The following is a 49893-nucleotide window of genomic DNA, read 5'->3' on the forward strand; positions in this document are numbered from 1 at the left end:
GGGGTTTGGTGTGGGTTGGGTGCACGGTTCTTGTCCTGGTCAGTCGGCCAAGGCTTCTAGGAGGCGTTCGGCGTCCTCGGGTTTGAGCATTCCGGCGGCTAGGGCGCGGTCGGCGGTGAGGCGGGCCAGGGCTATGTAGGCGCGGCGGCTTTCGGGGGAGACCTTGGCCAGTTCGCCGACGTGGTCGGAGACGGTTCCGGCGTCGCCGCGGGCGACCGGGCCGGTGAGGCCGTCGATGCCTAGGCGGAGGCCGTTGTCGAGGGCGGCGCCGAGGAGGGGGCCGAGCATCCGGCCGGGTTCGGCGACGCCCGCGGTGCGGAGGAGGTTCATCGACTCGACGACCAGGGTGACCAGGTGGTTCGCGCCGCCGGCGAGGGCCGCGTGGTACAGCGGGCGCATCTCCTCGGTGATCCAGACCGGTTCGCCGCCCATCTCCACGACGAGCGCCTCCGCGACGGGGCGCAGCGGCTCGGGGGAGGTGACGCCGAACGAGATGCCGGCGAGCCGGTTCACGTCGTCCGGGCGTCCGGTGAAGGTCATGACCGGGTGCAGGGCGAGGGGGAGGGCGCCGGCGCGGGTGAGAGGGTCGAGGACGGCGGTGCCGTAGCGGCCGCTGGTGTGCAGGACGAGCTTGCCCGTGACCGGGACGCCCGCGGACACCAGGCCGGAAGCCAGTTCGGGCAACTCGTCGTCCGGGACGGTCAGCAGCACCAGGTCGGCGGCCGCCACCACCTCGGGCGGGGTCGCGACGTCCGCGCCGGGGAGGCGTTCCGCCACGTGTGACCGCGACCGCTCGGACACGGCGGTCACCGCGATCACGCGGTGGCCCGCGCGGGACAGCGCGGCACCGAGCGCCGTGCCGACGCGGCCGGCGCCGACGACGCCGACCGCGAGCCGCGCCGGCCTGTCCTCCGGGGTCGGCTCCGGCCCGTTTCCGGGCGCGGCGGAGGGAGGCGTGACGTGTGGGTCCATCGGTTCGTTCCAGTCCTCACAGGTAGGTACCGGACGTGCGCGAACCAGGGTACCCGCGGGTCCGGGGCACGCCGCCCGGCGGGTGGCGGTGCGGGGCGACGGTCGCCGCCCCGCACCCCATTCAGTCATGCGACAGGGACTCCACGATGGACGTTCTCGCGGCGCGCCGCGCGGGCATCACGGCGGCGGCCGTCCCGGCGAGGCCCGCGAGGACGACGAACGCGACCACCTGGAGGTAGGGCAGTGAGAAGACGGAGTCGGACGCCATCGCGTTCGTCGCGGCCCAGCCGAAAGCCACCCCGAGTACGACTCCGGTGAGCGCACCGATCACGGCCATGACCAGCGCCTCGACGGACAGCATCCGGCGAAGCTGGCGTTTGGTGAGGCCGAGGGCGCGCAGCAGCGCCGATTCCCGGGTTCGTTCCACGACGGAGAGGGTCAGCGTGTTGGCGATGCCGAACAGCGCGATGACGATCGCGAGGCCGAGCAGCCCTCCGAAGATCATCAGCATCATGTCGACGGCCTTCGTCATCGACTCCTTGAACTCGGCGCTGGAGACGACCTTCGCGGCCGGGTAGGGCTGTGCGGCGCCCTCCACGGCTCTGCGGGCGTCGGACGCGGGCACGCCGTCATGGGTCTTTACGTAGATCGCCGCCGGGTCGCGGGCGGTGAAGTATCGGGCGAAATCGGTTTCGGGGACGACGATTCCGTCCAGGCCGGTGCCCGGCGCGTAGACCGCGGTGATCTTCACCTGGGTGGTGCCTTGCGCGGTCTTCATCTGGACGGTCTTTCCTATGGTCAGGTTGCGGGTCTTGGCCGTGTTGGCGTCCACCATGGCGGTGCCCGGTTTTTGTGCCGCGTCCAGGGAGCCTTCCGTTATCTCGGGTTTCACGATCGTGCCTAGGGCGGACGCGGTGATGGTGGCGACGTCCTCGTTCTCTCCTGCCACCTTGGTCTCTTGCCGGTGCATCTCGATGACCTCGGCGACCTCGGGACGGTTGCGCAGGGTTCCGGCAAGCGCGCGCGGGACGGTCCCCTCGAAGTCCTGCGTCCGGATCTGGAACTCGACGGGAAACTGCTCCTCCAGCTTGTGCGTCGCGGTCGCCTTCCCGCTGGCCGCGATCACCGCGAACAGGCTCATCAGCCCGACGCCGACCGTCAGCGCGATCGTGGTGGTCGCGGTGCGGCGGGGGGCGCGTTGGGCGTTCGCCACCGCCAGCCGTCCCGGCACGCCGCCGAGCCGCGCGGGGGCGGCCCCCGCGAACCGTCCGAGCGGCCGGACGAGCGCCGGCATCACCGCGATCACCGCGAGGAAGAACACGCCGCCGGCGAGCGCGACCACGAACATCGCGGCCTGTCCCTTCGGCATCGCGAGCGAGCCGAGCGCCCCGATGGCCAGGCCCGCGATTCCGAGAAGGACGGCGATCGCCGTGCGCAGCCTGCCGAGACGGAGCCGTCCGCCGCCCGGCTCCAGTTCCGAGCGCAGCGCCGCGACGGGCGCGACGCGCGTCGCCGCACGGGCCGGCAGAAGGGCCGACACGACGGTCACGATGACGCCGACCGCGAGGCCGATCACGATCGTCCGCGGGGCGAGGGACGTTCCCGACGGTCCCGTCGTGGCGAGGTTGGCGTCCAGCTGCCTGATCCCGACGAGCGCGCCCGCGCCGAGGCCGACCCCGGCGGCGATTCCCAGCAGCGAACCGACCAGCCCGACCACCGCGGACTCGGCCAGGACGCCCCCGAAGATCTGCCGGCGGGTCGCGCCGACGCAACGCAGCAGCGCCATCTCCCGCATCCGCTGCGCGATCAGGATGGCGAACGTGTTGTAGATCACCAGGGCGGACACCAGCATCGCGACCAGTCCGAAGATCAGCAGCCCGGTGCGGATGATCTTCGTATCTGCGCCCGCCGCCTTCGCGAGCTTCGTCCCCAACTCCGCGCCGCTGTAGACGCGAGCGGACGCGTCGTCGGCGCTTCCCGCCTTCACGGCCGACTCGATCGCCGCGCGGTTCCCGCCCGCGACGTCGATCTCCGCGTACGTCGTCTTGCCGGTCATCGCCGTCGCGGTCACGGGGTCGAAACCCACGCCTCCGCGGAAGCTCGCCTCCTGGTCGATGCCGAAGTCGACCAGTCCGACGACGTTGAACCGGTGCGGGCGGTTCTGCTTGTCCAGGATCGTCACCGCGTCGCCGACGGCGTAGCCCTCCCGCTTGGCCAAGTCGGTGTCGAGGACGGTCTCGCCGCTGCCTGACGGAGGACGTCCCCTATCGAACTCGTAGCGCAGCAGCCGCCCGGACGGCACAGACATACCGACAGTGGGGAAATCGCCGACCGCCTTACCGTCCTTGCCGACGAGGGCTGCGTCACCGTTGACCATGCCGTGCACGTCCGTCACGCCGGGTACTGCGCGAACCCGGCCGAGTGCGCCGGTGCTGAGTCCCTTCTCTGCATCGTCGTCGGGGACCACTGCGAAATCGACCTTGTCGGCCGAGCGTGCGAACGTCTTGGCGACGCCCTTGTCCATCGTGTCGGTGAGGACGAACGTCCCTGAGATGAAACCGACGCCGAGCGTGATGGCGATCGCCGTCAGCAGCAGCCGCAACTTGTGGGCGCGCAGGCCCGCCAGAGTCGTCCTCAGCATCACGCCCCCAGGCTCTTGAGCCGGTCGAGGACGGCCTCGGGCGTCGGCTGGACGATCTCCGACACGATCTCGCCGTCCCGCAGGAACACCACCCGGTCGGCGTACGAGGCGGCCACCGGGTCATGGGTGACCAGCACGATCGTCTGCCCCATCTCGCGGACGGACGCGCGCAGGAACCCCAGGACCTCCGCGCCCGCCTGGGAGTCGAGGTTGCCGGTCGGCTCGTCCGCGAAGATCACCTCGGGACGGGCGACGATCGCACGGGCGCACGCCACCCGCTGCTGCTGCCCGCCTGACAACTCGCTCGGCCGGTGCCGCAGCCGGTCGCCCAGCCCGAGGACGTCCACGACGTGTCCGAACCACGCCCGGTCGGGCTTGCGTCCCGCGAGCTCGAGCGGGAGCAGGATGTTCTGCTCGGCCGTCAGCGTCGGCAGCAGGTTGAACGCCTGGAACACGAATCCGACGCGGTCGCGGCGCAGCATCGTCAGCTGCCGGTCGCCCATGCCGGTGATCTCGGCGTCACCGAGGACGACCCGTCCGGACGTGACGGTGTCGAGCCCGGCGAGGCAGTGCATCAGCGTCGACTTCCCCGACCCGGACGGCCCCATGATCGCCGTGAACGCGCCCCTGGCGAACCCGACGCTGACCCCACGCAACGCGTGGACTGCCGCGTCACCGGACCCGTACACCTTCGACACTCCCTCGGCCATGACGGCCGGCGGTGCTGCGGCCCCCGGGACTCCCCCGGGCGGATCGGTGAACGTGCTGGTCACGGCGACTCCTCGATGGCTCGGACTGGACGGTGACCACGCTAGAAATCCCCGCCGTGCCTGCCATCCGTCCGATGGCCACGCTTCCCGTCAACCTCGCGCCTACGAACCGCCCCCTCGTACGACCTGAGTCGTACGAGCCCATCCGACCTCCCGCCGACCCACCCCGGTCGTCCCACCCGAACCTTTTGTCGGACGCCTGCTGGACACGCCAATGCACGCCCACCGAATTCACACGCAGGCACCCGTCGAACCCACTCGTGACCGTCCGCCGAATTCACTTGCAGACACCCAGATGTGCTGCGCGCCGCCCGCGCCGGCTGGCGGATCGGGAGAACGACGTCGCCTACCGTCCCCGCACCGGCTCCTCGAAGGTCACCAGGACGCTCCCGCAGCCGCTCGCAGACACCGCTGGTCAGCGCGCCAGTCCGCCCGTGAGCGTCTGCAGATTCCGCTCGTGGACGATCACCAAACCCTCGTGGGCATCCGCTGACCCGCTCACGGATACCCGCCGAGCCCTCTCGCGAGCGCCGCCAAAAGCGCTGATGAATGCCCCGCCGGGCCCTCTCGTGAACGTCCTGCCAGACCTCTCATGAACGTCCTGCCGCACACTCTCGCGGACGTCCTGCCGAACACTCTCGTGGGCGCTCGACAAACGTGCTTTGGTGCCCGGCGGACGTCCTCGAGGGCACCCACAGGCGCGTTTCGGGGCACCTGCCTGAGGCGGTTGTGAGCGTTTACCGGACGTTGCTCACCGGAAAGGACGGCCCAGCGGAAGCGTCGGCGTAATGCGGAAGCGCCGGAGACCCCACGGGGTTCCGACGCTTCAGCGATGGGCGCGAACGCCCGTTCACCGGGACATATGGGCTCATCCCGATGCAGTGCAGGAGCCGTATCTTCCGGCTCCCGCCAGGATGAAGAGCTCAGTTCTTGACGGACGCACCGCCCTTGCAACCAGCCTGCGCCTGGCCGATGACCGCGATCGCATTGCCGCAGACGTTCACCGGGATCGAGATCGGCGCGATCACCTGGGTGCCGCCCAGGATCGAGAAATCACCGCTGGTCTTGTTGTGGTTGAAGGAGCCGTGACCTTTACCGTGGCCGTGACCTTTGCCGTGACCACCGCCGTAGACACCGGCGTACGCGGGCGTCGAGGCCAGGGCGGCGCCGGCGACCGCGAAGCCGAGGATGCCGGTGGCGGCAAGCTTCTTGAACACGAGAGTCCTCCCGTACGTGGGCTTAAGCAGGCCCGATCTGACAATTGCCGACGTCGCGCGATAAGGCGGCGTCGCGTACGGTAGTTACCCAGCTACTCTTGGCTAGACCGGAGTCAATCCCCATGATGATGGCAAATGGTCATCATGGAGTGACAATCTCGCTACACCGGGTCGTCTCTTTGGCCGCTTTTGACCAGACCTGTCTCATAGGCGAAGACGACCGCCTGGACCCGGTCGCGCAGGCCGAGCTTCATCAGAATCCGTCCCATATGCGTCTTGACGGTGGCGTCGGAGACGTACAGCCGCTCCGCGATCTCCGCGTTCGACATCCCGCGGGCGACGAGCCTGAGCACCTCGCCCTCCCGCTCGGTGAGGCTCTCCAGCGCCCCGTCCGCCTTCTCCTCCGCGTCCGGCAGATGCACCGCGAACCGGTCCAGCAGCCGCTTCGTCGTGCTCGGCGCCACCACCGCGTCCCCCGAATGCACCGCCTTGATCGCCTCGATCAGCTGCGACGGTCCTGCGTCCTTCAGCAGAAACCCGCCCGCGCCCGCCTTGATCGCCGCGAACGCGTACTCGTCGAGGTCGAACGTGGTCAGGATGACGACCTTCGGCCCCGACTGCGCCACCACCCTCCGGGTCGCCTCGATCCCGTCCATGCGCGGCATCCGGACGTCCATGAGCACCACGTCCGCCTGCGTCCTGCGCAGCAGTTCGAGTGCCTGCACGCCATCGCCGGCCTCGCCGACGACCTCGATGTCCGGCTGCGCGTCCAGCACCATCGTGAATCCGGCCCGCACCAGTTCCTGGTCGTCGACCAGCACCACGCGGATGGGAGCCACCACGCCGTCAACCTCCGTCATGCACACTCCCTATGGGACGACTTCGTCGGTCGGCCGAAATTCGCGCCGTCAATCAGGGCGACACTCACGCTTTACTCAAGGCGACACTCGCACCGCCGATCGCGGCAAGACTCGTGCCGTCAATCAAGGGCCACGCTCGCTCGGTCACTCAAGGGCCACGCCCGTACGGTGCCTCAAGGCGGCACTCGCGCCGGTCGCGCCGGTCGGTCAGGGGAGGCCCGCGCCCTCGACGGTGGCTGCCTGGCCGCCGGCTGAGTCGGCCTCGCCACTTCGCCGTGGCCGGTCCAGTGCGGAACGGCTCGGAATGGCTTGGGCGGGGAACTGGCCGCGCTCTACACCACCGCACGTCCAACCGCCTTACTCCGTCATGCCGCGCCGACCTCCTCGTGTACCGGGATCCGTGCGACCACCTCGAAGCCCCCACCTGGGCGAGGCGCCGCCCGGACGCTGCCGCCGTACACGGCGACGCGCTCCCGCATCCCGGCGAGACCGTGACCCCGCCCGTCGTCGGGGGCCGCGGCGCCGCGTCCGTCATCGTCCACCCGGATCTCCAGCGCGTCGCCCGCGTACCGCAACCGGATCGACACGGCCGCGCGCGGGCCGCCGTGCTTGAGCGTATTGGTCAGCGCCTCCTGGACGATCCGGAAGACCGTCAGCTGGCGTCCCTCCGACATGACCGCCGGTGTCCCGTCCACCTCGAGCGTCACCGGAAGTCCGGACGCACGGACCTGCTCCACCAATTCGTCGATCTGCGCCACCCCCGGCTGCGGTGCGAACACGCCCACATCGTCGTTCTCGCGCAGGACGCCCAGGAGCCGCCGCATCTCCGCCAGCGCCAGCCGCCCCGTCGAGGAGATCGTCTCCAGCGCCTGCCTGGCCCGTCCCACATCGGTGTCGATGGCGTAGGACGCGCCGTCGGCCTGCACCACGATCACGCTGACGTTGTGCGCCACGACATCGTGGAGCTCGCGGGCGATACGCGCGCGCTCCGCAGCCATTGCCATCCTGACCTCGTTGTCGCGTTCATGCTCCAGCCGCTCGGCCCGCTCCTCCACTGAGCGCAGATACGCACGGCGCGTACGCATGTGCAGGCCGAGGAGCCACACACCGGCTACGACCACCGTCAGCATGACGAATGTGTACTTCCTGTCCTCAGCGCCATCCGGATAGCGCCACGTCGCCATTGCCGCGCCCACCTCCGTGCTCAATACCGCCGCCAGCCCCCACCGGAACGAGCAGCCAGCCGCGACCGTGTAGAGACCCATCAGCACGGCGACGTTCGCCGGCACGGGGATCACGTTCAGCACGCACTGGACGAACGAGATCAGCGCGACCACGGCGAAGACCGCGCGCGGGAAGGTACGGCGCAGGACGAGCGGGGCCGTCAGCACGACCGCCATCAACGCGTACGTGCCCTTGCTGATCCCGTACGAGTCCCCGACCAGTCCGGGAAGGGAGAAGAACAGCAAAGGCGCCGCGAAGAACGCATCGACCAGGGGCCTCCTGCCCCGCAGCCAGTCCCACGCCCGCACGACCATGCGGACAGCGTACGTACCCGCAGTTCAGCCTCGGATCAGCCACAGGTCGGACCCACGTCCACCTCAAGGATGGCCGACCGCCTCCAAGCACGGCGACAAGCCCACAGACTCACCTCCCAGCCTCTCAAGATGGCCGTCCAGCCCCAGCCTCGCCCCACCAGACCTTCCAGGATGGGCGTCCAACTCCAGGCACACCTACCGATGCCCAGGCTCACACCCAGCCCGAACAGAGACCGCTCAGCCCCAGACTCACCACCCCCAGCGGGGACCGCTAGCCCTAGGCAGCCCAGCAGGGACTGCTAGCCAGGCTCACACCCAACCCCCGGAGGGGCCGCTCAGCCCCAGACCCGCCACCAGCCCCCGCAGGGCCTCGCCGAGCACCACGTAGTCGGGGTCGACGTCGGTCAGCCCGAAGTCCGACTCGTGCAGCGCCGTCGTCAGCCCGCCCCCACCAGCCAAACCACCGCGTCGACGTGCACCACGATCCCGCGCGCCTACCGCCATCAGCGGGTTCACAACCAACCTCAGGATCGGGCCGCTCAGCCCCAGACCCGCCACCAGCCTCCGCAGGGCCTCGTCGAGCACCACGTAGTCGGGGTCGACGTCGGTCAGCCCGAAGTCCGACTCGTGCAGCGCCGTCGTCAGGCCGCCCCCACCAGCCAAACCACCGCGTCGACGTGCACCACGATCCCGCGCGCGCCGACCACGATCAGCGGGCTCACACCCCGCCCCAGGATGACCGCCCAGCCCAGAACTCACACCAGCCTCAAGAGCTCACATCCAACCCAGATGGGCCGTCCTGTCCCAGACTCACCACCGGCCCGCAGCAGGACCTGCTAGCCCGGACTCACCACCAACCCTCAGGTTGGGGCGTCTAGTCCCAGACTCGCTGTCCATCCCTCCGGATGGGGCGGCCTGTTGGACAGTGTCACCAGCGCGCGGTGTCGGTGCCGAGATAGCAGACGAACTCCCAGCTCGCCCGGGCGTGCGTGGCGGCGCGCGGAATCCCAATCACGATGCCGGTGATGAAGCCGCCGCCGTACGTCGACTGCTTGTTGCCGTCCGGCATCCGGGATGGGCGGTCGCGACTCGTTGCCCACGGTAACGTCACCCTCGTGGAGGCGTTGGTTACCGAGTGGCTGCCCTGGCGCACCGCGATGGAGCGCGCACTGTACGGAGAAGGCGGCTTTTACCGGCGCGGCGAGCGTCCCGCCGAGCATTTCCGCACGTCGGTGCACGCCTCCCCGCGGTTCGCGCTCGCCATTGCCCGCCTCCTTGTCGAGGTCGACGCCCTGCTCGGCCGACCCGACCGGGTGGACGTCGTCGACGTCGGCGCGGGCTCGGGACGCCTGCTGAGCAACATCCTTGCCTGCGTCCCTCCCGACTTGGCGTCTCGGTTAGCTCCGACCGCGGTGGAGATCGCGCCGCGTCCATCTGACACCCCCTCACAAATCGTCTGGCGAAGCGAGTTGCCGGATCGCATCACCGGTCTCGCCGTGGCGAACGAGTGGCTCGACAATGTGCCTTTGGACGTCGTAGAACGCACCCCTGACGGCGTCCGTACGGTGCTGGTTCAACCGTCCACGGGCACCGAACGTCCTGGGCCCGCACCGTCCGACGAGGATCGTGACTGGCTTGAGGACTGGTGGCCCCTTCACGAACCCGGCGACCGCGCTGAAATCGGCCATCCACGCTGTGCCGCCTGGGCCTCCGTGGTCGGACGAATCTCGCGGGGGCTCGCGCTAGCCGTGGACTACTCGCACTCTCGCGAGTCGCGTCCCGTGTACGGCACGTTGACCGGCTACCGCGACGGCCTGACCGTCCCCGCCGTCCCGGACGGCTCCTGCGACGTCACCGCCCATGTCGCCCTCGATGCCTGCACGGCCGCCGGAGAACGCGCCGGCGCTACGTCCACCCTCCTGACGACCCAGCGCAACGCCCTGCGAGCCCTCGGCCTCTCCGGCGCACGCCCGCCATTGGACCTGGCCCACCGCGACCCCCGCTCCTACGTGGCCGCCCTCTGCCACGCCGGCGAAGACGCCGAGCTGACCGACCCGTCCGGCCTAGGCGGCTTCGGCTGGCTCGCTCAGACCATAGACATCCCCCTCCCTACCGTCCTGGCCTAATAACCACCGCTGCCCTGCACCACCATCAACCTCTCGAAAAGACCCCCACCTCGAAAGTCGGGCCGCCCCCGGGCGGTCAGCGATCCACCTGCCGGCCCCCTCAAGCCCTACGACTCGAACCAACGCTTCCATCGCCGCTCAACGGCCGACCCCAACCTTCCCGACACCCCGAGGGATGGACCAGCCAGCCCTGAGACCCGGTCGACGCCCAGCACTCAACGCTCCAGGTACAGACCCAAGCCCCGCAAATCGAACCCACGCTTTCATCGCAGCTCAACGGCCAACCTCAACCTCCCCGACACCTCGACGGATATACCAGCTCTGAGACCCCGCCGAGGCCCGGCACTCGACGCTCCACGTGCAAGATGGGATCTCCCGGTCTTGTCGTCCTTCTGTTCTCCACTACCACCAACGACGCAGCGGGCGGCAACGGGCGCGGAATCGGGACCACGCCTGCAAGTCCCTTCAACCAGCGCGATACGAACCCGAACTTCCGTTGCTGTTCGACGGACTGCCCGAACCTCCCCAACGCACGGCCGTTAGACCAGCATTGAGACCCGGTAAACGTCCAGCGGTCAGCGCTCCACGTGCACGGCCTCAAGGCGCGCAACACGAACCCAGGCTTCCACTGCGGTCCGGTAGACAACCTGAACCTCCCTGACACCCGGCAGCTAGACCAGTTCCTCAGACCCGCATAAAGCTGACGGTCAGCGCTCCACTCCCGCGTCTCCCACACCAGCGCGAACCGCGTCGGCCGGACGGCCCGCCTGGCTCGCGTTCCAGCGCCCATGTCACCCCGTAGACGACCGGGAGCACCACGACGATCAGCAGGGTGATAACGAAAGGGAGCGTGAACACCATGGAGAGCCTTCAAGGGACGCCGCACGAGGGCCGCTGTGGGACGGGGGCGGCGATCTGCACCGGCGCGTTCGTGCTCGCGGCGGCCGGGCTGTTGGAGGCGCGCATGACGGACCCGAGAGTCCAGTGCAGTTCGACGGAGAGCGTGAACCTCTCCAACGTCCCGGCCGTTGGATCAGCTCCGAGGTCGGGCGGCGGCAGGGTCAGCGTTCTACGTGGAGGGCCTTTAGGCCGCGTAGGACGAAGCCGGGCTTCCATTGCGGTTCGGCGGACAGGCGGAGGTCGGGGGCAAGGCGGAGAAGCGCTCCGTAGGACTCGGCGAGTTCGATCCGGGCGAGCGGGGCGCCGAGGCAGTAGTGGATGCCGAGGCCGAACGTGATGTGCGGGTTCGGGTCGCGTGACAGGTCGAGCCGGTCGGGGTCGGAGAACACCTCGGGATCGCGGTTGGCGGACGCGAACTGCAGCGCGACCTCGGACCCGCGCGGAAGGGGGACGCCGGCAACCGTGATGTCCTCCAGGACCCAGCGCTCGAACATCGGCGCCGGCGTGTCATAGCGCATCAGTTCCTCGACGGCCGTGGGGATGAGCGACGGATCGGCGCGCAGCCGTTCCAGCTCGCCGGGGTTGCGGAACAGCGCCCACCAGCCGTTGCCCGTCGCGTTGACGGTTGCCTCATGACCGGCATTGAGCAGCAGGACGCAGGTGCCGATCAGCTCGTCCTCGGTGAGCCGGTCGCCTTCGTCCGCGACGTGGGCGAGGGCGGTGATGAGGTCGTCGCGCGGCTCGTCGCGGCGGGTGCGGGCCAGGCCGCGCAGGTAGTCGGAGAATTCTGCGGCGGCGCGGACGGCCGTCCGCTGAACCTCGGGCGGCGGGTTCAGTTCGTACATGCCGCAGATGTCGGCGGACCAAGGGCGCAGGAGGTACCGGTCCTCCACCGGAATGCCGAGCATCTCGGCGATCACGTTGACGGGCAACGGCTCAGCGACTTCGGCTAGGAGGTCGCCGCCGCCCTTGGCGACCAGCGCACCGGCCAGGTCGCCGGCGAGCCGTCTGATGGTCGGACGCAGCCCCTCCACCATGCGCGCTGTGAAGGCTTTGGCCACGAGGCGCCGCAGCCGGGTGTGGGTGGGCGGTTCCATGTCCAGCATCCCGGCCCTGACGAGGTCCCAGAACGGCTTGAGGAAGTCGGCCTCCGGTTCCTGGCCGAACTCCTCATGACTCCCGATGTGGAGATAGGTCCGTCCGAGCCGACGGTCCCGCAGCAGGGCGTTTACGTCCTCGTATCGGCTGATCACCCACTGGCCGGTGGGTTCGTCGAAGAACACGGGACGGTCGGCACGGAGCCGCTCGAACGCCGGATAGGGGTTCGCCACGAACTCCAGGGACCAGGGGTCATAGGCCAAAACACTCATGTCTGACGATATTCGCATCTCACGCACTTCCCGGCCACACCTTTCGGCCGCAGGCCACCGTGAAATGGCGGCGCCGACGTTCCAAGTGCGCCGATAACGTCGGCATACGCTCGGCGTCTCGGTTGAAATGGGGTCGATGCACGCCCACCCGCGGACGCACGCGGATCTGGTCGGTCATCTCCGAACGCGCCGCAGCCCACTCGTCCTCCAGCGGGAGGGTCGGCCTTGTGCGGCTACGCACGGTCTCGGATTTGATGTCGCCCTGCCGATGCCCGAGCGACATGGGCGCCCGCTGACGCCCAGCGGGCGAGCCGTCTGCAAGCTGCGCGATCATTCGCTACTCCCGGTGGTTCCGATGGTGGGCGGTCGGCCCGCCCTCCCCCCAGCGGACGGGCCGACCGGGATCCATGTTCGACGAGCGCGGACCGGCCCGGAAGTAGAACGAGATTCTGTGGATAAAGGGGGTCAGCGGGCCCAGCGGGCCGGGTCTCCACCGGCTCGGCGGGCGGCCAGGGCGCGGCGGGCGGTCGATTCCACGATGGCGCGGGCCTCGCCCAGTTCGCGGTCGGTCGCGGCGACCTGCACCGGGCCGGGAGGCGCGTCGACGTGGACGGTGGCCAGTCCGAAGAGGCGCTGGAACGGGTTCATGGTGAGCCGGACGCTCTGCGCGCGCGCATGTGCGATCACGTCCGTGCGACGGCAGGGCCAGCCGTGCCGGGTCACGAAGACGACGTCGTCTGTGCCGGCGCCCTCCGCACGGTCGATCGCCACTGCCTTGGACGACGCGGGAACGAGAGGCACCGCGTCAACTTGGGTTCCGGGGAACACCTGCGAGACGAGATGCATGGCAACGTGCCGGGGCGCCACGGGCAGGAGGGTCGACGACAACGCCTGACGCTCACCCGCGTACCCGGCGACGGTGACCTCGACGCGGGCCCAGCCCATGGAGCGCCAGATCGCCGGTTCGACGATGCTGATGGCCTGGACGCGTCCCGGAGGGAGCGTCTGCATCCGGGTCTCCAGGAGGCCGTAGCGGAGCCGGATCCCGTCCGGTGACATGGCGACCGTGAAATTGGCGTACATCACGAGGGGCGCGATCACGGCGCGGATGAGCGCGAGCAGGACGGGGATGGTGACCGCCAGGATGCCGCCCTCCGTGTACATCACCAGGAACAGCAGGGACGCGAAGAAGAGCAGGACCGTCCCAAGGACGGGCAACCGCACGACCAGCGACCCCAGCAGTGCGCCGAACGGAACGCGCCACAGGTGACGTTCGGGCGCCTCGGGCGTGTGGCCGGGCAGCCCGGCCGCGCGTGCTAGGAGTTCAGCGCGCAATTGCAGGGCGGAATGCCGTCCCAGATAGCGGAGCGCGATCTCGCTGTGCGCACCGCCTGCTAGTTCCACGCGCACTTCGGCAAGGGCGAACACGCGCGTTACCAGGGGGCGGACGAGATCTATGGCCTGGATGCGCGAAAGCGGGATTCGACGCCTGTTCTTGCGGAGCAGACCGGTCTCAACGACCAGGTCGTCACCGTCAACGCGGAAACGTACGGCAAGCCACGTCCAGAGGCCCGTTCCTACTGCGATCAGCCCCATAGGGATGCTCACGATGAGGAACCTGGTAACCACTACCGGAGTGAGCTCCAGCGTTATGCCGTCATCCGTCTGGCTCAGCAGCAGAGGAAAACCGAGTAGGACGAAGTAGATGATGAGGAAAATGAAGGCGCGCAGTGGTGCCGTCGCCCAGTGAAGCCTGTGCGTTCCCTCGGAGAACCGGATCGGTGGACGAGAGCCCGGCGGTGGGCTGTAGCCGTAAGGCGGACGAGGCGGTCCGTAAGGCTGGCCGGGCGGAGGACCGTGAGGTGGACGTCCCCCATAGGGCGGGCCGCCATTCGGCGGCCCATACGGGCCGGGCTGCCCTGGCGGCCCATACGGGCCGGGCTGCCCTGGCGGCCCATACGGGCCGGGCTGCCCTGGCGGCCCATACGGGCCGGGCCGCCCTGGCGGACCGTAGGGACCGGGCTGACCCGATGGACCATAGGGGCCAGGCTGACCTGCCGGACCGTACGGTCCGGGTTGTCCAGGCCGTCCGTAAGGGCCTGGTGGGCCGTAGGGGCCGCTCATAGACCCATGCTCCGTTCCTCGCCCTTCTGGGCGAGGCGGTCGCGCAGTTGGGCGGCCTCAGAGGCGGGCAGGCCCGGGATGGTGGCGTCCGTGGCAGCGGCTGCGGTGTGCATCCGGACGGTGGCGATGCCCATCCACCGCTCCAGGAGTCCTGCAGTGACGTCCACGAACTGCATCCGCCCGTACGGGACGACGATGAGCCGCTTGACCAAAACCCCGTGGGTGACGATGAGGTCGTCCGCACGCTCGGCGTAGCCGTAGGCCCGGCGGTCGAGTTCGGCCATCAGCCAGGTGAGGACGGCCCCGAACCCGACGGCGGCGACCCACATGGCGGCCGGGACCACGCCACCGTTCCTCCAGACGATGAACGCACCAACACCGCCCACCGGAATCGCCCAGAGGACGGCGGTGAGAAGCCTGTGCAGGGCATGGCGTTTCGAGATGGGCGACCAATGCAGGCCGCCGCCGGCCGCGAACGCCTGGTCCGCTCTGTAGACGGGCTGCCCGGACGGCCGATTCTGGTCCGGCGAGTAGTGTGCCGGTACCTGGCCTTGACCGGGAGGATTCGGCGGTTGTCCGCCGTGCCCTGGGCCCGAAGGCAGGGGCGGATGTGCCGCGCCCTGGGCTCCAGAGTTCGCGGCGGGCTCGAATGGCGGTTCGCCGTGGCTCGCGTTCATTGCCTCCTAGTCAATCGGATAACGAGTACCGCTCGCCATGCGACCATGAAGCGGTGACCGGAGCGGCGGAGACGCGACCATGACCACCGAACGGATCGTCGGAATCGGTGCGGGCGCCAAGGAGCTCGCCACCGAGGACATGACTTTGAACATCGGCCCCCAGCATCCGTCCACGCACGGCGTGCTCCGGCTGAGGCTCACCTTGGACGGCGAACGTATCTCGGCGGCCGAACCCATCATCGGCTACATGCACCGGGGAGCGGAGAAGCTCTTCGAGGTCCGGGACTTCCGGCAGATCGTCGTGCTCGCCAACCGGCACGACTGGTTGTCGGCGTTCTCCAGCGAACTGGGCGTCGTCCTCGCCGCCGAGAGGATGCTGGGCATGGAGGTCCCGGCCCGTGCCGTATGGGCGAGAACGCTCCTCGCCGAGCTCAACCGGATCCTCAACCATCTGATGTTCCTGGGCTCGTACCCGCTCGAGGTAGGCGCCATCACCCCGATCTTCTACGCGTTCCGTGAGCGTGAGGCGTTGCAGCGGGTGATGGAGGAAATCTCCGGTGGACGCATGCACTACATGTTCAACCGGGTCGGCGGGCTGAAGGAGGAGCTTCCCGCCGGTTGGACGGCGCGCGCGCGGAAAGTGGTGTCCGAGGTCCGTGGCCGCATGGGCGACATCGACGACCTCATCATGGGCAACGAGATCTTCCGAGCGCGGACGAGAGGCGTCGGGGTGCTCACGCAGGAGCAGATCCTGCAATACGGGGTGTCCGGCCCTATTGCACGCGCCTCCGGGCTGGACTTCGACCTACGCCGCGATGAACCGTACCTCGCCTACGGTGACCTGGACGTCCGCGTCGTCACCCGTACTGAGGGCGACTGCCTGGCCCGGTTCGAGTGTCTGCTGGACCAGGTGCATGCGTCCCTCGATCTCGCCGACGCATGCCTCGACCGCCTGGCAGAACTCCCGCCCGGCCCCATCAACCAGCGGCTCCCGAAGGTCTTGAAGGTCCCGGAGGGCCACACCTATGCCTGGACGGAGAATCCGCTGGGCATCAACGGCTACTACCTGGTGTCGCGCGGCGAGAAGACTCCATGGCGCATGAAACTGCGGTCCGCGTCGTTCAACAACATCCAGGTCCTCAAGGAACTGCTGCCCGGCAACCTGGTCGCGGACATGATCGCCATCCTCGGCTCGATGTTCTTCGTCGTCGGCGACATCGACAAATAGGCACCGGCCTTAAGCACGGGCCTTCTGCGAGCGCACAGAGTCAGGCGCGGGACGCCCCACGGTTGCGTTCCTCTTCCTCCGGGTCCTTGGGCACGCGGCACGCGTACTCCAGGAAGAACGCTGCGGCGACTAGCACGACCGCGGCGAGGAACGTCCCGCCGCTGACGAAGAAGTCCTGCCGGGGCGTCGGCTTGTCGAGCGACGACGCGAGGCTGGCGGCGAACCCGGCGAAGACGCCCGCGATGACCGCTGCGGAGTGCGCGCTGGCCTTGCCCAGGGCAGCGAGCCGCGCAACCGCCATCGGGTCCAGCGGCTTAGGCGGCGGCTTGCGACGCTCTTCTGGACGACGAGTGGCGTCGGGTCTGCGGCGAAGGCGGCGAAGCACGTTCAGGCCGGTGAAGGCTTCACCGAGCGCCAGCAGCAGCAAGGTGGGGACGGCCGTCCACGGCAACGGGGGCAACGACAGGTAGGCGGAACGCAGCACCGCCCAGGTGATCATCGCTACGACGACCACGAGGGCGACAAGGAACAAGGGGCGGGAGGGTTTCATGCAGGCTGCTGCAGGGCCAGGTCCTCCCGGCGGCGAACGGCCGACGGACCACCCTCCGACTGTTTGGCCTGGGCGAGGTCACCGACGCGGCCATGCCCGGGGAGCAGGACGTCCGGTTCGATATCCGCCCACGGGACGAGCACGAACGCCCGCTCGTGCGCACGCGGGTGCGGAAGCGTCAGATCGGGGTCGTCGGACGCGACGTCCCCGAAAACGACGATGTCGATGTCGAGCGTGCGCGGCCCCCAGCGGACCTCACGTTCCCGCCGCATCGACGTCTCGATGTTCAGCACGCGTTCGAGCAGGTTCTCCGGCGGCAACCGCGTGTCGGCGATGAGCACGATGTTCAGGAAATCGCCCTGGTCCGGAAGGGTCTCGCCAGGGGGCGCGTACGGGGCGGTCTCGTACACGGGGGAAAAGGCCACGAAGTTCAGCCCGGGTGCGTCGAACAGCGCGTCCACGGCCCCCTGGATGTTGTCCAGGCGGTCTCCGAGGTTGCTGCCGATCGAGAAGACGACGCGGTGCTCGACCAGCATGTGGCCGCCGGTGGCGGTGCGGTCGGGCATGCGGTCGGACGCTGTCATGGGCGACTCCTCCTGATCTTCACGGCCACGTCCGTGAAGGGGTGCGGCACCGGGGCGCTCGGCTTGTGGACGGTGATCTCCACCTCGGAGACCGTCCCATCTTCCAGACATATTGTCGCCAACCGGTCTGCCAGTGTTTCGAGAAGGTTGACGGGTTCTCCCTCGACGGCGGCGACGAGGCGGCCGGCGAGCGTTCCGTAGTCGACGGTACGTGAAAGGTCGTCCCCGGCGGCGGCCGGGCGGGTGTCGAGACCGAGGACCGCGTCCACCACGAACTCCTGTCCGAGTTCGCGCTCCGCGGGCAGGCATCCATGCCGCCCTCGCGCCCTTAGGCCGCGCAGCTCGATGCGATCGAGACTCATTCTTCCTCTGCATCCGCGACGTTGAGGACAGGGGAACCGTGGTGGAGCAGAAGCCTCCACTCTCCGTCCGCCCGTACGAACACGTTGGTGGCCACGATGCTTCCTCCTGCGAGGAACCCGGCCTCGGTGTCCTCGTCGGCGGTGAGGACGTTCTCCTTGCACGTCACTACCGCGTGGTCGCCGTAGACGTCGGTTTCCACGTCGGTCAGCACGAACTGTATGTACGTCGTGTTGGCCATGATGAGCGCCCAGGAACGCAGCACCTCTTCGCGTCCGCGCAGCATCGTCCAGCCGGGATGGACACAGGAGACGCCGTCGGCGTACGGGCCGTCCGCCCAGACGTCGGACATGCGGTCGAAGTCACCGGCCTCGAACGCCGCGTAGAACTCCGCGTGGACCTCGTCCACGTCGGCGCGGTTCACGGCATGGCTCATGGGCGCTGGCTCCCGTGGTCGGCACGATCGTCGGCCGAGGCTAGCCCGGGACTGCCTTCGTCGGCGGGACGGGCCGTGCGGATAGCGGCGGCCACACGCACGGCGTCCGCGTTGGGACGGACACGGTGGACCCGCACACACCACGCACCGGCGTAGGCGACCAGCGACGTCACGGCCACGGTGGCGTCGTCGCATTCGAGAAATGGACGGCGCGTCCCATCAGGCTCTGCGAGAAGCCTGGTGAGGAAGTTCTTTCGGGACGCCCCGACCAGGACGGGATAGCCGAGCGCAGTGAAAGCGTCCAGATGGGCCAGCAACGACCAGTTGTGCCCGGCAACCGGGTTCTTACCGAAACCGAGCCCCGGGTCGAGCACGATCATCGACGGGTCGACGCCCTCGGCCAGGACGGCGTCGACTCTGCTCAGCAATTCGTCGCGCACCTCTCGCACGACGTCCTCGTAGACGGCGCGCGACTGCATGTCATGGCTGTAACCGCGCCAGTGCATCACGACGTAAGGGACGCCTGCCGCGGCAACGACCTGCGGCATCTGCGGATCGGCCAGCCCACCGCTGACGTCGTTCACCAACTTGGCGCCCACATCGAGCGCCGCCTCCGCAACTTCGGCGCGCATGGTGTCGACACTGACCGGCACGTTCTCGCTGGTGAGCGCTTCTATGACGGGGACCACGCGACGCAGTTCCTCGTCCCTCGATACGCGCTGCGCTCCGGGCCGCGTGGACTCGCCGCCGACGTCGACGATGTCGGCGCCCTCCGCGACGAGGTCCAGCCCATGCGCGACGGCCTTTTCCGGGTCGAACCAGGCCCCGCCGTCCGAGAACGAATCGGGGGTGACGTTGACCACGCCCATGACGAGGCAGCGCCCTGGCGCGGGCAACCCCGGAACGACGGCGATGGTCATGCACCCAACCCTATGCCTTGAACCCGCCCGGCCGGGGCGGCGCCTCCGCCCCCGAGGTCCTGGCAGCCGGGTCCCGCCACGCCCCGGCATCCGCCGCCGGTCACGCCCGGCTTCCGCCGCCCGACACAGCGGAACGGGCCTCAGCGCGACGCTGAGGCCCGTTCACACCTTCGGTGCCCCTGGGGCAGGGTGGACGATCAGTAACGCCCGAGAATCAAGCTCATCGCCTCGGACCGCGTCTCGGCATGATCACGGAAGTCGCCGCGGACCGCCGACGTCACCGTCTTCGCGCCCGGTTTCCGCACCCCGCGCATCGTCATGCACAGGTGCTCGGCCTCGATCACCACGATCGCGCCACGCGGCTCCAGCACGCTCATCAGCGCGTCGGCGACCTGGCTCGTCAGCCGTTCCTGAACCTGCGGGCGACGCGCGTACACGTCCACCAGCCGGGCCAGCTTCGACAGACCGGTGATCTGGCCCTTTTTGTTGGGGGTGTAACCCACGTGGGCCACCCCGTGGAAAGGCACCAGGTGATGCTCGCAAACGGAGTACACCTCGATGTCCTTCACCAGGACCATCTCTTCGTGGTCGGCGTCGAACACCGTCGTCAGCGCGTCCTCCGGCTGCTGCCGCAGGCCCGCGAACTGCTCGGCGTACGCGCGCGCCACCCTGGCCGGTGTCTCGCGGAGCCCGTCGCGCTCAGGGTCCTCGCCGATTCCGATCAGGATCTCCCGGACGGCCTTCTCGATCCGGGCATGGTCGAACCCGGGCGGCTCCTCCAGGATCCGCGCCTCGCCCTCGACGAACGCCCGGCCGGCGTCACGCGCGGCCTTTTCCGTCTGACGCGCGGTCTTTTCACCCGTCGTCCACCGGTCCCGCTCAGTGCCCGCGGACGGGCCACCGGGGGACGGTGTCCCGTCCCCCGGCTCGCCGTGCGCCGGTCCTTCGTCCCGCGGATGAGCCAACGCGGTCAGCTTTCGCCCTGGGCAGGGTCGGCGACCTCCGAGGCGACGCCGCCCTGGCCGTTGTTCTTGGTCAGGTCGGTGACGTCCTGCGGACCGAGCAGAGCCAGTTCCTTGGGCGTCATGATGGGCGGACGGTCGGACGGAAGCCGCTTGCCGTAGCCGGTGTAGGAGTTCTGGTGCGGCCGCTTCTGGATCGGCTCGAAGATTCGCAGCACCATCTCCTTGGAGAGGGTCTCCTTCTCCATGAGGTTGACGACGAGCTCGTCCAGGACGTCCCGGTACTCCACGAGGATCTCCCACGCCGTGTCGTGCGCGGCCTCGATGTAGCGGCGGACCTCGTCGTCGATAGCGGACGCGATGTCCTCGGAGTAGTCGCGCTCGTGACCCATATCGCGGCCCAGGAACACCTCACCCTGCCCGGTGCCGAACTTACGCGCGCCCAGACGCTCGCTCATGCCGTACTCGGTCACCATGTTGCGGGCGATCGAGCTGGCCTTCTCGATGTCGTTGGCGGCGCCGGTCGTCGGCTCGTGGAACACCAGTTCCTCTGCCGTGCGCCCGCCGAGCAGCATTGCGAGCTGGTCGTTCATCTCCGAACGCGTCGTGAGGAACTTGTCCTCCATGGGGAGGGTCATGGTGTAGCCCAGGGCCCGCCCACGCGGAAGGATCGTCACCTTGTGCACGGGGTCGGAGTTCGGCAGCGCGTGCGCCACCAGAGCGTGCCCACCCTCGTGATAGGCGATGATCTTCTTTTCCTTCTCCGACATCACGCGGGTCTTGCGCTCCGGACCGGCCATGACGCGGTCGATGGACTCCTCCAGGGTGTCCATGTCGATCAGCTTGCGGTCGAAGCGCGCGGTGAGCAGCGCCGCCTCGTTGATCACGTTGGCCAGGTCCGCGCCGGTGAAGCCCGGGGTGCGGCGCGCGATGATGTCCAGCTCGACGTCCGGAGCGAACGGCTTTCCGCGGCCGTGCACGCGCAGGATGCCCTTGCGGCCCTCCAGGTCCGGGCGGTCCACGGTGACCTGGCGGTCGAACCGGCCGGGACGCAGCAGCGCCGGGTCGAGGATGTCGGGACGGTTCGTCGCGGCGATCAGGATCACGCCGCCCTTGACGTCGAACCCGTCCATCTCGACCAGCAGCTGGTTCAGGGTCTGCTCGCGCTCGTCGTGGCCGCCGCCCAGACCCGCGCCGCGGTGCCGGCCGACGGCGTCGATCTCGTCGATGAAGATGATCGAGGGCGCGTTGGTCTTGGCCTGCTCGAACAGGTCACGGACACGGGACGCGCCCACGCCGACGAACATCTCGACGAAGTCCGAACCGGAGATCGAGTAGAACGGGACGCCCGCCTCACCGGCCACCGCACGCGCGAGCAGCGTCTTACCAGTGCCGGGCGGGCCGTACAGAAGCACGCCCTTAGGGATTTTGGCGCCGATCGACTGGAACTTAGCCGGGTTCTGCAGGAAGTCCTTGATCTCTTCCAGTTCCTCCAGGGCCTCGTCGGCCCCGGCCACGTCGGCGAAGGTGGTCTTCGGGGTGTCCTTGGTGATGAGCTTGGCCTTGGACTTGCCGAAGTTCATCACCCGCGAGCCGCCGCCCTGCATCTGGTTCATGATGAACAGGAAGATCAGCACGATGACGACGATGGGCAGCAGGCTGAACAACAGGTTCAGGAAGAAGCTCTGCTTCGGCACGTCGACGTTGTAGCCACCGGACAGCTTGCCCGCATCGGCCTGCTTCTGCAGTTGCTCCTGGAGGCGAAGGCCTTGGCCGTCGACCCAGGAGGCCTGCTGCTGCTTGCCGTTGGTGAGCGTCAGCTCGATCCGCTGGTCCTTGTCAATGATCTTGGCGGACTTGACCTGCCCCGCGTTGATCTCCTGGACGACCTTGGAGGTATCGACCTTCTCGTAGGAACGGCCGGGGTTGACGCCCCACATGACGAGGGCGACCAAGAGGCCGAACAGCAGGATCCACAGCAGCGGCCCGCGAAAATAGCGTTTCACGTCCATTTATCCGGTTACCCCTCCGGGGCCCGTCCCTCCTGACCAACGTCTGCGTACGATCCTCGTCCGTCCCAGGGGACGGACGCCGGGGCGACCAACAATGCGTCCCACGAACGGCCCGGTGCCCAGAGGCTCCGTTCCGCCGTGGCGGCTGTCCCTCGTCTGGCTCCCCGACCCGAGGGCCCGGGACAACGACGGTACACCGCAGGATGCAGAAGACGCAGCCGACGCCGTTCTCCTGCATCCCTTCCATATACCCGTCAACGACCTTTGCAACGATTCGTCACGGTCCCTTTGTTCCCTGAGCAGCCCCGAAGGCCCCTGGGACGTGCTAAACCCCGCCTCCGTACACGTGCGGAGCGAGCGTGCCGACGAACGGCAGGTTCCGATACTTCTCCGAGTAGTCGAGCCCGTACCCGATGACGAACTCGTTCGGGATGTCGAACCCCACGTACCTGACCTCGACGTCGGTCCGGACCGCCTCCGGCTTGCGCAGCAGCGCGCAGATCTCCAGCGACGCGGGGCCGCGCGAGAGCAGGTTGCTCACCAGCCATGACAAGGTCAGGCCCGAGTCGACGATGTCCTCCACGATCAGGACGTGCCGGTCGAGGATGTCGGTGTCGAGGTCCTTGAGGATGCGCACAACGCCTGACGACTTCGTGCCCGAGCCGTAGGACGACACGGCCATCCAGTCCATCGAGGCGGGCGAGTGCAGCGCCCGCGCCAGATCCGCCATGATCATGACGGCGCCCTTGAGGACCCCGACGAGGAGCAGGTCCTTGCCCGCGTAGTCGGCGTCGATCTGCCCCGCGAGCTCCTGCACCTTGGCCTGCAGGTCGGCCTCCGGGATGAGCACCTTCGCCAGGTCCGTGCCCAGGTCCTTCTCGTCCACAACCCCACCCTCATCGCTCAGACCTCGCCCGTCCGGTGGGACGGACATCGCCGCGCGCCGTTTTCGCCGTTCACGCAGCGGGCGCGCCGTGCGAGGTTCGTGTGACGATTCGCACACGGCGCGATGTCAAACCGGGCCGAACAGCAGCTTCCCATACCGCCGAACGGCTCGTAGCCCCCCGGGCAGATCGACGTGCCGCTGGCCGTGCCAGGCCGTGACCAGCCGATCGACCGCATCGACATGGACGGCCGCGAGCGTACCTGGTGGGCTTCCCGCCTTGCCCGCCGCCATCCGCATTACACGAGTACGGACGGCTCTGGGCAGCTCTTCGAGCCCTTCCAGGCGGAGCGCCACGGTGGAGCCGTCTTCAGGAGACTCAAGGTCGTCGTAAGCCTGGGCGGCGAGCTCGTCTAGGGCATCCGCGTCGGCGCGCAGCATCTTCGCCGTGCGCGCCAGCGCTTCGGTCACGCCGGGGCCGAGAGCCTTCTCCAGCGCCGGTAGGGCCTCATGGCGTACGCGCACGCGCGCGTAGGCGGGATCGACGTTGTGGGGGTCGTCCCAGGGTTCGAGCCCCATCGCTTCGCAGGCCCTCCGCATGGTCGCGCGGTCAAGCTCAAGCAAGGGCCTCAGATAGCGGACGCTCCGCTCCCCCTCGCTAATGCCTGTGGCGACAGGGCGGTGGAACTCGGTCGGCATGCCGGACAGCGATCGGGCTCCGGAACCACGCGCCAAACCCAGCAGGACGGTTTCGGCCTGGTCGTCCAGCGTGTGCCCTAGGAGGACGGCCGCAGCGCCGAACCTGTCGGCGGCCTCGTCCAGCGCTCCGTAGCGGGCGTCGCGGGCCGCGTTCTCCGGGCCGCCCGGCCCGTCGACGGTGACCGCGATAGATCCGGACGGGTCAAGGCCAAGGTCCGCCATGGTCCGGACGACGGCGTCGGCGCGTTCTGCGGAACCGTCCTGGAGGCCGTGGTCGATCGTGACACCGGCGGCCAGGCGTCCCGCTCTGGGCGCTTCAAAGGCCAGTGCACCGGCGAGCGCCAGGGAGTCGGCACCGCCGCTGCATGCGGCGACCACCAACCCGCCCTGCGGAAGGTCGGCCAGGGCGCGCCTCACTGCGAGACGTACCGCCGCCACTGCCGGATCAGGCCCCATGAGAAACCTCTACCACCATGCGGCGTTCTGCGCCCGGCAGCGTCGTCGGCTCGACCTCTCCTAGGCTTCGTTGGCCTTAGGCGGGGCGTCCAGGGCGCGCGGGCCGATGACGCGGTCCATCCACAGGGCCGGCTCCTTGATCTCGTCGTGCGTGGGCAGCGTCTCCGGGGACTGCCACACCTGGTTGAAACCGCTCATGCCGACTTCGGTGACGACCCGGCGGACGAACCGCGAACCCTCCGCGTACTGCTTCATCTTCAGGTCGATGCCGAGAAGGCGCCGGATCGTCTTGTCGAGCTTGGAGCCGCCGTCCCGCCGTCCCTGGAAGCGTGACCGGATCTGCTGAACCGACGGCACGACCTCTGGGCCGACGGCGTCCATCACGTAGTCGCCGTGCCCTTCGACCAGCGTCATCACCGCGGTGAGACGGTCGAGGATGGCGCGCTGCTCCGGGCTCTGGATCGCGTCGATGAGGTTGGCGTCGCCGCCGCGCACGGCGTCCGCGACGGCTTCGGCGGCGTCGCGGATGCGGTCCAGCATGACGCCCGGGTCCAGGTCGGACGCAAGCAGGAACTGGGTCATCTGGTCCTGCACGTACTCGCGCAGCCACGAAACCCCGGTGAATTGGGCGCGATGCGTCTCCTCATGCAGGCACACCCATAGGCGGAAGTCATGTGAGTCCACGCCGAGCTCCTGCTCGACGTGCACGATGTTGGGCGCGACCAGAGTCAGCCGTCCTGTCGGCGCACGCCCGGACGGGTCCGGTGGCAGGAACAGCTCGTACTGGCCGAGGACGCGGCTGGCCATGTAGGCGAGGATCGCGCCGACCTGCATTCCGGTGACCCGGGAGCCCACGGCCTGGACGACGACGTTGCCCGCGCCGCCGAGCGCCCCGGGGCCGCGCCGCTCGGACATCTGCTCCATGAGCGGTTCGAGCACCACGCGGAAACCGTCGACGTTCGCCCGGATCCAGCCGGGCCTGTCCACGACGGTCGCCGGGTCGGGATCGAGCTCGGAGGCCATGCCGGTGAAGTCCCGGACATGCCCGTGGGCGATCTTCGACAGCTCGCGCAGCTCCGCCACGACCTCGCGGGCCTCGGCGTGGCTGACCTGCGGCCCCGGCCTGACGAGCCGGGTCCCGGCCTGGACCGCCACGTTCCAGTCGATCATTGAGGCGCTCATGTACTCCACCGTACGTTTCGGACGCGGCGCCGGAGCGCCCTGCACAGTCGTTCAACGAACAACTGTTCTGGTTATCTCCCGTACGGACCCGCCCACACTCCGCCCCAAACCACCAGGTGTCGGTTAGGGCGGTCAGCCACAGCCGCAGGACGCGATGGCCGCCGCCAACTGGTCGAGCTTTCCTGGATCGACTGGTCCCTTACCGTCCCCTGCCATGAGGGCGAAAGCGAGCAAGCGGCCGTCGACGTCGTACGCAAGCCCGGCGAGCGTGCTGACGCCCGCCAGGGTGCCCGTCTTGGCGCGCACCATGCCCGCGCCGGCCCGGCTGACCGCGGCGGTGTAGCGCGGCGGGCTGAGCGTCCCGGAAAAACCGGCGATCGGCAGGCCGGTGATGGCAGAACGGAGCTTCGGGTGCTTGTCGCCTGCGGCGATCGAGACGAGATGGGCCAGTGCGATAGGCGAGATGCGGTTGCGCGTAGACAAACCGCTGCCGTCGTTGACCAAAACCCCCTGCGCGACGCCAAGCTTGGCGATGACCTGCTGGACGGCCTGCGCAGCGTCCGCGAACGTCGCCGGACGGCCCAGCTTCATGGCGACCTGCCTGGCCACCGCCTCAGCCACGTCGTTGTCGCTCTCGGTCAGCAGGTGCTCCACCAGCGCGGACATCGGCGGTGACTGGACGGCGCCGAGCCGCACCGCCCCCTTCTGCGCGACGGTGCTGCGCCCCACCTTCGCGCTGACCCCGTACTTGGAAAGCAACCGCGTGAACTGCTGCGCGGCAGCGGCCGCCGGATCGGCGACCCGCGTCTTCTTCTCTGGGTCAGAGGGAGCCACCCGTCCTTCATCAACTGCCAGTGCAGTGACGGGCGCGACCTCCCCATCAGGCACATAGTTGGGCTTCCATCCCGCTGCTATACGAGGCCCCTGGTAGGCGGACGTGTCGTAGTCAACGCGCACCCGTCCTACACCGGACGCCTTCAGCGCGGTGGCCGTCTGCCTGGCCAGGTCCAAGAGGGACGCATAGGGCGGATGGCCCGCGTCAGGACGCGCCGGAAGGACCGTCAATGTCGGATCTCCGCCTCCGACCAGTACGATCCCGCCACCGGCACCCCGCACGACCTGCGTGGTGATCCTGTGCGCGGGCCCGACCGAGGCCAGTGCCGCCACCGACGTCACCAGTTTCGTGGTCGACGCCGGTGTCGCGGGCCGGTCGGCGCGCCACTCGAACAGGGGCCGGCGGGTCGCCACGTCGACGACCACCGCGCTGATCTTCGCGCGCGGCCCGCCGATCAGCGCCGAGAGCCGTCCGGCCAGGGCGGACGCGTTCGGAGGCCGTCCGTCCGCGAGGGCGGGCGCGGAGAGCGCCGCCGACGCGGGCGCCCGCACGAGGTCGCGAACGGCCACGCTGGGCGGCTGCGGGGTCAGCCGCCGGTCAGGTGTGAGTTTCACCACTGCCGACCCGGCGGCGAGGGCGAAAACGTTAAGGAGGCACAGCGACAGGACTGCGAGGGCACCGGCCCGTCCAGGGACGTGACCGCCCCTCTCCCACTCAGCACTCACCAACGTGCGACATCCTTATATAAGGGAAACACTCACCTGTGGGGACGGCCTCGCCCACGGGCTCCCGAAAGACTATTCACTGCGCGCGCGCAGGGAGCGGAGGACATCTTGGATTTCGACGTCACCATTGAGATCCCGAAGGGCCAGCGGAACAAGTACGAGGTGGACCACGAGACCGGGCGCATCCGGCTCGACCGCATGCTGTTCACCTCGACGCAGTACCCGGCCGACTACGGGTTCGTCGAACACACCCTCGGCGAGGACGGCGACCCCCTGGACGCACTGGTGCTGCTGCAGGAGCCGACGTTCCCCGGCTGCCTCATCCGCTGCCGCGCGGTGGGGATGTTCCGGATGACCGACGAGGCCGGTGGTGACGACAAGGTCCTGTGCGTGCCCGCGACCGACCCCCGCATGGAGCACCTGCGCGACATCCACCACGTCGCCGAGTTCGACCGCTTGGAGATCCAGCACTTCTTCGAGGTCTACAAGGACCTGGAGCCCGGCAAGTCCGTCGAGGGCGCCAGCTGGGTCGGACGCGTCGAGGCCGAGCAGGAGATCGAGCGCTCCCTCAAGCGCGCGGCGGACCTGGGCGGCCACTGAGCGCCGCCAGGCTGTCTGCGTCTGCCGACCTCCAAGACCGACCCGGCTGCGCCAAGCCGGACGTGGTCAACCGGTGCCGAATCCGCTCCCGCGCCGATGTGACACGACTGCGAGAACCCTTCCGCACGGAAACCCCTGCGGAAGGGTTCTCGTCTTCCATCGGACCTCAGTCTCGGCTAGGCCCTGCGTGGTGGCGCGGGCCGCGGACGTATGCGCGGCCTCAGGAGGCGGGACGGGTCGCGCCGATCAGGTCGCCTCGGTAGATGCTGGATATGCGCACTCGTTCACCGGTGTAGGGCGCCTCGACCATCCGGCCCTTGCGAAGGTAGATGCCCACGTGGTGGATAGTGCCGGGATCGGACGTGTCGGTCGCGAAGAAGACGAGGTCACCGGGGGGCAGTTCGTTGATGGGGACGTGGGGTCCTGACGTCCACTGTGTACCCGTCCAGTGGTCGAGCTGTACACCGGCCTTGTGCCAGGCGTACATCGCCAAGCCAGAGCAGTCGAAGCCGACCGTTCCCGCCCCCTGCGCGACTCCGTAGCTCGGGCCTGCCACGGTGCCCCCGCCCCAGGAGTACGGGGTGCCGAGCCACTTGAGTGCCGCTCGCACTGCGACGGCACCGCGCGCCGCCGTCGAGGGCAGGCCCGTGACAGGACGTTTTGAACCGGTGAATTCGGAACGAACCTTGCGTGTCTCGGCCTTCTCCAATGCCCGTTCCCGCGCGCGCTTGACCCGCGCAGCATGCGCCTGAGCTCTCCCAAGCCGACGCTCAAGACGGCGCTTCTCCGCCTCGATGCGCTGCACGGACGCTTGCTGCCTGGCCACCGCGTCCTGCGCGGCCTGCCTAGCCTCATCGGCGCGTTTCGTCGCTGTGCTCTGCTCGGCAAATGCCGCCTGCGCCTGGCGGCGGAACACGTCGGCGACGTTCTTAGACGCCTCCATCCGCTCGACCATTGCAGCCCGTCGTTCGGCGAGCATCTCGACCATCGCGGCGCGGTCCATGGAGCCTTGGGGGCCACCTCTGCCGGTAAGTGCCGCTGCCATCTGGTTGTGGCCGGCGTGGCTGCGGTAAGCCTGCGCAGCGAACGACGCCAGTTCGGCTCGCGTCTCCTCTAGCCTTCGGTCGGCCGCGGCCAGTCGCGCCTGGGTGTCCCTGTACGCCTGCTGTGATCGCTGCAGTTTGAGCCGCTCTCCGTTGTAGCGCTCTATCGCGACCTCTGCGGCGACGGCGAGCCGGTGCAGTTCGCCGTCCGCTTGGGCGAGCATGGCCTTCGTCCGTCCGACCTCGGCGGCCCTTTCCTTGACTCGGTCCTGGCTCCGTTCAACGTCGCTTGCGCTGGGGCCAGGGTCGGCGGGGATGGCCCAGGCGGAAGCGGCCGGTGCCTGCATGCTCACGCCGAGCGCGAGGCTCGCGGAGAAGGCGATCAGCGGCAGTGCTGCACCGCGGAGGGAGGACGGGATCGCGCGACGGGGCTTGGTTGCGCCAGATGCCATGCGCACGTCCTCCCCCAGGAATGTATAGCTTAGCGCAAACAATTCCTTACGAGGAGTAGTTGACTCGGGCAATGGCAGGTACGTCCGCCCACCCCGCCCCGCCGATCAGGAACTGGACGTCGTGCTCGTACCGGGAGCGGCAGACCTGCTCGGCGAGGACGGCTCCGTGGACGGAGACGGGTCAGGTCCGCTGGGCGGCGGCGCGGAGGGCGACGGCTCCGGAGACGACGGCGGCTTGGACGGTGGCGGGTCGGAAGACGGGGGCCTGGACGACGGCGGCTTGGGCCTAGAGGGCGGCGGACTGGTCGGCCGCTGAGTCCCTGGCGGAGTAGACGGTTTCCCAGGGCCGGAACCCGTCGGCGTAGGCGAAGGTGACGGACCCGGGTCCTGAGCGCCGGGTCGCCAGGTGACGTGCACCTGTTTCCTTCCTGGGAAGAACGTGATGATGCCGTTCCCATGGGAGTTCGGCTGGCGTGAGACGTGTACGCGCACGATCACGCTCTGGCCGGCATCCAGATGTCCCGACATGGGATCGACTCGCAGAGGTGCATGGGTCTTGGCTTGCCATGACACCGGTCCGCCCTCTGCGCGCAGCTCTACGGCACCGTCCGCGCCTCCTGCCAGGTCCAGGAAGAGCGGCGAGGCTGCCAGCGCGCCCTTCGCTGAGGAACCCCTCTGTTCGTCGCTGGGGCTGGACGGCCCTTCCGACGGTGTCGGCAGGGCGGTCGGCGGTGCCGACGATACCCGCGAACCCAAGGGGAACGTGGCGGACACGGGAGCGACGTCCAGGTGGGCGGAAGCATCCGGACGGTCCGCGGACGGTCGTCCTGAACCCAACTCCTGCGAAGCCCCAGGAACCACAGTCGGACGCGGACCGGCGACGTTGTTCGCTTCACCTTGGCCTGTGTCGAAGAGCCCGTAGATGGAAGCGACCCCACCCCCGGCAATAAGGGCTACCGCCGTGAGCAGCAGGACCACACGAACGGCATAGGCCCCAAGGCCGGTCGACCCGGAGTCGCCTTCCTCGGGCAAGGACGTCTTCGGCTGGGAGTCCGTTCTGCGGAAGCGACGGAGCCAGAAGAGCGCCCTCGGACCCGACGTCCTGAGCGAACCCGCCGGTTGTTTGGACTGGAGTGGGAATCCGTCGGCGGTGAACTCGGTGACCCTGGTGGCGACGAAGAGCCTGTAGCCGACGAGTTCCGGGTCCAGGAAGCAGCTCATGACCCGGAGCCGGAGTTCGGGCGCAAGGTCAGCGTCCGGCAGCAGCCCGTACACCTTGGCGGCCGACACCGTGCGTGGACGGAAGGCTCCGCAGACGGAGCAGTCCTCCGCGTGCTTCATCAGCCGGCCGTTCAGGTCATGGTCGAACTCGCCGCGCCGTTCCCGCAGCAGCCGGGCACGCTGGGCGCAACCGTACGGACCCTGGTGCGCGAGTATCTCGGCGATCAACGCCTCTTCCAGCTCGGCGTGCGCGCGCTCGAGCGCCGTCTGGGCGTCCTTCAGCGGCACGTCGAACACGGCGGCGAGGTCGGGAACGGACAGTTGGTGCCTGACCCTCAGTTCCAGAATCTCCCGCGAGGTGGGCCGCAGCGCCAGAACCGCCTGCCAGGCCATGATGCGCTGGTCGACGTCCTCCTGGTCATGGCTGGCCACCGGCACGTCCGGTGCCTGGTCTCTGGGCGGCATTCGCCGTGCGCATTCCAGCCTGGCTAGGGCGTAGAGCCAAGGCCCGAACCGGTCCGGGTCGCGCAGCTTGCCGATGTGCGCCTCAGCCACGACGAACGTGTCGCGCAGCGCCACCTGCGCGGCGTCCCTGCAACGCAACTGGAACCAGCAGTAGGCGTAGAGGCGGTCGGCATGAGCGTCGTACATCGCGCCAGGGGCATCGGCGTCGTGCTCACGCAGTGCCTCGACCAGGAGATGGTCGTCCATCCCATAGAAGGTAAGGGCTGCGAGCGCTATTTACCGGCCAATTCAAGGGATCAAACACAGATACCGAACGTCATTCCTCCACTTCGATGATACTTTTCCAGAGTGTCGCAGAAGTGGAGTTCGCGACGTTTGTCCAACCTTGTCTGGACAGGGCAGATCACTGGATGACCAGTAAGATATGTCGGTAAGCGATGAACGCACTACGCAGAGCGAAGGGCTTGGAAATGTAAGTTCACTCTGGAAGAAGTATTTCCATCATCGGCGGTAGGCGCCGCTCAGCGGCCGCCGCCATAGTGGCCACTTGCGCGCTGGTGTAAATGACCGGCTCCCTTGCAATTGCTCGCGGGATGCTCCTCGCCGCATGGAAAAGCACGTCATCGTGCAGTACGCCGTCCCGTGCGACCCGTGGCCCGTGTACGACGACCATCGGTGTGACCGGGACGTCCTGGTCCAACTCTTCGGAGAGCAACTCGGCCACCGTTTCGGCGGCGCGCGCCGCCGCGGCGGCGGTTCCGGTCACTGGCCTAGAGCCCACCCAAAGACGGTTCTGTTCGGTGTGCAGGCGGGTGCCCCAGCGAAGCCGCCTGCTCGCTATCGCGTAGATGCCGGACAAGCCGACCACCAGGTGATCGAGGTTCGTCGGTGGGGCGGGATCGTCCGAGAAGGCCCGGTCATGCAGAACGTGAAAGCCGGCCGGATCCAGGCGCGACAGCCTCCGACCGGTACGCCGTTCGGCCAAAGCGCCTCGACGCCAACTGGTCATGGGGCCTGGCCGGTATCTGACGTACGCGGCGTGTGTGACGAAGAAGAGAACGGCGACTAGGACGCCCACCCACCAGACGCTCAGACCGACCGCGACGACCCCCGCGCCACAAGCCAGCACGGCTCGAACCGCACGCCGTTCCCAGCGATGCTCTGCGGCAAGCGCACGGTAGCGGTACAGGGCCGAGGCCCCGGCGCGCGAAACGCCGACACCGCTGCTGCGCACCGCAAGGCCCCTTCTCCTTCGCCCCCGAAGCCGCACCTGGAGGCTCAAGCGTGCGGCAGCCCAGCGGTTCCAGCAAGGACTTTCCGGAGTCGATCTTGAGATCTACTTGACACTGTCATCGTGACAGTGTCATCATTGAGCCATGGACGGCATCTGGACGATCACCGAGCTGGCGGAACGCGCCGCCGCGGCCCTCGCCGCGGACGGATCCGCACAGGTCAGCGGCCGGGTGCGCGACCTGCCCAACGAGCGGCTGATCCGCTGGTACACCACGATCGGCCTGGTCGACCCGCCCCTCGGCCGCCGCGGCCGCACCGCCTTGTACGGACCGCGCCATCTCCTGCAACTGGTCGCGGTGAAGCGCCGCCAGGCCATCGGCCGCTCGATCGCCGAGATCCAGATCGAACTCGCCGCCGCCACCGACACGGCCCTCGAACGAATCGCCTCGCTTCCGTCCCGGCCGGTCTCGGGCTCCGGCCGCACGCCGTACCCCGTGCCCGAGGCGGCCCGCGAGACCCTGCAGCGTCCCGGGCCATCCGACCGCCCTAGCGCCCACGCGGCCACACCCAACCGCTCCGCACACCAGGGCCCCCACGCCCAAGGGCCTGCCACCGGCTCGTCGGCCGACCCTGCCGGCAAGCAAGCCGACCCTGCGGCCCAGGCAGACCTCGAAGCCGCCGACAACAACCCGGCGGCGGCCTCGCCGGACGCTCGCCCCGGCGATCTCTCAGGCTCCACCACCGATTCGACAGACCCCACGCTTGCCGCCAGTTTCACCACCGCTTCGACAGGCTCCCCGGCCTCAGAAGCAGTGCCTAGGACCTCCAAGGACGCACCGGCGAACGACATGGCCGCCGCCCCGGAAATCCCAGCGGACCGAGAGGAAACGACTGGGCACCGCGGAGACGCCCCCCGCGGAACCTTCTGGAACACGCGTCCCGACGTGTCGTACAGGTCAGCGACCGTGGCCGACGACTACGGCGCACCTCTGCCACCGGTCGTTCAGGGGGTCCGGCTTGCACCCGGCGCCACCCTCCTCCTGGACGCTGCCGCGCTGAACGGCGATGACCTCGCCGCCATCCAGAACGCCGCGCGCCCGTTGCTCGACACGCTCCACCGGCGCGGTCTTCTCGTCCCCGCCGAAAGCCCCGCGATCCCGTACGCCGATCCTTCTCGGAGGTCCCAGTGACCGTGCGCATAATGCCGTTGCCCGAGACCGCGCCATCGGAGCCCGACCACGGGCTGGGCGCGCTCACCACCGACAAGGGCAACCTGCCGCTCGATTCCGTCGACGTGCACGCCTCGATCACCGGGCTCGCCGCCGGCATCGAGGTCGTCCAGGGGTTCCGCAACCCGTACGACATCCCGCTGGAGGCCACCTACATCTTCCCGCTGCCCGACCGCGCCGCCGTCACCGCCATGCGAATGGAGGCCGCCGACCGGGTCATCGAGGGAACGCTGAAAGAGCGCGGCCGGGCTCGGCAGGACTACGACGCCGCGATCGCCGCCGGTCAGCGAGCCGCCATCGCCGAGGAAGACCGTCCGGACGTCTTCACCATGCGGGTCGGCAACATCCTGCCGGGCGAACGCGTGACGATCAGGCTCGCACTCGACCAGCCCCTGCCGCACGAGTCGGCGTCCAGCGCGACGTTCCGCTTCCCGCTGGTCGTCGCGCCCCGCTACATCCCGGGAGCCCCGTTGGACGGCGAGCGGGCCGGGTCCGGAGTCGCCGACGACACCGACGCCGTGCCGGACGCCTCCCGGATCAGTCCGCCCGTCCTGCTGCCCGGCTTCCCCAACCCGGTCCGGCTGGCCGTCACCGTCGACATCGACCCCGCCGGCCTGCCGCTGACCCAGATCCGCTCGGCGTTGCACGTGGTGGCCGAGGAGGGCGACGGCGAACGCACCACGGTGCGGCTCCGGCCGGGCGAACGGCTCGACCGCGACTTCATCCTCCGGCTCGACTTCGCCTCGCACGAGAGCGCGGCCCTCACCCTGACCCCGGACGAATCCGGCGAAGAAGGAACGTTCAGCCTCACCGTGCTCCCCTCCGGGGAGACCCGCCCGAGCCCCCGTGACGTCGTGCTCGTCCTCGACCGTTCCGGCAGCATGCAGGGCTGGAAGATGGTCGCCGCCCGTCGCGCCGCCGCCCGCATCGTCGACACGCTCCGCACCGAGGACCGATTCGCCGTCCTGTCCTTCGACACCGTCATCGAACGTCCCCGCGACCTCGGCACCGGCCTGGTGGACGGCACCGACCGCAACCGGTTCCGCGCGGTCGAACACCTGTCGGCGCTGAGCCCGCGCGGCGGCACCGAGATGCTGGCCCCGCTCGACGAGGGCTGCCGCCTGCTCGGCGACTCCGCGCGCGACCGGGTGCTCGTCCTCATCACCGACGGCCAGGTCGGCAACGAAGACCAGCTCCTCGCCCATCTCGAACCCCGGCTGCCGGGCGTCCGCGTCCACGCCGTCGGCATCGACCAGGCGGTCAATGCCGGCTTCCTGAACCGGCTCGCCGCCATCGGCCAGGGGCGCTGCGAACTGGTCGAGTCCGAGGATCGCCTGGACGAGGCGATGGAGCACATCCATCACCGGATCGCCGCGCCGCTCGCGACCGGGCTCTCCCTCCGCTCCGACGGCCTGGAGATCGTCCCCGACTCCGTGGCACCGGCCCGGCTGGGCGCGCTGTTCCCCGATGTGCCGCTGGTCGTCGCAGGGCGTTTCCGCGGTGCCCCGGTCGGGTCCCTGTCCGTCCGCGGTACCGCGTCCGGTGGACAGGCCTGGGAGCAGCACGCCACAGGCACCGTCGCCAAGAATCCAGCCGCGACGTCCATCTGGGCTCGCGCACACTTGCGCGACCTCGAAGACCGCTACGCGGCTCGCGGCCTAGAAGACCTGGAAAAGCGCATCGTCGACACATCGCTCCGCTTCGGCGTCCTGTGCCGGTTCACCGCGTTCGTGGCCGTGGACAGCCGGGTGGTGACCGATGGCGACACTCCGCACCAGGTCGTCCAACCGGTGGAGATGCCGAGGGGTTGGGCGGCGCCCACAGCCCCAGCGAGAACGATGCACGCCGCCTTCTCTGCCGCCGCCCCGGAAGCTCTCCTGGCAGCCGACGCCGCGCCTCCCTTGGCTCCGGGATCCCCACCGCCGTTCGCGTATGGCGCCGCACCGCCCACCGGCCCGCCTACGCGAGGGTCCAGCCGATCCCTCGACAGGCAATCGGCCACAGGCGGAGGCCCGGTGTCGCCGCGCCGCGCCCGCTCGGCTCCCGCCGCCACCGAGTTCCAGCAGGAACTCGGCAACGTGCTCGAACGCCTCCGCCAGCTCCCCGACACGCATGATCAGCGCGCGCACCACCTGCTGGGCGACCTCCTCCCCATCCTCGAGTCGATCATCCAGCGAATGGAGGCACAGCAGCTCGACACCACGTCCCTCACCGCCCTACGCGACGACCTACGCCGCCTGCACCCCACATCGGACGAGGCCACCGTCAACGACCTATGGACCCGCGCACTCCAGGTCCTCAGCGACTACACCGGAGCCCCCGCACCCCGCCGCCCCTTCTGGAAGCGCAACCCCTAATCACCAATCCCGCATAGCCCCGGCCCGGGGGCTATGCGGAACACCACGGCTCACCACACCGCCGAGCGCAGACCACAAGGCCCGCGCACCGAGAACCCACAGAAGGGAGCGAGCGGAACCCACAGGCGGCGTGAGAGGACCGCCTCGTCCTGCGTGTGCGCGGACGCAGACGAACGGGTCTAGTCCGGCCTCGTTCCACGACGTCAAGGAATCAGGCCCCGAGTCGGGCACACGGGCTCCCGCCGCCCGCCAGGCACCGGCGGAGGTGCCGCGCCCGAAGGGGCACTCGGCTCCCGTCGGCTGGCTGCGCTGGGGTGCACGCCGTGCCCCACGGAACGCGCCGTCCCGCACCGTGGCACGCGCTGGCAAGCGTGCGCAGGCACAGCGACGTGCCGGGCCCTCGACACGACGCCGCGCCACTCTCGACACGACGCCGCGCCACTGAGGAAGGCGACTCCCGCAGCCGCCCCCCTCCTAGTTGCCGGTCAACGGTGATGGGCTCCGACGCGGCGTCAGCCATGCCCCCCGTGTAGTGGCCATGCGCCCCCGTGCAGTGGGCATCGCGCTGCCGTCCATCGGCCCCGTGCAGTGGCCATCGCCCCCGTGCGGTGGGCATCGCCCCCGTGCGGTGGTCGTGCGCCTCCGTGGGACGACGAGCACCGGCGCGCGGGCCGACCGCAGCGGCAGTACGCCCGCGCGCCTTGGCTCGGGTCGGTCGTGCAGCCGGTGGCGCACTGCGCGCGAGATCCAGCGACCTCGGCGTCCGAGCCACCGAGACCACACGCGCTCCGCGCAGGCCAGGCGCCAGCTCGACCGCAGCGGCAGCTCGACCGCGCGCCCTTGTTCGAGGTGCGGTGCAGCCAGTGGCGCACCACGCAGAATCCAGCGACCTCCGCGTCCAAGCCACCGAGACCACACGCGCTCCGCGCAGGCCAGGCACTAACTCGGCCGCAGCGGCAGCTCGCCCGCGCGCCAAATGATCGGGATGTCACGCAGCCGGTGGTGCGTCACGCAGGATCCAGCGACCTCGGCGTCCAGGCCGCCGAGATCGCACGCGGGCCGCGCAGTCCAGGCGCTAGTCCACCGCGAGCCCTGGCTCCGCAGCGCAAAGAGACCGAATTGATCGAGGAGTTCAGGAGGAGTCGTTCTGAGAGGTCTTGATTCAGCACGCCCGTCAGAGATGCGCGGGCAACGGACGTCGCCTTCGTCGCCCGTGAGCCTTCGGAGCAGTGGTCGGGGGCAGAGGCAGTCGGGCAGTAGAAGCGTTGACTTACCACTGCGGGGGAGGAGCGGGAACACCGGGCGCCGGCTTGGTCCGCCGCGAGCCACTGGAGCAGTGGTCGTCCAGGGAGGCAATCGTAGGGATGGGTGCGGGGACGCACTCTGGGTGAGTGCGTCCCCGCGTGGTGGGTCGTCGGTTCGGTCAGGCGTGCTTGGGGCGGTAGCGGCGCAGGAGCGGCACCAGGTTCAGCGCCAAGCCGACCACGGCGACGGCGCCGACCAGGTTGACGCCCGGGTTGAACTCGCCGAAGCCATCGCCACCCGCGGCCGTTCCGCCCGCGACCAGGGCGGTGACGACCGCCAAGACCAGGGCGGCGCCGACCTGTCCCGATGTCTGGACGAGACCGGACGCCAGCCCCTGCTCGGAGTCGTCGATCCCGTCCGTCGCCTGCCCCATGATCGAGCTGAACCCGAAGGCGAACCCGCCGCCCAGCAGGAGCATCGTCGGCAGGATCGTGAACAGGTAGTGCGGAGAGTTCCCGGCCGTGGCCAGGAACCATCCGTAGCCGAGGGTCAGGGACGTCATGGAGCTGATGATCAGACGGGGCGTCCCATACCGGTCGATCAGGCGGCCGACGAACGGGGAGCCGAAGGCCACGACGAGTCCGGCGGGCAGCAACGCCATGGCCATCTTCAGCGGAGACCAGCGCAGCACGTCCTGCAGGTAGAGCGTCATCATGAACTGGAAGCTCAGGTAGGACCCGAACAGGGCGACGATGCTCAGATTGGCCCGGACGATCGTTCCGATCCGCAGGATGCCCAGCCGGATCAGCGGGTGCCGCACCTTCTTCTCAGTGACGAAGAAGGCGGCCAGCAGTGCCGCAGCCAGTGTGACCGAGCCCAGCGTGACCGGGTCGAGCCAGCCCCGCTCGGGCGCGGAAACAACGGTGTAAACGGCCAGCAGCATGCCGCCGGTGAGCGTCACGGCGCCGACAATGTCGTGGCCGCCGCCCGCTGCCGGCTTGTCCCGCGGGATCAGCGCGAGGCCAGCGATAAGGGCGAGAACGGCGAGGGGCACGGGCGTCAGGAACGTCCAACGCCATCCGAAGCTTGTCAGCAGACCACCGAGGATCAGGCCGGACGAATATCCGCTGGCGCCGAACACCGAGAAGACGGAGAGCGCCCGGTTGCGAGCGGGCCCCTCGTGGAACGTGGTGGTCAAGATGGACAGGGCGGTCGGCGCGGTGAACGCGGCGGCGAGCCCCTTGACGAAACGGGTGGCGATCAACAACGTGCCGTCGTCCACCAGCCCGCCGACCAGCGACGCGAGGGCGAAAACGGCCAGCGCGGTGAGGAAGACCTTCCGGCGTCCGAGCAGATCGGCGGTGCGTCCGCCCAGCAGGAGCAGCCCGCCGTAGCCAAGGACGTAACCGTTCACGATCCACTGCAGCGACGTGGTCGAAAGGCCCAGCTCGGCGCCGATGGACGGCAACGCGACGCCCACCATCGAGACGTCGAGGCCGTCCAGGAACAACACAGCGCACAGGACCGCGAGGACTCCCCACAGCCGGGGAGTCCAGGTCTGTTCGGCCGGCGCGCTCTCGGCGGCCGGCGCACGGACGGAGGAGGCAGGTGAGGTGTCAGCGATAGTCACGTCGAAGGACGGTACATGCGCATGCATCAAATGTCTACGCACTAAATTCTGTAGAATTTAATTCTCATGCATCAGATGCGTGCGCATGCTAGGATGCGCGGCATGAAAGCGGAGGCTGCACTCGTCGGCCGCTGGCGCGAGCTGGCGACCTGCTACAACGCGGTGGCCTGCGCCCTCGACCGCGCCCTCCAGGACGCCCACGGCCTCAGCATGAGCGAGTACGAGACGCTCGACCGCCTCGTTGACGCCAACTGTGAGAAGCGCCGCATGCAGGAGATCGCCGCGGCCATGTACCTCAGCCAGAGCGCCCTCTCACGCACCGTCGCCCGCCTGGAGAAGCACGGATACGTGCAACGCGGTCTCTGCGAAGCCGACCGTCGCGGTGTATTCGTCGAGATCACCGACGCGGGCCGCCGATGCCACGCCGACGCCCGCGAAACCCACCTGAGAATCCTCGCCGAGCACCTAGCACCGGCACCCTGATCCGGCCCCTTACCGCTCGCGCCCTCCCCCGCTCACCCCTGCCCGACGTCCGCCACGCAGCTTGCACACGGGCACACGCCGAGACGTTTGACCACCCTGCCCCGAGCCCGTCCAGAAGCCCGGTTCGCGGCCCGGCCAGTCAGCAACCCGAGCACCGCCAGGTTCGCAGCAGCGAAGTCGGCGTTGGGAGCGCTGCACGGACCCGCGGCTGATCAGGTACGCAGCGCGGACGCCGCAGCTACGCCTGCCGCAACGCCGTCGGCGACCCTGCTCGAACTAACTATTCGAACAACCGACTGAGGCACAAAGCAGCCCAAGAGCCACGACCGTCGTCTCCCGGACGCATCGCGGGCGGCCAAGGCGGAGGGCCGGGTCACGTCCTGCGACACAGCGCCATGTGGGCGTTGTTCGACATCGCTATCCGCCGCCCGTAGATCGCGCTGATGGACCCGGCTCAACCGACTATCGCCGCCTTCAACCCCGCCTCACGCTTCGTCATCGCTGGTTCGGTCCTGGACCAGAGGCGACAGATTTCCGGGAGACAGGTGGTCATAGCTCCGGCCGTCCGCCGGCGTCCACCATGGTTGTCGCTCAGTTAGTCGCTCACCGAAGCCCGCCATAGGGCGGGCCGACCGCGGATAGCGGGCTGGCGCCGCTGGCGATGGACAACGTGGCGGCCGTGGGCGAAGTCGACCCTGTCGGGCAACGGGCGAGCTGCTCAACGGCGACGGCAACGCGCTCGGCCCACCCGCCTTGTTCGGCCACGCCCACCGCGGGTGTGCCGGCCGCCGGTCCGGTGCGGTCCGCAGCGGGCTGTACCACTACACCGGCAACGTCCTGCCCGGGCCGCCACCTGGCCGGGCGTGCCTTCAGCGGCGCCAGTTCGGCGCGGTTGATCGAGAAGGCGCGGACTCCGACAACCGCCTGCCCGGGCCGCGGCGTCGCCCGCCCGGCCCGTGGCTCCGGCGCCTCATTGAACAGACTCTCGCTGATGTGTCCGGAGCATGTGAACAGCAGGCACTGGTCAACTTTCGAATCTCGCGTCTGGGATACGGGCTGAAAAGCAAGGAGGTCAGTTACAGGGAAGGGACCGCGGGAGCCCGAACCACGGAAGGACGCTGTTGTCGAAACGGGTCACGGCGCTGATCCGATCGCCGGCCAAGGTGAGGACCACGAGCCCCGTCCCACGCCGGATGCCATCGCTGCCCGAGCGCAGATAAGTACCGAATGCCGGTTGGCCGTTCGCGCGCGTAGGCACCAGGTGGTACTTCCGGTTGGCGCTCATGAGCGCGGCGTAGAACCCGGAGACGGCGTCGCGGCCGAGGTACTCAAGCGGCATCGGCGGCATGGAGACGCGAGCGTCGTCGGTGAGCAGGCCGACCAGGGCGTCGACGTCGCCGGATTCGTAGGCACGGGCGAACTTCGCCACGAGTGCCTCTTCGGCTGGCGAGGCGGGCGCAGGTGGTGAATCGTCCATTCCGCTCGGCGGGATTCGCCGGTGCAGCGTGGCGCGTGCCCGTTTGAGTGCGCTGTTGACCGAATCGACGGAAGAGTCGAGCATGTCGGCGACCTCGGCCGCCGGGTAGCCGAGCACCTCGCGCAAGATCAGGACGGCACGTTGGCGTGCCGGCAGGATCTGCAGCGCGGTGACGAACGCCAGCGAGATGGACTCTTTCTGCTCATAGCGTGCTTCCGGTCCGAGCGGCGCGGCGATCGCACCGTCGAGGAGAGCGTCAGGGTACGGCTCCAGCCACACGACTTCGCTGAGCCTGCTCGGCTCCGGCGGTTCGATCTCGGGCACATCCCACTCCTTTGCCGGGCGACGGCTGGCCGAGCGAATCGCGTTGAGGCACTGGTTCGTGGCGATCCGGTACAGCCAGGTGCGGATCGAGGCACGCCCCTCGAACCGGTCAAGTGCCCGCCACGCCGCGAGCAGCGTGTCTTGCAAAGCGTCCTCGGCGTCCTGGAACGAGCCGAGCAGCCGGTAGCAATGCATGTGCAACTCCCGGCGATGTGGCTCGGTCAGCTGCCGGAACGCCTCGCCATCGCCGGCCTGCGCCCTAGCGATCAGCTCGCTCGCTGTCACGTCTCATCACCCCGCCTGGTGTCAGTTCTTGCCAGCCCTTCTCCGGTTCTGACACCGGGCCGGCCCAGAACTGGGCGCGCCACGCCCGCCCAATTCCTCCACAGCGTGGTGTCTGCACCATCGACAGCTCGATTCCACCTCATGAGGAGCACACACATGACACTCACGGGCAAGACAGTCCTGGTTACCGGAGCCAACCGCGGCATCGGAAGGGCGCTGGTCGAGGAGGCGCTGAGTAGGGGCGCCGAACGGGTCTACGCCGGCACACGACAGGCCCTGAACCCTACGGATGAGCGCGTCACGCCCCTGGTCCTGGACCTGACGGATGCCGCCCAGATCAACCTCGCCGCCGAGACCGTTGATTCGCTCGATGTCCTGATCAACAACGCGGGCGTCTACGGCTATGAAGACCTGGCCGATCGAGCCGCCCTCGAACAGCATCTCGCGGTCAACCTCTTCGGCCCCTACGCCGTCACGCAGGCCTTCCTGCCCCGGCTCATCGAGTCGCAAGGCGCGATCGTCAACGTGCTGTCATTGGCTGCGGTGGCTGCCGTGCCCATCAGTCCTGCGTACTCGATCTCCAAGGCGGCTGCCTTCTCGTTGACGCAGTCGCTGCGTGCCACTCTCGCCGGCCAGAGCGTGGACGTCCACGCCGTACTGCCCGGTCCCGTGGACACCGACATGGTGCGCGACCTCGAGATCCCGAAGGCGTCACCACAGTCGGTAGCCGCAGCCATCCTCGACGCGCTGGACAAGGGAGAGGACGAGATCTTCCCCGATCCCTTCTCACAGGCGCTTGCCGATGGCTGGAACAGCGGAGCGGTCAAGGCGCTCGAACGTCAGAACGCGGCGCTCGTCGGCGCGGCCCAGAACCAGTAGCGGAAGAGCATACCAATGACTACGAGTCTGCTCCAGGACAAGACGGCCGTGATCTACGGAGCCGGCGGCGCCATCGGTCACGCCGTCGCCAGAACATTCGCACGCGAAGGGGCACGCCTCTTTCTCACAGGGCGCACCCTGTCGAAGGCGAAGGTACTGGCCAAGGAGATCGTCGCCGACAGCGGCGTGGCCGAGGCCGCGCAGGTCAACGCGCTCGACGAGAACGCCGTGACCGAGCACCTCGACACGGTAATCGAGAAGGCGGGGGGCATCGACATCTCGTTCAATGCCGTCGGGCTCCGCAACACCACGCTGCAGGGCGTTCCGCTCGTCGATCTCGACGTCGAGGAGTTCATGCGACCGGTCAACGAGCACGTGCGCGCCAACTTCTTGACCGCACGCCTTGCCGGCCGGCACATGGTCGCCAACGGCGCGGGCGTGATCATGACCGTGACCTCGCTTCCCTCCCGGATCGCCAATCCCCTCATGGGTGGCGTGGCCTTGGCCATGGCAGCCGAGGAAGCCCTGATCAGGGACCTTTCCGTCGAACTCGCGCCGTACGGGGTACGCGTGGCCGGCGTCCGGACCCAGGCCATGCCCGACAGCGGCACGATCGAAGAGGTCTTCGGCATCCACGCCAAGGCCCACGGGATCACTCGCGAACAGTTCCAGGCCATGGTCGCCGAGCGGACACACCGCAAACGCCTGCCGAGCCTTCAGGAAATGGCCGAGGTCGTCACGTTCATCGCCTCGGACCGGGCCGCTGGTATCGCCGGAACCATGGCCAACATGAGCCTCGGAGCCATCCCCGACTAGGACGCCGGGAGGAGCATGATCATGAACAAATTACAGGCAGGACCACGGTCGTTGTCGGCGCCCGCCGCGGCTTGGGCCGCGGCATCGCCGGCGCGTTCGCCGAGGCGGACGCATCGGTGATCGCCGTCGCTCGCACCGGTGGCCAACCAGGGGTCATGCGAAGGAGTCGATGAGTTTGGCGATGGCCTCGATGAGCTTCGTCCAGTCGTCCACTGCGTAGGTTGTTCCGCCCGTGAGGGCTGGTGCTGAGCGCCTGGAGTGCTCAGGTGCTGAGGCCGTTGGCTGCGGCGCGGGTCGAACTGGTTCACACGAAAGACCGGCGCTGTGGCCGGACATACCTCTCCATAATCAAGTACGGGTTATCCGCAACTCGCAGGTCAAGTCAGGTCAACGGCGCAGCCGCCAGCGAGACCGAGGCGCGGGCAGGCCTGGAAGCCGCGGGAGATGCGGCACAGCTTCGTCTCGGTGCTGTCAGGCGCGGGTGTGCCCATCGAGGAGATCTCGCGGCTGGCCGGGCACGAGAGCACCGAGGTGACCGAGACGGCGTACTGGCACCGGCCCGCCCTGCTGGGCGGAGCGGAGGCGATGGACGAGGTGTTCCCGGAAGAAGACCGCGAGCCTTAGTCACTCACTTGTTAGCGAGGGCCCGTTCCGAAGATCGGAACGGGCCCTTGAGCTGGGAGCCGCCTATCGGAATCGAACCGATGACCTATTCATTACGAGTGAATCGCTCTGCCGACTGAGCTAAGGCGGCGCGCCGTGCGGGACACGGCGGTTGAAGTCTACCGGGTCTGCGGGGGTGAGCGTGCACTGGTTATTCAGCGGCAGGTGGTGCCGTCCTTGGGCGGCTCGCCGGTGAGGAGGTACTTGTCGGCGGCGTCGGTGATGCAGTCGTCGCCCTGCAGGTAGGCGGTGTGGCCGTCGCCGTCGAAGGTGAGGAGGACGCCGCTGGAGAGCTGGTCGGCGAGGCTCTGGGACCACTTGTACGGTGTCGCGGGGTCGCGGATGGTTCCGATGACGACGATCGGCGCGGTGCCCTTGGCGGTGATGGGTTTCGGCTGTTGTTCGTTCTGGACGGGCCAGTAGACGCAAGGGAGGCCGCCCCAGACGACGAAGGCGCCGAAGCGGGGGGCGGTCTTCTGGGCTTCGGTCACCGACTTGCCGTAGGTCTTGACGTCTGGGGGGTTGGGCTTGTCGACGCAGTTGATGGCCATGTTCGCGTCGGTCTGGGTGCTGTAGGTGCCGTCTGGCTTGCGTTCGACCATCTCGTCCGCGAGCGTCAGGAGCATTGTGCCGTCCGCGTTCTGGATGGCCTGGGTGAGGGCTTGGCGGAGGAGGGGCCAGTACTCCTTGACGTAGAGGGCTCTGAGTATGCCCATGGTGGCCAGGGATTCGGTGACCTTGCGGGAGTCTCGGGTGTTCTTGAGCGGTGTCTTGTCCGTCTTGGCTAGGAAGGACGAAACGGTGGCGACAACCGCGTCGACGGAGTTGCCGAAGCGGCAGGAGCCTGCTTTGACACAGTCGCCGGCGAAGGCGCGCAGGGCCGTCTCGAAGCCTTTGGCCTGTTCGATCAGCATGTCGGTCGAGGACTGCTTGGGGTCGACGGCACCGTCCAGGACGAGGGCGCGGACGTTCTTGGGGAACTGTTCGGCATAGACGGCGCCCAGGTAAGTGCCGTAGGAGGCGCCGAAGTAGGTGAGCTTCTGGTCGCCCAGGGCAGCGCGTAGGACGTCCATGTCGCGGGCGGCGTTGACGGTGCCCACGTGTGGGAGTTGAGTTGTCGCCTTGGTCTTGCAGTTCTGGGCGAACTGCTTACCTTTGGCGACGAGCGCGTCCGTCTCTTTCTGGTCGTCCGGGGATGAGTCGGTGGCGAAGAAGTCGTCGAGCTGCGCGCCGGTGTTGCAGCGGACAGGGGCGCTCTTGGCGACGCCCCGTGGGTCGAAGCCGACGATGTCGAACTTGCTGCGCACGTCGTTTCCGAACGTCCGAGCTGCCTGGCGGACGAAGTCCGTACCGGAACCGCCGGGACCGCCGGGATTGGTGAGCAAGGAGCCCACGCGGTCGGACTCGTCCTCGGCGGGGAGCCTGATGACGGCGATGTCGACCTTTCCGCCAGACGGTTTGGTGTAGTCGAGCGGTACCTGGACGGTCGCGCATTGGAATCCGTCCCCGCAGTCCTTCCAGGACGGTTTCTGCTTGTAGAACGAGCCCAGGCCGGCCGGGACGCTCGCTGACGCGGTCGCGCTCTCGCCACCGTCGTCGCTGCATCCGGTGACCGCCGCCATCGTCAGCACGGCGACCACGCTGATGAACTTCGATGCCCGCACTGGGACCCCGTCTCGTCGTAACGCCACGTACGCCGTCGCCTACGCTACGTCGACACGGCGTCCGGGGCTACTTCTGTCCGTAGTCGTGTTCTATGCCGTCGAGCAGCCAGTTGAGGCCCCGCTCGAAGTTCGCGCGCCCGTAGAGGCCTCGCTCGAAGACGGGCTTGAGGTGCGGGAACTCGCCGCTCTCCAAGAGCGTGCGGACGTACTCCCGCTCCAGGAGGCTGGTGTGGGCGCGCTCCAGGCCGTTCTCACCGATTTCTTGGACGTGCTGCTCCCGCAACGTGTAACCCAGCATGTAGTAATCGAGAGTGGTGATGATGGCCACCATGCTCTCTGGGTCATCGGTGAGCAGCGCCGCGGCGGCCAGGGACTGCTCTGCATGACGCAGACCGTTCGGCCCTACGCGCGGGGAACGGTGGGCGAGCTCGAACATCCAGGGATGCCTGAGGCCGGTCTCGCGCTCCTTGTGCGTGATCTGGAGGAACGCCTCGCGCCAGTCGTCCGGCAGGTCGTCCTTGATCAGCGCCTCCTCCGCGACCTCGTCGTACATGAGGTCGAAGATGTCGTCCTTCGCGTCGATATGGGTGTAGAGGCTCATCGCCCGCACGCCCAGTTCGCTCGCGATGCGGCGGATCGACACGGCTTCCAGGCCGTCGGCGTCCGCGACCTTGATCGCGGTCTCGACGATCGCCTCCCGGGTCAGCTTCGGGCGACGCCCGCCGCGCGGACGCGTCCAGACGTCGCCTGACCTCGCCGAACCTGCCACGACAAAGATCTTACGCGATACACCGTATCGATACGGTGTACGGATTCTGAGTTACGGTGTACGGTAGTACCGATACAGCGTACGGATTCGGAAAGGCGGCCGGATGACCAGCGCAACGACCGCGCCTCCCGCCGGCAAGGAGGGCATCGACCCGCACCTGCGCAACCTCGCGGTCGTTGTGCTGCTCGGCGCGATCATGACGGTCCTCGACTCCACGATCGTCAACGTCGCCGTCGCGGCGCTGGGCCAAGACTTCGACACCTCGTTGTCGACGATCCAGTGGGTCGTGACGGGCTACACCCTCGCCCTGTCCATGGCGATCCCGCTGACCGGCTGGTCGGTGCAGCGGTTCGGCGCCCGGACGATGTGGCTCGTCTCTCTGGGACTGTTCATCGGCGGCTCCCTGCTCTGCGGGCTCGCATGGTCGGTCCCCTCGCTGATCGCGTTCCGCGTCCTACAGGGCCTCGGCGGCGGGATGCTGATGCCGGTCGGGCAGACGATGCTCGTCCGGGAGGCCGGGCCTGGGCGGATGGGCCGCGTAATGAGCGTCGTCTCGGTCCCCGCGATGCTCGCGCCGGTGCTCGGCCCCCTTCTCGGCGGCGTGATCATCGACAATCTGAGCTGGCGGTGGATGTTCTTCGTCAACGTCCCGTTCTGCGCGATCGCGCTGTTCGCCGCCGTGCGGATGCTGCCGCGCGACACCGACCGCAGCGCGGACGCCCGGCTGGACGTCCTCGGCATGCTGCTGCTGTCCCCCGGTCTGGCGGCCCTGGTGTACGGGCTGTCGGAGGCCGGGAACGGGGCAAGTCTCACGGGCGCGGGTTTCCTTACCAGCGTCATCGCCGGAGGCGTCCTGGTCACCGCATTCGTCGCGCACGCGCTGCGGAAGGGGCAGGGTGCGCTCATCGACCTGCGCCGATTGAGTACGCGGGCGTTCACGGCCGCCACCGGGGGGCTCTTCCTGTACTGCGGCGCGATGTTCGGCCTGATGATCCTCATTCCGCTGTTCGCGGTGATCGTCCGCGGCGAGTCGGCCCTGGACGCGGGCTGGCTGCTGGCCCCGATGGGCGTCGGCGCGATGATCACGATGCCGGTGTCGGGACGGTTGGTCGACAGGTTCGGTGGACGATGGTTCGCCGTGGGCGGCGTCCTGTGCGTCCTCGCCGGCGCCCTGGCGCTCACCGCCCTCGCCCCGGGGACCGGCCGCGGCATGATCATGAGCACGATGTTCCTCGTCGGGCTCGGCCACGGCATGATCGCCCCCAGCCTGATGTCGATGGCCTATCAGGGCCTGCCTCGCGAGGCGGTGCCCGCGGCGACCACCGGTGCGAACATCCTGGTCAGGGTGGGCAGCTCGTTCGGCACGGCGGCGATGGCGGTCGTCCTGCAGATCGCCATCCGCGACGAGATCTCCGGCGCATCCGGCAACCTTTCCGAAGCCGCCGCACAGCACACGGCACAGACGCCCGCCCTCCTGACGAACGCCTTCACCGAGACGTTCTGGTGGGCGGCGGCGATCCTGCTCCTCGCCCTCCTCCCAATCCTCGCCGTCCCCCGCAGGCCAAAGGAGGTCCCGCTGACCAAATGAGAACACCCTTCGAGGTGAAGGACTCTTCGAGACCACGGCCGACGGTGGCATCGGATGCCAGCCCCGAGTGACTCCGGGGGAAGCAGTGACCAGCGTCGTTGCAGGCCAACCATGTGCCGGGCTAGCGGCGACCTCCTCGTCGCGGATGAGGTGCTCGCACTCCCTGCCGCAGCGGACTCGTCCACGCGCGAGGTCCTCATCAGGTCAATCACTGACGTCGAAGATGGCGACCACCAGCTCTAAAGGACAGGATGCGGGGTCCGATGCGGGGACGACCGCGGGGGCCACGGTCACGCCCTCGCCGCCGCAGCGGACGCGTCCGCGCGAGGTCCTCGTCAGGTCCTCACTTACGTCGAGGATGGCAACGACCAGCACAGGGACATGTGCGGGGCTCGATCCGGGAGGACGACGACGGCGGTCACGTCCCAAGGCGCGCTGGGCAACGTCCAAGGCGCGCTAGGTGACGTCCAAACCGGGTTAGGAGCCGGAGGCAGCCGCGGCCCGGCACCCTCGCGCACGTATGCCGGGCCGCGACGTCTAGGCGCGCCGGCCGCGCCGTGACCTGTTTGGGGACAGCACATCCGCCACCGGCACGCGTTCATGGGCGCAGGAACCGCGCGGCAACGTCCGGCGGGTCGGCTGCAGCGACGAATAGCCGCCGAACCCGCGCCAGCTCGTAGCCGCGCCAGTATCCCGGCTCGTTCTCCTCAGCGTGGAAAGTGTCCGCAATGTCACCGGATGGGCGTGCAGCAATGACGTACGCCTGGCTGCGGTCTGCCTGCGGTCTGACTCGCGACCTCGTACCCGTTGCCGCGGATCATGACGGCTGTCGTTGTATCGCCCGTGATCGTCTGGCCCGGTTGGGCAGGAATCGCACCCTCGACGTGGGGCTCGCCGGGCGAGCGGGGCTCACCGTCGCTGGGTGGCCTGGGTGGCCTGGGTGGATGCGGTGGCTGCGGTGGCGCTGCCGCTGTTGCGAGAACTGGCGTTGGGTCGGGCTTCAGCGGTGACCGGCTCGTTGGGGCTTGTATGGCCGTATCTGGGCGGGTTTCTCGAAATAGGTGATGGAGCGGCGAGGTTGCCCAGGCATGAGCACATCTCAGAAGACCAGGATTCGGATCGAGAAGAGCGGCAAGCGCGTCCGGGCTTATCTCGGGGGTCGGCTGGTGGCGGACACTACAGGGCCGTTCCTGGTGTGGGAGGTCCCCTACTATCCGACCTACTACTTCCCTGAGGCGGACGTGCGGGCCGAACTCGTCGAGGAAGGGCCGGGCAAGCGGTCGCCGAGTCGGGGCGACGCAACCGCCTACACGGTGAAGGTGGACGGCGCCGAAGCTCCGGGCGGGGCGCTCCGGTATGCAGAGTCGCCCATCGAGGAACTGCGTGGTCTCGTCCGCCTGGACTGGGAGGCGATGGACGCCTGGTTCGAGGAGGACGAGGAGATCTTCGTCCATCCGCGGGACCCGTATACGCGCGTGGATGTTCTGGCGGCTTCGCGGAATGTCCGGGTCGAGGTTGACGGGGTGACGGTCGCGGAATCGTCCAGCCCGAGGCTGCTGTTCGAGACGGGACTGCCGGTGCGCTACTACCTGCCGAAAACGCATGTCCGGATGGATCTGCTCGAGCACACGGAAACAGTGACGCGCTGCCCTTATAAGGGCACTGCTGAGTACTGGTCGGTGCGCGCGGGCGGGAATGTCCACGAGGATCTGGCGTGGTCGTATTCCACCCCGCTGGACGAGAGCCGCAAGATCGCCGGGCTTGTCTGCTTCTACAGCGAGAAGGTCGACATATTCGTCGACGGCGTCCTGCAGCCCCGCCCATCTGCGGGGTAGCCGATTGTTGTCACTTCGCCGACGATCAGACTGTGCGCGCGGTGGACGCAGACCCGGTCCGCCGCGCGTGAGGTGAAGGCGGTGCAACGATCGCCAGCAGCGCGCCAGCCCCGTCGTCCATGGCGACCTTAGGGGTGCAGGTCGGCCGTCGAGAAATCGTGAGCGCGTGGAGTTTGCTGCGGTTCGCTAGAACCACCCGGCCATGAACTGCACGCGGCGGATGGGCGGGCTGGTCCTTGCGGCGACGGCCGCCATCACCTCCAGCGCGCCGGCCCGCCGTCCGCCCCTGCTGAGGTCATCGCCGAGGACGCGATGGAACGCGGGACGACTGCTGTGTATCGGAGGCTTGGGTCACAAACGACATGGCGGACGTGCGGAGTGGGTGAATTGACCATCGAAGAAACCGCCGAGGCGCGGATGAAGGACGCCCCGGATGGTGCCGAATGTCGATGCGCCGCTCGATCCAGGGTGGGTCCAGGCCCAGCGAGCGCGACACCTCCTCGCTGGACACCCGCCGGTCGCGAGGACGCGAGTCGTCTGTCGAAGAACGGCTTGTGCGTAGGGGTTGCGGGTGTGTTGAGGGGCAACAGACGTACTGCGTGTGGGGC

Annotated in this window: 41 protein-coding genes and 1 tRNA gene; 11 read left to right on the forward strand and 31 right to left on the reverse strand. The window is 68.6% G+C overall.

Going from position 1 to position 49893, the window contains the following annotated elements; translation table 11 throughout:
* Positions 1-39: 39 nt before the first annotated feature.
* From E1287_RS18820 to E1287_RS43825, 8 genes are all read right to left on the reverse strand, one after another.
* Entirely contained in the window at positions 40-972 is a 933-nt protein-coding gene (locus E1287_RS18820) for a DUF2520 domain-containing protein (protein ID WP_131966271.1), read from the reverse strand.
* A gap of 121 nt (positions 973-1093) precedes the next feature.
* Positions 1094-3613: an FtsX-like permease family protein gene (locus E1287_RS18825; RefSeq protein WP_131966272.1), complete on the reverse strand. Its 2520-nt coding sequence runs from the start codon at positions 3611-3613 to the stop codon at positions 1094-1096.
* Positions 3613-4323: an ABC transporter ATP-binding protein gene (locus tag E1287_RS18830; protein WP_131966306.1), complete on the reverse strand. Its 711-nt coding sequence runs from the start codon at positions 4321-4323 to the stop codon at positions 3613-3615. The genes E1287_RS18825 and E1287_RS18830 overlap by 1 nt, the downstream gene beginning before the upstream one ends.
* Positions 4324-5306: 983 nt before the next feature.
* On the reverse strand, positions 5307-5600 hold the full coding sequence (locus E1287_RS18835) for a chaplin family protein (protein WP_243719178.1): 294 nt from the start codon (positions 5598-5600) through the stop codon (positions 5307-5309).
* A gap of 161 nt (positions 5601-5761) precedes the next feature.
* Positions 5762-6460 carry a response regulator transcription factor gene (locus E1287_RS18840; RefSeq protein ID WP_131966273.1) on the reverse strand — a complete coding sequence of 233 codons (699 nt, stop codon included), beginning with the start codon at positions 6458-6460 and terminating at the stop codon, positions 5762-5764.
* A gap of 365 nt (positions 6461-6825) precedes the next feature.
* Positions 6826-7998 carry a sensor histidine kinase gene (locus E1287_RS18845; protein WP_131966274.1) on the reverse strand — a complete coding sequence of 391 codons (1173 nt, stop codon included), beginning with the start codon at positions 7996-7998 and terminating at the stop codon, positions 6826-6828.
* A gap of 309 nt (positions 7999-8307) precedes the next feature.
* The gene (locus E1287_RS18850) at positions 8308-8661 is read right to left on the reverse strand and encodes a hypothetical protein (protein ID WP_131966275.1); all 354 of its coding nucleotides are present in this window, start codon (positions 8659-8661) and stop codon (positions 8308-8310) included.
* Positions 8662-8926: 265 nt separating this feature from the next.
* Entirely contained in the window at positions 8927-9067 is a 141-nt protein-coding gene (locus tag E1287_RS43825; protein ID WP_165969085.1) for a hypothetical protein, read from the reverse strand.
* A gap of 46 nt (positions 9068-9113) precedes the next feature.
* On the opposite strand from E1287_RS43825, the gene E1287_RS18855 reads away from it, so the two are divergent.
* Positions 9114-10124: an SAM-dependent methyltransferase gene (locus E1287_RS18855; protein ID WP_347813978.1), complete on the forward strand. Its 1011-nt coding sequence runs from the start codon at positions 9114-9116 to the stop codon at positions 10122-10124.
* 1061 nt (positions 10125-11185) lie between these two features.
* Here the strand turns inward: E1287_RS18855 and E1287_RS18860 are convergent.
* The 4 genes from E1287_RS18860 to E1287_RS45715 form a co-directional block, all read right to left on the reverse strand.
* A complete protein-coding gene (locus E1287_RS18860) occupies positions 11186-12394 on the reverse strand; it encodes a cytochrome P450 (RefSeq protein WP_131966277.1) in 1209 nt (402 codons plus the stop codon).
* A gap of 19 nt (positions 12395-12413) precedes the next feature.
* Complete coding sequence (locus E1287_RS18865) at positions 12414-12728, reverse strand: hypothetical protein (protein WP_131966278.1); 315 nt, start codon at positions 12726-12728, stop codon at positions 12414-12416.
* 131 nt (positions 12729-12859) lie between these two features.
* The gene (locus E1287_RS18870) at positions 12860-14002 is read right to left on the reverse strand and encodes a PH domain-containing protein (protein WP_243719180.1); all 1143 of its coding nucleotides are present in this window, start codon (positions 14000-14002) and stop codon (positions 12860-12862) included.
* 512 nt (positions 14003-14514) lie between these two features.
* On the reverse strand, positions 14515-14862 hold the full coding sequence (locus E1287_RS45715; protein ID WP_243719182.1) for a PH domain-containing protein: 348 nt from the start codon (positions 14860-14862) through the stop codon (positions 14515-14517).
* 412 nt (positions 14863-15274) lie between these two features.
* Between E1287_RS45715 and E1287_RS18880 the strand changes: the two genes are divergently transcribed.
* Entirely contained in the window at positions 15275-16423 is a 1149-nt protein-coding gene (locus tag E1287_RS18880; protein ID WP_131966281.1) for an NADH-quinone oxidoreductase subunit D, read from the forward strand.
* Positions 16424-16463: 40 nt separating this feature from the next.
* Here the strand turns inward: E1287_RS18880 and E1287_RS18885 are convergent, their stop codons facing one another.
* From E1287_RS18885 to dacB, 11 genes are all read right to left on the reverse strand, one after another.
* Positions 16464-16955: a DUF3180 domain-containing protein gene (locus tag E1287_RS18885; RefSeq protein WP_347813979.1), complete on the reverse strand. Its 492-nt coding sequence runs from the start codon at positions 16953-16955 to the stop codon at positions 16464-16466.
* Between the two features lie 14 nt (positions 16956-16969).
* Entirely contained in the window at positions 16970-17557 is a 588-nt protein-coding gene (folK, locus tag E1287_RS18890) for a 2-amino-4-hydroxy-6-hydroxymethyldihydropteridine diphosphokinase (protein ID WP_131966283.1), read from the reverse strand.
* On the reverse strand, positions 17554-17919 hold the full coding sequence (gene folB, locus E1287_RS18895) for a dihydroneopterin aldolase (RefSeq protein ID WP_131966284.1): 366 nt from the start codon (positions 17917-17919) through the stop codon (positions 17554-17556). The genes folK and folB overlap by 4 nt, the downstream gene beginning before the upstream one ends.
* Complete coding sequence (locus E1287_RS18900; RefSeq protein ID WP_131966285.1) at positions 17916-18353, reverse strand: nuclear transport factor 2 family protein; 438 nt, start codon at positions 18351-18353, stop codon at positions 17916-17918. Before E1287_RS18900 ends, folB begins: the two co-directional genes overlap by 4 nt.
* Positions 18350-19273, reverse strand: a complete 924-nt coding sequence (folP, locus tag E1287_RS18905) for a dihydropteroate synthase (RefSeq protein ID WP_131966286.1) — start codon at positions 19271-19273, stop codon at positions 18350-18352. Before folP ends, E1287_RS18900 begins: the two co-directional genes overlap by 4 nt.
* A gap of 197 nt (positions 19274-19470) precedes the next feature.
* Positions 19471-20058: a GTP cyclohydrolase I FolE gene (gene folE / locus E1287_RS18910; RefSeq protein WP_131966308.1), complete on the reverse strand. Its 588-nt coding sequence runs from the start codon at positions 20056-20058 to the stop codon at positions 19471-19473.
* Positions 20059-20243: 185 nt separating this feature from the next.
* Positions 20244-22247, reverse strand: a complete 2004-nt coding sequence (ftsH, locus tag E1287_RS18915; RefSeq protein WP_131966287.1) for an ATP-dependent zinc metalloprotease FtsH — start codon at positions 22245-22247, stop codon at positions 20244-20246.
* A gap of 325 nt (positions 22248-22572) precedes the next feature.
* The gene (gene hpt / locus E1287_RS18920; RefSeq protein WP_131966288.1) at positions 22573-23133 is read right to left on the reverse strand and encodes a hypoxanthine phosphoribosyltransferase; all 561 of its coding nucleotides are present in this window, start codon (positions 23131-23133) and stop codon (positions 22573-22575) included.
* A 126-nt stretch (positions 23134-23259) separates the two neighbouring features.
* A complete protein-coding gene (gene tilS, locus E1287_RS18925; protein ID WP_131966289.1) occupies positions 23260-24285 on the reverse strand; it encodes a tRNA lysidine(34) synthetase TilS in 1026 nt (341 codons plus the stop codon).
* Between the two features lie 60 nt (positions 24286-24345).
* Positions 24346-25455 carry a zinc-dependent metalloprotease gene (locus E1287_RS18930; protein ID WP_131966309.1) on the reverse strand — a complete coding sequence of 370 codons (1110 nt, stop codon included), beginning with the start codon at positions 25453-25455 and terminating at the stop codon, positions 24346-24348.
* Between the two features lie 144 nt (positions 25456-25599).
* Positions 25600-27027, reverse strand: a complete 1428-nt coding sequence (gene dacB, locus E1287_RS18935) for a D-alanyl-D-alanine carboxypeptidase/D-alanyl-D-alanine-endopeptidase (RefSeq protein ID WP_279505583.1) — start codon at positions 27025-27027, stop codon at positions 25600-25602.
* Between the two features lie 108 nt (positions 27028-27135).
* Here dacB and E1287_RS18940 point away from each other — a divergent pair, with 108 nt between their 5' ends.
* Positions 27136-27627 (forward strand): inorganic diphosphatase, encoded by a 492-nt coding sequence (locus E1287_RS18940; RefSeq protein WP_131966290.1) that lies wholly within the window; start codon positions 27136-27138, stop codon positions 27625-27627.
* 220 nt (positions 27628-27847) lie between these two features.
* Here E1287_RS18940 and E1287_RS18945 read toward each other — a convergent pair whose 3' ends face one another.
* From E1287_RS18945 to E1287_RS18965, 3 genes are all read right to left on the reverse strand, one after another.
* Positions 27848-29122, reverse strand: a complete 1275-nt coding sequence (locus E1287_RS18945; protein WP_131966291.1) for an NlpC/P60 family protein — start codon at positions 29120-29122, stop codon at positions 27848-27850.
* 105 nt (positions 29123-29227) lie between these two features.
* Positions 29228-31054 carry a sigma-70 family RNA polymerase sigma factor gene (locus E1287_RS43830; RefSeq protein WP_207934304.1) on the reverse strand — a complete coding sequence of 609 codons (1827 nt, stop codon included), beginning with the start codon at positions 31052-31054 and terminating at the stop codon, positions 29228-29230.
* 232 nt (positions 31055-31286) lie between these two features.
* Positions 31287-32042, reverse strand: coding sequence for a nuclease-related domain-containing protein (locus tag E1287_RS18965; RefSeq protein WP_131966295.1), 756 nt, complete (start codon positions 32040-32042; stop codon positions 31287-31289).
* A gap of 142 nt (positions 32043-32184) precedes the next feature.
* Here E1287_RS18965 and E1287_RS45720 point away from each other — a divergent pair, with 142 nt between their 5' ends.
* Together E1287_RS45720 and E1287_RS18975 are read left to right on the forward strand one after the other, a co-directional pair.
* Positions 32185-33231 (forward strand): MerR family transcriptional regulator, encoded by a 1047-nt coding sequence (locus E1287_RS45720; protein ID WP_243719186.1) that lies wholly within the window; start codon positions 32185-32187, stop codon positions 33229-33231.
* Between the two features lie 11 nt (positions 33232-33242).
* Positions 33243-35627, forward strand: a complete 2385-nt coding sequence (locus E1287_RS18975) for a VIT domain-containing protein (protein WP_131966296.1) — start codon at positions 33243-33245, stop codon at positions 35625-35627.
* A 1423-nt stretch (positions 35628-37050) separates the two neighbouring features.
* On the opposite strand, the gene E1287_RS18980 is transcribed toward E1287_RS18975, so the two are convergent.
* The gene (locus E1287_RS18980) at positions 37051-38502 is read right to left on the reverse strand and encodes an MFS transporter (protein WP_243719187.1); all 1452 of its coding nucleotides are present in this window, start codon (positions 38500-38502) and stop codon (positions 37051-37053) included.
* A gap of 102 nt (positions 38503-38604) precedes the next feature.
* On the opposite strand from E1287_RS18980, the gene E1287_RS18985 reads away from it, so the two are divergent.
* Positions 38605-38985, forward strand: coding sequence for a MarR family transcriptional regulator (locus E1287_RS18985; RefSeq protein ID WP_131966298.1), 381 nt, complete (start codon positions 38605-38607; stop codon positions 38983-38985).
* A gap of 1072 nt (positions 38986-40057) precedes the next feature.
* On the opposite strand, the gene E1287_RS18990 is transcribed toward E1287_RS18985, so the two are convergent.
* Complete coding sequence (locus E1287_RS18990) at positions 40058-41071, reverse strand: sigma-70 family RNA polymerase sigma factor (protein WP_131966299.1); 1014 nt, start codon at positions 41069-41071, stop codon at positions 40058-40060.
* Positions 41072-41227: 156 nt separating this feature from the next.
* Here E1287_RS18990 and E1287_RS18995 point away from each other — a divergent pair, with 156 nt between their 5' ends.
* The 3 genes from E1287_RS18995 (at position 41228) to E1287_RS19010 (ending at position 43390) form a co-directional block, all read left to right on the forward strand.
* Positions 41228-41950, forward strand: coding sequence for an SDR family NAD(P)-dependent oxidoreductase (locus E1287_RS18995; RefSeq protein ID WP_207934306.1), 723 nt, complete (start codon positions 41228-41230; stop codon positions 41948-41950).
* Between the two features lie 48 nt (positions 41951-41998).
* The gene (locus E1287_RS19000; protein WP_207934307.1) at positions 41999-42766 is read left to right on the forward strand and encodes an SDR family oxidoreductase; all 768 of its coding nucleotides are present in this window, start codon (positions 41999-42001) and stop codon (positions 42764-42766) included.
* A gap of 444 nt (positions 42767-43210) precedes the next feature.
* Positions 43211-43390, forward strand: coding sequence for a tyrosine-type recombinase/integrase (locus E1287_RS19010; protein ID WP_131966302.1), 180 nt, complete (start codon positions 43211-43213; stop codon positions 43388-43390).
* Between the two features lie 57 nt (positions 43391-43447).
* Here the strand turns inward: E1287_RS19010 and E1287_RS19015 are convergent.
* From E1287_RS19015 to E1287_RS19025, 3 genes are all read right to left on the reverse strand, one after another.
* Positions 43448-43520, reverse strand: a tRNA-Thr gene (locus tag E1287_RS19015).
* Between the two features lie 64 nt (positions 43521-43584).
* Positions 43585-45093 carry an alpha/beta hydrolase gene (locus tag E1287_RS19020; protein WP_243719189.1) on the reverse strand — a complete coding sequence of 503 codons (1509 nt, stop codon included), beginning with the start codon at positions 45091-45093 and terminating at the stop codon, positions 43585-43587.
* A 67-nt stretch (positions 45094-45160) separates the two neighbouring features.
* The gene (locus E1287_RS19025; protein ID WP_165969087.1) at positions 45161-45862 is read right to left on the reverse strand and encodes a TetR/AcrR family transcriptional regulator; all 702 of its coding nucleotides are present in this window, start codon (positions 45860-45862) and stop codon (positions 45161-45163) included.
* Positions 45863-45965: 103 nt separating this feature from the next.
* Between E1287_RS19025 and E1287_RS19030 the strand changes: the two genes are divergently transcribed.
* Positions 45966-47450: a DHA2 family efflux MFS transporter permease subunit gene (locus E1287_RS19030; protein ID WP_131966304.1), complete on the forward strand. Its 1485-nt coding sequence runs from the start codon at positions 45966-45968 to the stop codon at positions 47448-47450.
* 1088 nt (positions 47451-48538) lie between these two features.
* A complete protein-coding gene (locus E1287_RS19035) occupies positions 48539-49285 on the forward strand; it encodes a DUF427 domain-containing protein (protein ID WP_131966305.1) in 747 nt (248 codons plus the stop codon).
* Positions 49286-49893 lie beyond the last annotated feature (608 nt).

Source organism: Actinomadura sp. KC06 (assembly GCF_004348735.1).
In the GTDB taxonomy this organism is placed as follows: Bacteria; Actinomycetota; Actinomycetes; order Streptosporangiales; family Streptosporangiaceae; genus Spirillospora.

What these genes read in the sequence shown, in the direction of transcription:
- E1287_RS18945 (WP_131966291.1), bottom strand. Translation starts at nt 29,122, where the DNA reads ATGGCATCTGGCGCAACCAAGCCCCGTCGCGCGATCCCGTCCTCCCTC.
- E1287_RS18985 (WP_131966298.1), top strand. Translation starts at nt 38,605, where the DNA reads ATGAAAGCGGAGGCTGCACTCGTCGGCCGCTGGCGCGAGCTGGCGACC.
- E1287_RS18900 (WP_131966285.1), bottom strand. Translation starts at nt 18,353, where the DNA reads ATGAGCCATGCCGTGAACCGCGCCGACGTGGACGAGGTCCACGCGGAG.
- E1287_RS18880 (WP_131966281.1), top strand. Translation starts at nt 15,275, where the DNA reads ATGACCACCGAACGGATCGTCGGAATCGGTGCGGGCGCCAAGGAGCTC.
- E1287_RS43825 (WP_165969085.1), bottom strand. Translation starts at nt 9,067, where the DNA reads ATGCCGGACGGCAACAAGCAGTCGACGTACGGCGGCGGCTTCATCACC.
- E1287_RS43830 (WP_207934304.1), bottom strand. Translation starts at nt 31,054, where the DNA reads ATGGACGACCATCTCCTGGTCGAGGCACTGCGTGAGCACGACGCCGAT.
- E1287_RS19030 (WP_131966304.1), top strand. Translation starts at nt 45,966, where the DNA reads ATGACCAGCGCAACGACCGCGCCTCCCGCCGGCAAGGAGGGCATCGAC.
- ftsH (WP_131966287.1), bottom strand. Translation starts at nt 22,247, where the DNA reads ATGGACGTGAAACGCTATTTTCGCGGGCCGCTGCTGTGGATCCTGCTG.
- E1287_RS45720 (WP_243719186.1), top strand. Translation starts at nt 32,185, where the DNA reads ATGGACGGCATCTGGACGATCACCGAGCTGGCGGAACGCGCCGCCGCG.
- E1287_RS18995 (WP_207934306.1), top strand. Translation starts at nt 41,228, where the DNA reads ATGACACTCACGGGCAAGACAGTCCTGGTTACCGGAGCCAACCGCGGC.
- E1287_RS18840 (WP_131966273.1), bottom strand. Translation starts at nt 6,460, where the DNA reads ATGACGGAGGTTGACGGCGTGGTGGCTCCCATCCGCGTGGTGCTGGTC.
- E1287_RS19010 (WP_131966302.1), top strand. Translation starts at nt 43,211, where the DNA reads ATGCGGCACAGCTTCGTCTCGGTGCTGTCAGGCGCGGGTGTGCCCATC.
- E1287_RS18825 (WP_131966272.1), bottom strand. Translation starts at nt 3,613, where the DNA reads ATGCTGAGGACGACTCTGGCGGGCCTGCGCGCCCACAAGTTGCGGCTG.
- E1287_RS18975 (WP_131966296.1), top strand. Translation starts at nt 33,243, where the DNA reads ATGCCGTTGCCCGAGACCGCGCCATCGGAGCCCGACCACGGGCTGGGC.
- tilS (WP_131966289.1), bottom strand. Translation starts at nt 24,285, where the DNA reads ATGGGGCCTGATCCGGCAGTGGCGGCGGTACGTCTCGCAGTGAGGCGC.
- folK (WP_131966283.1), bottom strand. Translation starts at nt 17,557, where the DNA reads ATGACAGCGTCCGACCGCATGCCCGACCGCACCGCCACCGGCGGCCAC.
- E1287_RS18930 (WP_131966309.1), bottom strand. Translation starts at nt 25,455, where the DNA reads ATGATCGACTGGAACGTGGCGGTCCAGGCCGGGACCCGGCTCGTCAGG.
- E1287_RS18860 (WP_131966277.1), bottom strand. Translation starts at nt 12,394, where the DNA reads ATGAGTGTTTTGGCCTATGACCCCTGGTCCCTGGAGTTCGTGGCGAAC.
- E1287_RS19035 (WP_131966305.1), top strand. Translation starts at nt 48,539, where the DNA reads ATGAGCACATCTCAGAAGACCAGGATTCGGATCGAGAAGAGCGGCAAG.
- E1287_RS18845 (WP_131966274.1), bottom strand. Translation starts at nt 7,998, where the DNA reads ATGGTCGTGCGGGCGTGGGACTGGCTGCGGGGCAGGAGGCCCCTGGTC.
- folP (WP_131966286.1), bottom strand. Translation starts at nt 19,273, where the DNA reads ATGACCATCGCCGTCGTTCCGGGGTTGCCCGCGCCAGGGCGCTGCCTC.
- E1287_RS18830 (WP_131966306.1), bottom strand. Translation starts at nt 4,323, where the DNA reads ATGGCCGAGGGAGTGTCGAAGGTGTACGGGTCCGGTGACGCGGCAGTC.
- E1287_RS18820 (WP_131966271.1), bottom strand. Translation starts at nt 972, where the DNA reads ATGGACCCACACGTCACGCCTCCCTCCGCCGCGCCCGGAAACGGGCCG.
- E1287_RS18865 (WP_131966278.1), bottom strand. Translation starts at nt 12,728, where the DNA reads ATGATCGCGCAGCTTGCAGACGGCTCGCCCGCTGGGCGTCAGCGGGCG.
- folB (WP_131966284.1), bottom strand. Translation starts at nt 17,919, where the DNA reads ATGAGTCTCGATCGCATCGAGCTGCGCGGCCTAAGGGCGCGAGGGCGG.